This is a genomic window from Halomonas sp. ABH4_019 (assembly GCF_056159885.1).
Genome location: NZ_JBSWWC010000003.1, coordinates 669,707 through 714,621, shown reverse-complemented (window position 1 = coordinate 714,621; position 44,915 = coordinate 669,707). Strand labels below are relative to the sequence as shown.

General features: G+C 69.1%; 39 protein-coding genes (1 of these 39 cut by a window edge). 26 read left to right on the top strand and 13 right to left on the bottom strand.

The features are described 5' to 3' along the window. The 5 genes from ACXAFN_RS15725 to ACXAFN_RS15705 all read right to left on the bottom strand — a co-directional run. On the bottom strand, window positions 1-855 hold an 855-nt coding region (locus ACXAFN_RS15725), incomplete at its 3' end, for a retention module-containing protein (protein WP_474990136.1). Window positions 856-1,177: 322 nt separating this feature from the next. Then, complete coding sequence (locus ACXAFN_RS15720) at window positions 1,178-1,774, bottom strand: response regulator transcription factor (protein ID WP_474990134.1); 597 nt, start codon at window positions 1,772-1,774, stop codon at window positions 1,178-1,180. Continuing rightward, entirely contained in the window at window positions 1,774-3,201 is a 1,428-nt protein-coding gene (locus ACXAFN_RS15715; RefSeq protein ID WP_474990132.1) for an HlyD family type I secretion periplasmic adaptor subunit, read from the bottom strand. Before ACXAFN_RS15715 ends, ACXAFN_RS15720 begins: the two co-directional genes overlap by 1 nt. Next, the gene (locus tag ACXAFN_RS15710; protein ID WP_474990130.1) at window positions 3,198-5,369 is read right to left on the bottom strand and encodes a type I secretion system permease/ATPase; all 2,172 of its coding nucleotides are present in this window, start codon (window positions 5,367-5,369) and stop codon (window positions 3,198-3,200) included. The genes ACXAFN_RS15715 and ACXAFN_RS15710 overlap by 4 nt, the downstream gene beginning before the upstream one ends. Window positions 5,370-5,458: 89 nt before the next feature. Next, window positions 5,459-6,985, bottom strand: a complete 1,527-nt coding sequence (locus ACXAFN_RS15705) for a TolC family outer membrane protein (RefSeq protein WP_474990128.1) — start codon at window positions 6,983-6,985, stop codon at window positions 5,459-5,461. 334 nt (window positions 6,986-7,319) lie between these two features. Here ACXAFN_RS15705 and ACXAFN_RS15700 point away from each other — a divergent pair, with 334 nt between their 5' ends. The 3 genes from ACXAFN_RS15700 to ACXAFN_RS15690 all read left to right on the top strand — a co-directional run bounded on the left by ACXAFN_RS15700 (window position 7,320) and on the right by ACXAFN_RS15690 (window position 11,941). Beyond that, window positions 7,320-7,601 carry a hypothetical protein gene (locus ACXAFN_RS15700; RefSeq protein ID WP_474990126.1) on the top strand — a complete coding sequence of 94 codons (282 nt, stop codon included), beginning with the start codon at window positions 7,320-7,322 and terminating at the stop codon, window positions 7,599-7,601. Between the two features lie 134 nt (window positions 7,602-7,735). Beyond that, window positions 7,736-9,217 (top strand): tRNA uracil 4-sulfurtransferase ThiI, encoded by a 1,482-nt coding sequence (gene thiI, locus ACXAFN_RS15695; protein WP_474990124.1) that lies wholly within the window; start codon window positions 7,736-7,738, stop codon window positions 9,215-9,217. Window positions 9,218-9,388: 171 nt separating this feature from the next. Next, window positions 9,389-11,941: a putative bifunctional diguanylate cyclase/phosphodiesterase gene (locus tag ACXAFN_RS15690; RefSeq protein ID WP_474990122.1), complete on the top strand. Its 2,553-nt coding sequence runs from the start codon at window positions 9,389-9,391 to the stop codon at window positions 11,939-11,941. Window positions 11,942-11,947: 6 nt separating this feature from the next. On the opposite strand, the gene ACXAFN_RS15685 is transcribed toward ACXAFN_RS15690, so the two are convergent. Next, on the bottom strand, window positions 11,948-12,217 hold the full coding sequence (locus tag ACXAFN_RS15685) for a hypothetical protein (RefSeq protein ID WP_474990121.1): 270 nt from the start codon (window positions 12,215-12,217) through the stop codon (window positions 11,948-11,950). Between the two features lie 279 nt (window positions 12,218-12,496). Between ACXAFN_RS15685 and metG the strand changes: the two genes are divergently transcribed. The 4 genes from metG to ACXAFN_RS15665 all read left to right on the top strand — a co-directional run bounded on the left by metG (window position 12,497) and on the right by ACXAFN_RS15665 (window position 17,027). Then, window positions 12,497-14,533, top strand: coding sequence for a methionine--tRNA ligase (gene metG / locus ACXAFN_RS15680; RefSeq protein WP_474990119.1), 2,037 nt, complete (start codon window positions 12,497-12,499; stop codon window positions 14,531-14,533). 7 nt (window positions 14,534-14,540) lie between these two features. Further along, window positions 14,541-15,524, top strand: coding sequence for an RnfABCDGE type electron transport complex subunit B (locus ACXAFN_RS15675; RefSeq protein ID WP_474990117.1), 984 nt, complete (start codon window positions 14,541-14,543; stop codon window positions 15,522-15,524). A 19-nt stretch (window positions 15,525-15,543) separates the two neighbouring features. After that, a complete protein-coding gene (nth, locus tag ACXAFN_RS15670) occupies window positions 15,544-16,179 on the top strand; it encodes an endonuclease III (RefSeq protein ID WP_474990115.1) in 636 nt (211 codons plus the stop codon). Between the two features lie 83 nt (window positions 16,180-16,262). Further along, complete coding sequence (locus tag ACXAFN_RS15665; protein WP_474990113.1) at window positions 16,263-17,027, top strand: YdcF family protein; 765 nt, start codon at window positions 16,263-16,265, stop codon at window positions 17,025-17,027. On the opposite strand, the gene ACXAFN_RS15660 is transcribed toward ACXAFN_RS15665, so the two are convergent. After that, the gene (locus tag ACXAFN_RS15660; protein WP_474990111.1) at window positions 17,024-17,710 is read right to left on the bottom strand and encodes a glutathione S-transferase family protein; all 687 of its coding nucleotides are present in this window, start codon (window positions 17,708-17,710) and stop codon (window positions 17,024-17,026) included. The genes ACXAFN_RS15665 and ACXAFN_RS15660 overlap by 4 nt on opposite strands. Window positions 17,711-17,836: 126 nt before the next feature. Here ACXAFN_RS15660 and ACXAFN_RS15655 point away from each other — a divergent pair, with 126 nt between their 5' ends. The 5 genes from ACXAFN_RS15655 to ACXAFN_RS15635 all read left to right on the top strand — a co-directional run bounded on the left by ACXAFN_RS15655 (window position 17,837) and on the right by ACXAFN_RS15635 (window position 25,374). Further along, entirely contained in the window at window positions 17,837-18,211 is a 375-nt protein-coding gene (locus tag ACXAFN_RS15655; RefSeq protein ID WP_474990109.1) for a response regulator transcription factor, read from the top strand. Next, a complete protein-coding gene (locus ACXAFN_RS15650; protein ID WP_474990107.1) occupies window positions 18,208-20,274 on the top strand; it encodes a 3'-5' exonuclease in 2,067 nt (688 codons plus the stop codon). The genes ACXAFN_RS15655 and ACXAFN_RS15650 overlap by 4 nt, the downstream gene beginning before the upstream one ends. Next, window positions 20,271-20,459 (top strand): hypothetical protein, encoded by a 189-nt coding sequence (locus ACXAFN_RS15645; protein ID WP_474990105.1) that lies wholly within the window; start codon window positions 20,271-20,273, stop codon window positions 20,457-20,459. The genes ACXAFN_RS15650 and ACXAFN_RS15645 overlap by 4 nt, the downstream gene beginning before the upstream one ends. 6 nt (window positions 20,460-20,465) lie before the next feature. Continuing rightward, entirely contained in the window at window positions 20,466-23,201 is a 2,736-nt protein-coding gene (locus ACXAFN_RS15640; RefSeq protein ID WP_474990103.1) for an ATP-binding protein, read from the top strand. 199 nt (window positions 23,202-23,400) lie between these two features. Then, window positions 23,401-25,374: a methyl-accepting chemotaxis protein gene (locus ACXAFN_RS15635; RefSeq protein ID WP_474990101.1), complete on the top strand. Its 1,974-nt coding sequence runs from the start codon at window positions 23,401-23,403 to the stop codon at window positions 25,372-25,374. A gap of 163 nt (window positions 25,375-25,537) precedes the next feature. Here the strand turns inward: ACXAFN_RS15635 and ACXAFN_RS15630 are convergent, their stop codons facing one another. Continuing rightward, on the bottom strand, window positions 25,538-25,840 hold the full coding sequence (locus ACXAFN_RS15630; protein WP_474990099.1) for an HlyU family transcriptional regulator: 303 nt from the start codon (window positions 25,838-25,840) through the stop codon (window positions 25,538-25,540). Window positions 25,841-26,088: 248 nt separating this feature from the next. Further along, window positions 26,089-27,309, bottom strand: coding sequence for an argininosuccinate synthase (locus ACXAFN_RS15625; RefSeq protein WP_474990097.1), 1,221 nt, complete (start codon window positions 27,307-27,309; stop codon window positions 26,089-26,091). A 147-nt stretch (window positions 27,310-27,456) separates the two neighbouring features. Here ACXAFN_RS15625 and rnt point away from each other — a divergent pair, with 147 nt between their 5' ends. Continuing rightward, on the top strand, window positions 27,457-28,125 hold the full coding sequence (gene rnt, locus ACXAFN_RS15620; protein WP_474990095.1) for a ribonuclease T: 669 nt from the start codon (window positions 27,457-27,459) through the stop codon (window positions 28,123-28,125). Between the two features lie 121 nt (window positions 28,126-28,246). Here the strand turns inward: rnt and ACXAFN_RS15615 are convergent, their stop codons facing one another. Then, window positions 28,247-28,591, bottom strand: a complete 345-nt coding sequence (locus tag ACXAFN_RS15615; protein WP_474990093.1) for a Grx4 family monothiol glutaredoxin — start codon at window positions 28,589-28,591, stop codon at window positions 28,247-28,249. 155 nt (window positions 28,592-28,746) lie between these two features. On the opposite strand from ACXAFN_RS15615, the gene argF reads away from it, so the two are divergent. The 6 genes from argF (at window position 28,747) to ACXAFN_RS15585 (ending at window position 34,547) form a co-directional block, all read left to right on the top strand. Beyond that, on the top strand, window positions 28,747-29,667 hold the full coding sequence (argF, locus tag ACXAFN_RS15610) for an ornithine carbamoyltransferase (RefSeq protein ID WP_474990091.1): 921 nt from the start codon (window positions 28,747-28,749) through the stop codon (window positions 29,665-29,667). Window positions 29,668-30,043: 376 nt separating this feature from the next. Continuing rightward, on the top strand, window positions 30,044-30,340 hold the full coding sequence (locus tag ACXAFN_RS15605; protein WP_474990089.1) for a hypothetical protein: 297 nt from the start codon (window positions 30,044-30,046) through the stop codon (window positions 30,338-30,340). A 99-nt stretch (window positions 30,341-30,439) separates the two neighbouring features. Beyond that, the gene (locus ACXAFN_RS15600; protein ID WP_474990087.1) at window positions 30,440-31,354 is read left to right on the top strand and encodes a beta-keto acid cleavage family enzyme; all 915 of its coding nucleotides are present in this window, start codon (window positions 30,440-30,442) and stop codon (window positions 31,352-31,354) included. Next, window positions 31,351-32,307 (top strand): L-carnitine dehydrogenase, encoded by a 957-nt coding sequence (locus ACXAFN_RS15595; protein WP_474990085.1) that lies wholly within the window; start codon window positions 31,351-31,353, stop codon window positions 32,305-32,307. The genes ACXAFN_RS15600 and ACXAFN_RS15595 overlap by 4 nt, the downstream gene beginning before the upstream one ends. Further along, window positions 32,307-32,768 (top strand): thioesterase family protein, encoded by a 462-nt coding sequence (locus tag ACXAFN_RS15590; protein WP_474990083.1) that lies wholly within the window; start codon window positions 32,307-32,309, stop codon window positions 32,766-32,768. Before ACXAFN_RS15595 ends, ACXAFN_RS15590 begins: the two co-directional genes overlap by 1 nt. A gap of 168 nt (window positions 32,769-32,936) precedes the next feature. Further along, window positions 32,937-34,547, top strand: coding sequence for a BCCT family transporter (locus ACXAFN_RS15585; protein ID WP_474990081.1), 1,611 nt, complete (start codon window positions 32,937-32,939; stop codon window positions 34,545-34,547). 136 nt (window positions 34,548-34,683) lie between these two features. On the opposite strand, the gene ACXAFN_RS15580 is transcribed toward ACXAFN_RS15585, so the two are convergent. Next, a complete protein-coding gene (locus ACXAFN_RS15580) occupies window positions 34,684-35,277 on the bottom strand; it encodes a hypothetical protein (protein WP_474990079.1) in 594 nt (197 codons plus the stop codon). On the opposite strand from ACXAFN_RS15580, the gene ACXAFN_RS15575 reads away from it, so the two are divergent. Continuing rightward, entirely contained in the window at window positions 35,263-36,867 is a 1,605-nt protein-coding gene (locus tag ACXAFN_RS15575; RefSeq protein ID WP_474990077.1) for a Fe2+-dependent dioxygenase, read from the top strand. The two genes, ACXAFN_RS15580 and ACXAFN_RS15575, sit on opposite strands and share 15 nt — an antisense overlap. 10 nt (window positions 36,868-36,877) lie before the next feature. Here ACXAFN_RS15575 and ACXAFN_RS15570 read toward each other — a convergent pair whose 3' ends face one another. Beyond that, window positions 36,878-37,840, bottom strand: a complete 963-nt coding sequence (locus ACXAFN_RS15570; RefSeq protein WP_474990075.1) for a GlxA family transcriptional regulator — start codon at window positions 37,838-37,840, stop codon at window positions 36,878-36,880. Between the two features lie 215 nt (window positions 37,841-38,055). On the opposite strand from ACXAFN_RS15570, the gene ACXAFN_RS15565 reads away from it, so the two are divergent. The 4 genes from ACXAFN_RS15565 to ACXAFN_RS15550 all read left to right on the top strand — a co-directional run bounded on the left by ACXAFN_RS15565 (window position 38,056) and on the right by ACXAFN_RS15550 (window position 42,164). Then, window positions 38,056-39,009 carry a GlxA family transcriptional regulator gene (locus tag ACXAFN_RS15565; protein ID WP_474990073.1) on the top strand — a complete coding sequence of 318 codons (954 nt, stop codon included), beginning with the start codon at window positions 38,056-38,058 and terminating at the stop codon, window positions 39,007-39,009. Between the two features lie 89 nt (window positions 39,010-39,098). Continuing rightward, window positions 39,099-39,473 carry a Rieske (2Fe-2S) protein gene (locus tag ACXAFN_RS15560; protein ID WP_474990071.1) on the top strand — a complete coding sequence of 125 codons (375 nt, stop codon included), beginning with the start codon at window positions 39,099-39,101 and terminating at the stop codon, window positions 39,471-39,473. Window positions 39,474-39,585: 112 nt separating this feature from the next. Continuing rightward, window positions 39,586-40,812 (top strand): TauD/TfdA family dioxygenase, encoded by a 1,227-nt coding sequence (locus tag ACXAFN_RS15555; RefSeq protein ID WP_474990070.1) that lies wholly within the window; start codon window positions 39,586-39,588, stop codon window positions 40,810-40,812. Window positions 40,813-40,835: 23 nt separating this feature from the next. Beyond that, window positions 40,836-42,164: an MFS transporter gene (locus ACXAFN_RS15550; RefSeq protein WP_474990068.1), complete on the top strand. Its 1,329-nt coding sequence runs from the start codon at window positions 40,836-40,838 to the stop codon at window positions 42,162-42,164. A gap of 4 nt (window positions 42,165-42,168) precedes the next feature. On the opposite strand, the gene ACXAFN_RS15545 is transcribed toward ACXAFN_RS15550, so the two are convergent. Beyond that, window positions 42,169-43,173 carry a GlxA family transcriptional regulator gene (locus tag ACXAFN_RS15545; protein WP_474990066.1) on the bottom strand — a complete coding sequence of 335 codons (1,005 nt, stop codon included), beginning with the start codon at window positions 43,171-43,173 and terminating at the stop codon, window positions 42,169-42,171. A 139-nt stretch (window positions 43,174-43,312) separates the two neighbouring features. Between ACXAFN_RS15545 and tmpA the strand changes: the two genes are divergently transcribed. After that, a complete protein-coding gene (gene tmpA, locus ACXAFN_RS15540; RefSeq protein ID WP_474990064.1) occupies window positions 43,313-44,461 on the top strand; it encodes a 2-trimethylaminoethylphosphonate dioxygenase in 1,149 nt (382 codons plus the stop codon). After that, window positions 44,458-44,915: the 5' portion of an HD domain-containing protein gene (locus tag ACXAFN_RS15535; protein WP_474990062.1), read on the top strand. The gene runs 130 nt beyond the window's last position; the window shows 458 of its 588 coding nt (coding positions 1-458); the start codon lies at window positions 44,458-44,460; its stop codon lies off the right edge, out of view. The genes tmpA and ACXAFN_RS15535 overlap by 4 nt, the downstream gene beginning before the upstream one ends.

The following is a 44,915-nucleotide window of genomic DNA, read 5'->3' as shown; positions in this document are numbered from 1 at the left end:
CGCGATGTCGACGGTCGGCGGCGCGTCGGTTTCACCCGCGACGGTCACGGTCACCTGGGCAGTGTCGTTGTTCCCATTACCGTCGGTCACTTCATAGGACAGGGTGCCGATCGCTGTCTCTCCCTCATCGAGGGACTGAAACACATCGCCCGGCTCGAAGCTGACGGAGCCATCGCTGCTCACCGCGATAGTCACGGTCACAGACGAGCCGTCCGGCATGGTGAAGACGACATCGCGGGGACCGGGATCCCCGACGCTCAGGGCATCGCCCTGCGGGCCGGTATCATTGAGCAGCACATTGGCGTTGCTCAGCGAAGCACTCTCGCCGGTGACGAAGGCATCGTCGGCGGCCTCCACCCCGGCATCGGCCGACACGGCATCGCCCGTTACGCCGCCTTCGCGCGTTTCCACATTCGATGCCTGCAGCCCGGGAAAGTCGAAGGCAAGCGGATCGACCTGCTCGCTGATACGCGCCAGACGAACGAAGTCATGACCGCCACCACCCTGGGCACCACCATTACCGGCGGCAGGATCTTCCAGATCTTCCAGCAGGTCCCCGCTACCCTGGTCGATGGCGGTCAACAGGGCTTCGAGATCACCGTCCAGGGCGCTGGACTCCTCGCCGGGAACCGGCAGATCGGCATCCAGCTCGGGCGTCATCGCCACGGCCTCGCCACCGCCGATGGTGGTGGGGCCGAAGGCATCACCGAAGTCGAGTTCCACGGTGGCGTTGTCGCCGGTCACGAGCGTCTCGCCTTCCCTCAGGGTGTCACCCTCATGAAGGTCACGCAGGTTGCCCTGGCTGTCTCTTGCCCAAGCTTGACCTGTGACGGAAACGACGGTGGCGATGGCCATGGCATGACTCCTTGTGCACGAATGCGTAGACCCGCACGTTCAACGAAGACGGTCTCGCGAGAGACTTAATACTAAAACAGTGCATCCCTCATCGGCATTGTACCGATGGACAGGAAGGCACTAGGACGAAAAGCCGAGATAGAATGAGGCATTCTTGCCGCGGGAAGCCCCGCGGCGAGGCACCTTGGAACATCCGAACAACACCGACCGCGCCCAGACGGCGGTCCACCCGCGGTCGGGGTGGTACAGCGACGCGCCGACAGCCAGACGAGGCCCTCGAAGGTCGCCACCCTGGCGGCTCCGGACGCGACGCCACCTGTTCCTACTGTTGAGACAGCTTGAGAATCAGCTGCATGCGATCTCGAATGCCCAGCTTGCGAAAGCTGGCACCGAGGTGCGCCTTGACGGTGCGCTCGGTGATGCCGAGCAGACGCGCGACGGCCTTGTTGCTGTTGCCCTTCGCCACGGCCAGGGCCACCGCACGCTCCCGCTCGGTCAAGGAGGTCAGCGTCGCAGTGGAGAGACGAGCCTCGCCGCCGAGCGCTCGAAAGGCACCGCCCACCACCTGAGCCATGAAATCGGGGCCTACCCAGATCCCCTGGTTGGCGGTGACCAGCGCCACCTGGCGCAACAGCTCAGGTGTCGAGAGCACATGTGCATAGCCCCGCGCCCCCGCCTCCAGCGCACGCCTCGCCTCATGGGCATCCGGTGCCGAGCTGAGCACGCTGACGATGGCGCCACGGCCCGACAAGGTCCTTACCAGCTCGGGCCATGCCTCGACGTGGGTGACGACCCACGCCTGCATCTCCCCCGAGGCAGCCGCGACGGCACCGGACTCGTTCAGGCAACGAGCATCGGGAAAGGCCTCCCGCCACCGCGGCATCGGTGCCGACTCCCGGCATACGAAACGCTGATCCATCATCGTTCTCCCAGAGCCTCTTGCCACGCCCGGAGGACCGGCTTGAGCAGGTACTGCATCACCGTGCGCTTCCCGGTCAGGATGTCCACCTGGGCCGTCATGCCCGGAATCACGTCCAGGGCCTCGTGTCCGCTGTCGTCCTCCACGCTCCTGACCTTGACCAGATAAAAAGTGTTGCCGTCGTCATCGGTGATGGTGTCGGGACTGATATGCACCAGTTCGGCCTCCAGCCCACCATAGATGGCAAAATCGTAGGCCGTGAGCTTGATGGTGGCGGGCTGCCCAGGGCGCAGGAAGGCGATGTCCTGCGGCGCGATGCGTGCCTCCACCAGCAGGGTGTCATCGGTCGGCACGACCTCCACGACCTCCTGCCCGGGTTGTGCCACGCCGCCGATGGTGTTGATGCCCAGCCGCTGCACGATACCATCCACCGGCGAGCGAATTTCCGCCAGGCGCACCCGGTCCTCGAGCCCGGTGCTCGACTCGTCGAGGGCCCCGAGATCGGCCAGGGTGCTCGACAGCTCGTTGCGCCATTCCTTGCGCGCATCGAGGCCGACTTCACGAAGCTTCGACTGGGCCTCCTCGATGGCGGCCTGAAGGCGCTCTACCTGGGCGGCCGCCTGGTCGCGTTGGCCACGCGCCTGGGTCACGTCGCGCTGCAGGCGAAGGACCTCGACCTCGGAGACCGCACCGGAAGCCAGCAAGGGCCTGGTCAGATTCAACTCCCGACCGGCCATGCCCAACTCCCGCTCGGCGGTATCCCGGCGAGACTGGGCCTCGTCGAGCTCGGCACGGCGCTGGGCCAATTGCTCCTGGAGGATATTCTTCTGTTCCTCCAGAGCCTCGAGATTGCTGCGATAGAGTTCACGCTCCTGGGCCACGATGTCAGGGGCCTTCTCGACCAATGACGGCGAAGGGGCGAACTCCGCTTCCGACACCAGGGCGCGCAGCCGCTCGGCACGGGCCTCCAGCGCCTCCGCCTTGGCACGGTTCTCGCGGAAATTGGCCAGGAAGCGCGTCGGGTCGACCCGCATCAACAGCTGGCCCTCTTCCACGCGTTCGCCCTCGGCCACCAGGATGTCCTGGACCACCCCGCCATCGAAGGACTGGATCTTCTGCAGCTGGCTGGAGGGAATCACCCGCCCTTCCCCACGCGTCACTTCGTCCAGGGGGGCGAAGGCGGACCAGACGATCAGGACCACCACCGCCAGCGCGACGGTATAAAGCAGCAGCCTGGCGCGCAGCGGATCCTGCTGAAGGCGCGCCCAGTCGGCATCGCTGGCCCAGTCACGATCCATGTGCGACGAGGTGACGCGTCGCGCGAAAAGACGGTCGATGAAGGGACGAAACGCCTTCCCTCCCGTCTCGGAGAAGCGCCCGATCGCCTCGAAGCCTCGCTGTTCTGTGGTGCGGGAGTGCTGCGTCATGCCCCGGCCCTCCCGATCTGGCCCTTGCGCAAGGCCTCGATGACCTGGTCTCTCGGCCCATCGGCCATCACCGTGCCCGCGTCGATGACCACGATGCGATCGACCAGCGACAGCAGCGACGTGCGGTGGGTCACGATCAGCATCGTCTTGCCCTGCCCGACGTCCTTGAGGCGGGCCTTGAGCGCCTCCTCGGAGGAGTGGTCCATGGCGCTGGTAGGCTCGTCGAGCAGTAGAATCCGCGGCTCGTGCACCAGCGCGCGGGCGATGGCCACCTGCTGGCGCTGCCCGCCGGAGAGACGCTGCCCCCGCTCGCCGACCTGGAGATCGATGCCGTCGGGATGCCCGTCGACCAGTGCATCGAGCCCGCTGAGGCGAATGGCACGCAGCAGCGACTCATCATCGACGGCGTCACTGCCCGAACCGGCCAGGATATTGTCACGCAGCGAGCCGTGGAACAGCATGACGTCCTGGGGTACGTAGCCGAAATGGCGCCGCAGCTGGACGGGGTCGAACTGGCGAACATCCACCCCATCCAGGCTCACCGCGCCGGCGGAGGGCTCGTACAAGCCCAGCAAGAGCTTGTGCAGGGTCGTCTTGCCACAGCCCACGCGCCCCAGCACCGCCACCTTCTCGCCGGCGTCCAGCGTCAGCGAGACATCCCTCAGCGCCTCGCGCTGTTCGTCGGGATAGCGGAAGGTGACGTGGTCGAACCGCAGGTCGCCGCGCACCACGGGGCGATCGATGAAGGGCCTTGCCTCGGCACGTTCCACCGGCAGGTCCATCAGGCCGTCCAGCGACTGCATGGCCGTGGCCGCCTGATGATACTGGGCCAGCAAGGCGGCGGCCTGACTGACCGGCGCCATGGCCCGCGACGACAGCAGGTACGCGGCGATCAGGCCGCCTTGGGTCAGCTCGCCTTCGATGATCAGGTAGACGCCCGCGATCACGACCGCCACGGACACGCTGTGCTGCGCCCAGAGCGCCACGTTGCTCACCGAGGAGCTGACCATGCGCAGCTGGGCGCTGGTGCGCGACAGGAAGGCCGAGGCTCGCTCCCAGATCCCCTGGACGCGGCTCTCGCCCCTCAGGGACTTGAGGGTCTCGAGCTGTGAGATCGACTCGATCAACGTGGCGTTGCGCTGGGCGCTCGCGCGCCAGGTCGTCTCGGACAGCTCGTGCAACTTGCCCTGCGCCGCCAGGGCATAGAGCAGCACGAAGGCGATGCCGACCAGCACCGGTATCACCAGTGGCGGGCCGATCAGCGCGATGATGGAGGCAAACAGCAGCACGAAGGGCAGGTCGACCACGCCGACGACCGTGGCCGAGCCGATGAAGGCCCGCACCGATTCGAAGGACTGCAGCGTGGAAGCGAAGGAGCCGGTGGACGTCGGGCGAGACGACAGCCGCAGCCCCAGCACCTGGGACATCAGCGTCGACGAGAGCTTGACATCGGCCCGGCTCGCCGCCAGGTCGACGAAGGCGCCGCGCATCAGACGCAGCGCCAGATCGAAGCACAGCACGATGAAGACACCCACCGCCAACACCCATAGCGTCTCGGTGGCGTGATTGGGCACCACGCGATCATAGACGTTGAGCACGAACAGCGGCATGCCCAGGGCAAAGAGGTTGATGACCACCGAACCGGCGATCACATCGCGATACAAGCGCCGATTTTCCCGGATGACGCCCCAGAACCAATGGCGGCCGCGCTGTCGAGTGACCTCCGGCCCACGCGCATCGAAGCGAAACCGCGGACGCACGTAGATCGCCTGCCCGCTGTAGCTCGACTGGAGACCGTCCAGATCGACCTCGGTTTCCGCCTCGCCGAGTTCGGGAAAGATCACCCGGGCACGGCGAGCCTTCAAGTCCAGCGCCAGCAGCACGCAGGCCCGCCCCGGCTCGAGCAACAACACCACGGGAAACAGCGCCGGATTGAGCTGGACCAGGCGCGACTTGGCCATTCGCGCCGACAGGCCGGCCCTCGAGGCCGCGCGAGGAAACACGCCTGGCGTCAGGCGTCCCTGTTCCAGCGGCAGGCCGGCCGTCAGTGAATCGGCGCTGACGTCATGCCCATGCACCAGAGCAATGCTCTGAAGGCATTCGAGCAGCTCATCGCGGACGGCGGACCGGGCGCCGTGGCCTTCATCGAGTGCTTCACGTTGAGTCAACACATACCTCTGCTGTCCTTGCGAACTGGAGACCGAGCCGGCTCAGACGCCTTTCCCCGACATGACAGGACGTCGAGGCACTCACCGGCTCACTGAACGGCGGCGTCGGACGAGCGCGTCGCGGGCGCCGTGATGCCACCGGTAAAATCGGACAGAGTGTAACCGCTCGGCCCGGGCGCCGGGCAGACCGTCTCGGGATCCAGGCTCACGCCGTCGCTGCCCAGCTCGGCCAGGGTAGGCATGTCATCGCGACGCACGTCCAGCACGTGCATCAACTGCCCCATGGCGGCCAGGGTACGCACATCGGCCAGCGACACATCGAACTGCGCGTTGACATAGGCCCGGCTGGCCTCGAAGTATTCGTTCTCGGTATCCAGGACATCCAGCAGGCTGCGCTGACCGATATCGAACTGTTGCCGGTAGGCCCCTCGCACACGGTCGGTGGAGAGCCGGTGCTGGTTGAGGTAGGCGAGCTGCTCGCGAAGGCGCTGAGTGTCGTTGTAGGCGATCTGCGTCGTCTGGCGCACATCGACGCAGGCCTTCTCGCGCAAGTTGACGGACTGTTCGACCCGCTCGCTAGCGGCGCGGAAACTGGCCAGGTCGCTGCCGCCACGGTACAGGTTCATGCTCGCCACCAGCTCGATGCTGCTGCGATCCTGGCGGCCCTCGGTGTTCAGCGAGGTGTCGCTGTCACTGTCCTTGTAGGTACCGGTGCGCGCGACCAGATCGAGCTGGGGGTGAAAGGCCGCCCGAGTGGCTTGCCGCTCGGCGCGCGATGCGGCGATGTCCTCGATGGCGGCATGAAAGGCCGGATTGCCCTGGAAGGCCATCGTCAGCGCCTCGGACACGTCGCCGGGCAGCCGGTCGCCGAACGCCGTCACCGGCGCCAGGGAGGCCGAGGGTAGCTCGCCGACAATACGCTGGTAGCGTGCCGTGACGTCATGCAGGTTCGCGGCCTCGGTCATCAGATTGGACTCGGCCAGCGCCAGGCGCCCGCTGATCTGCTCGAGATCCACGCCACGGCCGGCCCCCGACAGGGTCCGCTCTTCGATCTGATCGAACACTTCCCGATGCTTGCGATAGCTCTCCTGGGCCAGGCGTACCAGCTCGCGATAGCGTTGCACGTCGAGATAGGCCCGCGCGGCTTCCAGTGAGGTCTGCTCACTGGCGTCGAGCAGTTCGTAATACCGCACCAGCTCGGCGCGATCGAGACGCTCGACCTCGCTGCTGGTGGCAAAGCCGTCGTAGAGCATCTGGGTCAGGGTCAGTTCGGCATAATCGGTGTCATAGCTCCCGCGACCATCGAGTTCACGGTCCTCTCGCCCCACCCCGGCGCTGGCATCGAGACTCGGCAGATAGTTGCCCCAGGCGGCCCGCCGATCGTGGCCCGCGGCCTGAAACGCCTGCCACGCCGCCTGCACTTCGGGATTGGTGGAGATGGCCTGCTGGGCCACGCCCGGGAGATCCGACGATCCGGGCGACATCAGGCCCTGGGGCAGCGACTGGGCAACCGCAGCGGCGAGAGGCAGCAACGACAGGCTGGCGCCGACCACGAGGCCGCGTACCAGACGACCGCCATCGCGGCGGGATGACACGGAATAGCGAGGGCACTTCATATCAACTCCCTTGATCGGCATGGGCGATGGCATCGACGATGCGTCTTGCCATCTTCTCGCCCCAGGCTCACCGGCGGCACAGGCTTCACGTCTACGATGACGATAGCATGAGCGGAAAGTACCAGGCGCGCATTAGATATAAGAATTTTCTGTTACAGACAGTAACAGAACCGATCCCGTTTGGCAGCCGGAAACATCAGCGGTCCGGTAAACGATTGTGACTGCCCTGAACAGCCTCGCCCTGCCGACTCGCCGCGCGTCGGCCCTCTCACGGCGCGAGGCAAACATGGTATCGTCGCCATGAACGAGTATCGGCCCGCACAAGGAGAACGGCATGTCCTCATCGGAAATTCAAAAGACTCGCGTCATCAATGAGCTACGCAGCTTCATCAAGAAGCTGCTGCAGGACCCCAGGATCCTGGAGCAGTCCTTGACGATCGCCCGGGCCCGCCTCGGCGAGGGCGACCAGTCGGACGTCATGGCCCATATCGCCAACGAGATCTCCGATACCACCAGCGTGCACATCCCGGAAGATCCCAAGGAGCACTCGGAGGCCGACCGCCTCTTCCTCGAGCTGCTCAAGGAAGTGGTCAGGGAAGAACAGGCCCTGTACTGAACACGAGACTCCTTCTCACACCCGACGTCTCGCCCCCGGGGAGGCGCCCCGCGGCGCCGCATCGCGCCTCCCCCGACTGCACTCCCGCACGGCAGGTGGTATAATCCCGCGACACTTTTTCAACGCCGCGCCGCATGCTCTACCTGCTCAAACTCCATCCCGAGATCACCATCAAGTCCCGTTCGGTGCGTCAGCAGATGACCCGCTGCCTGACCGCCAACATCCGCAACACCCTGCGCCGCCTCGAGGCAGGCGTACGGGTCAAGGACCAGTGGGACGCCATCCGTGTGCGCCTGCCGCAAGGCCTCTCCGACGAGACCACAGCCGCCCTTGAGGACAGCCTGACCCGCATCCCCGGCATCCAGCAGATCCTGGCCACCGAGGAAGTCCGCTTCGACTCGCTGGAACAGGCCGCCGAGCACATCGTGCCGCTGTGGAGCCCGGCGATCGCCGGCCACAGCTTCCGCGTGCAGGCCAAGCGCCGCGGCCAGCACGACTTCACCTCGGCGGACATCGAACGTTACCTGGGCGGTCGGCTGCTCGAGGCGGCGCCGACGGCCCGGGTCGACCTGAAGCATGCCGAGGTCGTGGTGCCGGTGGAGCTCAATGATCGCCGCCTGCAGGTGATCCGGGCCCGCTGGAAGGGCCTGGGCGGCTACCCGCTCGGGGTGCAGGGACAGGCCCTGTCACTGATCTCCGGCGGCTTCGACTCGCCGGTGGCGACCTGGAAGATGATCCGTCGCGGCGTCAAGACGCACTTCCTGTTCTTCAACCTGGGGGGTCCGGCCCACGAGGCCGGGGTCCGCGAGGTCAGCCATCACCTCTGGGAACGCTACGGCGTGTCCCACAAGGTGAAGTTCGTCTCGGTGCCCTTCGAAGGCGTGGTGGCGGAGATCCTGCGCGCCATCCCCGACGGACTGATGGGCGTGGTCCTCAAGCGGATGATGATGCGCGTCGCCGGACGCGTCGCCGATCGCCTGAGAATACCGGCCCTGGTCACGGGGGATGCCATCGCCCAGGTCTCCAGCCAGACCCTCACCAACCTGGCGGTGATCGACGACGCCAGCGCCCTGCCGATCCTGCGCCCGGTGCTGACCGACGACAAGCAGGACATCATCGACCGGGCCAGGACCCTCGATACCGCCCGCTTCGCCGAGGCCATGCCCGAGTACTGCGGGGTCATCTCGCGACGCCCCCACAACAAGGCGCCGCTCGAGGACGTCCGGGCGGCCGAGGCCGACTTCGACGACCGCGTGCTGGAGGAGGCCATCGAGGCCACCGTGGTCACGCGCATCGACCAGGTGCTGGAGCGAGAGGCCCCGCTTCCCGAGGTGCTGACCGTCGACTCCCCCGAAGCGCTGGCAGACCTCGACGCGCCCTGCGTGATCGACATTCGCCGTGCCGACGAGCAGGAAGCCGCCCCCCTGACCCTGCCCCGGATCCCGCTGATCCGTATTCCCTTCTACGAGCTTCAGGAGCAGGCCGCCGACCTCCCCGGCGACAGGCAATACCTGCTGTACTGCGACCAGGGCGTGATGAGCCGCATGCAGGCCCTGCACCTGGCCGATCGCGGCCTGCACCACTTCGGCGTCTATCGCCACGCCATCCGACCCTGAACGCCGGGGCTGCTAGCACACCCTGCCGGCCTCCGCCATCCTGCCGCCCCGTCACGCCGCGTAAGACGATCGCGCCTCGGGGCGGCGGCAATCTCCTCACACACCGACGCTTGCGGCGACGCACGCCTTCGCCACTATACTGGAGACGAATTCCTCCGCGAGCCTCTGGACATGGACACGAGCACCGATGCCACGGCTGGCAGCGCTCTGCTGGAGCGAATCGCCGACCTCCTGGAGCGACTGGACGACGGCCGCGACTGGCGACACAGCCTGATGGAGCTGGCCGAGGCGACCTTCGCCGCCGGAGAGGCCCTGCTGGTCGAGCTGGATCTCCCCACGGGACAGGCATGGCTACATGTCAGGCATGCCCGCCCCACGCCTCTGGCGGACGGGACGGGATGTCTCGCGACCTGGCAGGAACAGGCCTTCTACACGCCGCTGCCGCCGCGCGCCCTGCCGGAGCTGTTGCCCTATAGCGCCGCCGACACCACCTGCTACCTGGCCATCCCGGTGACCCGGGCCGGCGGGCGCGACACCGGCACCCTGCTGATCCTCGCCTACGACCACCTCCCCCTCATCCCCGCGGCCGATGTGCGGCATGGCCATCGCATCCTCTCGGCCCACGCACGGGCCCGGCACCTCGGCGCGCCCGGCGCTCCGGACGAGGTCGCAGGGGACGACGAGCCGGCGGCGTCGCTCTGGCCGGCCCTGGCGCTGGTGGAACCCCTGTTCGACTCGGCCCCCATCCTGATCGACGGCTTCGACAAGCGGGGGCGCTGCATTCTCTGGAACCGGCAGTGCGAGCGGGTGTTCGGCTGGTCCGCCGAGGAGGTCAAGGCCAAGGCCGACCCGCTCGCGCTCTTCTACCCCGACGAGGCGGAATACCGCCGGGTCATGGCGGGCCTGGCGTCACAGGACGGCTCGGTCTTCCAGGAATGGACCCCACGGGCACGGGACGGGCGCCAGCTGACCACCCTGTGGGCCAACGTCGCCCTGCCGAACGGCGCCATGATCTGCATCGGCCACGACATCACCGAACAGCGCCTGGCCGAGAACCGGCAGCGACTCGCCGCCAGCGTCTTCGAGTCCAGCTACGATGCCATCATGATCACCGACGCCGACAACCGCGTCTGCGACGTCAACCCCGCCTTCACCCGCATCACGGGCTACGCCAAGGAGGAGATCGTCGGCCTGAGCCCCGATCGATTCGACAACCAGCGCCTCGACAGCGACACCTATGCCAGCATTCGTCGACACCTCGACGAGCATGATAGCTGGGAGGGAGAGCTGCTCAGCCGCCGCCGGAGTGGCGAGCTCTACACCCAGCTGCTCTCGGTCTCGGCGGTCAGGGACGACCAGGGCCGGCTGCAACACCATGTCGCCACCTTCTCCGACATCACCCTCCGCAAGCGTCACGAGGCCGAGCTCCGTTACCTGGCACGCCACGACGCCCTGACCGAGCTCCCCAACCGGCGCCACTTCGCCGAGCATCTCGAGGATGCCCTGACCCACGCCAGGCGCGACGGCGGGCTGCTGGCGGTCTGCTATCTCGACCTGGACGACTTCAAGCCCATCAACGACCGCTTCGGCCATGCCGCCGGCGATGCACTGCTGGTGGTCGTCAGCAAGCGGCTGCGTCACGCCCTGCGCACCGGGGACCTGCTGGCCCGGCTGGGCGGCGACGAATTCGCCATGCTGCTCTCCGGCCTGCACGACCGCGAGGAATGCCTGCACGTCATCGAGCGCATCCGCCACGTCATCACTCGCCCCATCACCCTCGGCGACTCCCTGGTACGGGTCTCCAGCAGTATCGGCATCACCCTGTTCCCCCAGGACGACGTCGAGGCGGAGATCCTGCTGCGCCACGCCGACCAGGCCATGTATCGTGCCAAGCGCAGTGGCAAGAACCACTATTGCGTGTTCGACGCCGGCCAGCGCCTGGAGGAACAGCACAGCCTGCAACGGATCGCCCGACTCGAGCGGGCCCTGCAAGGGGGCGAGTTCGAGCTTCATTACCAGCCCAAGGTCGATCTGCGCACCGGCGAGGCCTGCGGGCTCGAGGCGTTGCTGCGCTGGCGGCATCCCGATCACGGCCTGCTGGAACCCGCCGATTTCCTGCCCATGGTGATGGGCACCCGTGTCGAATCGACCCTGGGCGACTGGGTGATCGACGAGGTACTGCATCAGGCCGACCGGTGGCGACGCCATGAGCCGCGGCTCCCCATCAGCTTCAACGCCAGCGCCAACCATCTGGCGCTGCCCGAGTTCGCCGAGCGGATCGTCAGCGCCCTGCAGCGCCACCCCGGCCTGTCGGGCGACCGATTCGAGGTCGAGTTCCAGGAAGGGGCCGCGGCCGAAGACCTCGACGCCATCACCCATACCCTGCGCCGCTGCCGGGAAGCGGGCCTGAGCGTGGCGCTGGACGACTTCGGCACCGGCTACTCCTCGCTGTCGCATCTCCGCGAGCTACCGATCGATACCCTCAAGATCGACAAGGCATTCATCGCCGGACTGTTGCACGACGAGCGCGACGCGGCCCTGGTCCAGGGCATCATCCAGCTCGCCCACCGGCTCGGGCTCGGCGTCATCGCCGAGGGCGCCGAGTCAGATGACCACTGCCGCCGGCTGCTGGAACTCGGCTGTCCGATCGTGCAGGGCTACGCCCTGGCCGCCCCCATGCCCGCCGAGCGCGTGTTCGCCTGGCTGACGTCTCGCCGGGCATGAAGCCGCCTACTGGCAGGGCACCACCTTGCGCTGAGTGTTCAGGGCCCACAGCATCTGGCCATCCGGGGTCGATCCCTGCTCGCTCCAGGTCTCGGTGATCTCGAGACAGTAGGAGCCCAGGCTCTCGACGGTGACCTGGGGGTCGGCGGGCCGCTGGTTGCCGATGCGCATGATGTCGGGATCCTCGCTGGTATAGCTCGGCGCGATGGCGCCGCTGGCGCAACCGCCCAGCAGCACGACGAGAGCGGCCCAAAGGGGAATGCGATGACGGGACATGGCGTCTTGCCTCCGTGAAGCGCCGGGGTGCCAGGAGCATCGCCGTCGCCGCGAGGCGACGCCCGGGCCCGGATCGTGACGGGATAGGCGGCAGCGGATGCCGCTCTAGCAGCTTAGCCCGCGGGCGACGAGCGGGCGAGGCCGGGACGGGTGCAGGCCACGCGGAAGATGCTACAATCTGATGCCTGATTTCACGGACATTTCGCATGGCGGCCTCGACTTCGCCCAGGCGTCGAGTCGGCCGCCGTGTTCCACGCTTACGGGAACCCCAGAGCCACCATGTCGAACACCGCCCCGCGCAAGATCCTGGTCACCAGCGCCCTGCCCTATGCCAACGGCGCCATCCACCTGGGCCACCTGCTGGAATACATCCAGACCGACATCTGGGTGCGCTTCCAGAAGAGCCGCGGCCACGACTGCCACTACGTCTGCGCCGACGATGCCCACGGCACCGCCATCATGCTGCGGGCCGAACAGGAAGGCATCACCTCCCAGGCGCTGATCGACCGCGTCAGCCGGGAACACCAGGAGGACTTCGCACGCTTCGGGGTGGCCTTCGACAATTACCATTCGACCCACTCCGAGGAAAACCGCCACTTCAGCGAGCTGATCTACACCCGGCTGCGCGACCGCGGCCACATCGCCACCCGCGACATCGAGCAGATGTACGATCCGGTCAAGGGCCTGTTCCTGGCCGACCGCTTCATCAAGGGCACCTGCCCCAAGTGCAAGACCGAGGATCAGTACGGCGACAACTGCGAGGCCTGCGGCGCCACCTACACGCCGGCCGAACTGATCGACCCGGTCTCGGCGATCTCCGGCGCCACCCCCGAGGTGCGGACCTCCACCCACTACTTCTTCAAGCTGCCCGACTTCGCGCGCTTCCTGCAGGGCTGGATCGACGACGACCATGTCCAGCCCCAGATCCGCAACAAGCTGATGGAATGGTTCGAGTCCGGTTTCAACGAGTGGGACATCTCCCGCGACGCGCCCTACTTCGGCTTCGAGATCCCCGACGCCCCGGGCAAGTACTTCTACGTCTGGCTCGATGCGCCGATCGGTTACCTGGCCAGCTTCAAGAACCTCTGCGACCGCGCGGGCATCGACTTCGACGCCTACTGGCGCGAAGGCTCCGACGCCGAGGTCTACCACTTCATCGGCAAGGACATCGTCTATTTCCACGCCCTGTTCTGGCCGGCCATGCTGCACGGGGCCGGGATGCGCACGCCCACCGCGGTGAACTGCCACGGCTTCGTCACCGTCAACGGCGCCAAGATGTCCAAGTCCCGCGGCACCTTCATCAAGGCCGCCACCTACGCCGAGCACCTGAACCCCGAGTACCTGCGCTACTACTTCGCCGCCAAGCTCAGCGCCGGCGTCGACGACCTGGACCTCAACCTCGAGGACTTCGCCCAGCGGGTGAACTCGGACCTGGTCGGCAAGGTAGTCAACATCGCCAGTCGCTGCGCCGGCTTCGTCAAGAAGCTCGGCGGCGGCCGGCTCTCGGCCCACTGCACCGAGCCCGCGCTGGTCGCCCGCTTCGTGGCCGCCGGCGACGAGATCGCCGAGCACTTCGAGGCCCGCGAGTTCGGCCGCGCCATGCGCCGGGTCATGGAACTGGCCGACGAGGCCAACACCTATATCGCCGAGGCCGAACCCTGGGTGCTGGCCAAGCAGGAGGGGCGCGAACAGGAAGTCCTCGACATCTGCTCGGTGGGCATCAACCTGTTCCGCCAGCTGATGGTCTACCTCGCCCCGGTGGTGCCCGCCATGGCCGAGGGCGCCCGCACCTTCATGAGGCTCGATTCGCTGGACTGGAGCAGCCGCCAGGAACTGCTGCTCGATCACGAGATCGCCAAGTTCAAGCCGCTGATGACCCGAGTCGAGCGTGACCGCATCGACGCCATGATCGAGGCGTCGAAGGAGGACCTGGTGGAAGAACAGAAACTCAAGGAGACCCCCAAGGGCCCGCTGGCCGACACCCCCATCGCCGACGAGATCGCCTTCGACGACTTCGCCAAGGTCGACCTGCGCATCGCCCGCATCGCCAAGGCGGAATACGTCGAGGGCGCCGACAAGCTGCTCCAGCTGACGCTGGACCTCGGCGGCGAGACCCGCAACGTCTTCGCCGGCATCCGCAAGGCCTATGCGCCGGAGGCCCTGGAAGGCCACCTGACGGTGATGGTCGCCAACCTGGCGCCGCGCAAGATGCGCTTCGGCGTCTCCGAAGGCATGGTGCTGGCCGCCGGCGACGACGACGGCATCTACCTGCTGGAGCCCCACTCCGGCGCCCAGCCCGGCCAGCGCGTGAGCTGATCCGGGCATGACGCAGCCCGCCCTGATCGAGGCCGTAGACGCCGCCTTGCCGCAGACCCAGTGCGGCAAGTGCGGCCACGACGGCTGTCGTCCCTACGCCGAGGCCATCGCGGAAGGCGAGGCGATCAATCGCTGCCCCCCCGGCGGCGAGGCCACCGTGGTGCGGCTGGCCGAGCTGACCGGTCGCGCCGCGGTGCCGCTGGAGCAGCCGGCGCAGTCGCCGCTGGTGGCCAGGATTCGCGAGGACGAGTGCATCGGCTGCACCAAGTGCATCCAGGCCTGCCCGGTGGACGCCATCCTCGGCGCCGCCAGGCACATGCACACGGTGATCGAGGCCGAGTGCACCGGCTGCGAGCTCTGCGTGTCGCCCTGCCCGGTCGACTGCATCGACCTGTTGCCCCATCCGGCCTGGCAGGCCGCCGACGGCGACGCCGAGCGTGACGCCTATCTGGACCAGCGCGCCGAGCGAGGCCGCCGCCGCTTCGAGGCCCGCAACGCGCGTCTGGCTCGCGAGGAAGAGGCCAAGCGCCAGCGCCGCCGCGCGCGCAGCGCCCGGCAGGCACCGGCCGCCGCTCCCGCCAAGAGGCAGGCCCCCGCGGCATCGTCGAGCGCCCTGCGCGCTAGCCGCATCGGCCTGGTCGGAAGCCTCAAGCGGCTGTACCGCCGGCGCCAGGCGCCGGATCTCGCCCCCGATGAGCGCGACGAGCTCGAACGGCGCGAGGAGGAACTTCGTGCGCGCCTGGCCGAGATCGATCGTCAACTCGACGATGCCGGCGGCGCCCAGACATCAGATCAGTCCGTCGACAAGGCAGCCCGGCAAGCCGAACGTCAGCGGCGCTTCGCCGTCAACGCCGCCGAGCAGGCCAAGCGCCGTGCCCGCCAGCAGCTGGCCCACGCCGAACGCCAGCGCGACGACGAGGCCATCGCCGCCGCCCGCGAGCAGATCGAGCGCGCCGAGCGCATGCTCGCCGACGCCCGCGCCGCCCACTGACTCCTCCAGCCATGACGCCATGAACGCCCAGAAACGCCACGAAATCTTCCGCCGCCTGCGCGAGCACAATCCCGAGCCCACCACCGAGCTCGACTGGTCGACGCCCTTCGAGCTGCTGGCCGCGGTGCTGCTGTCGGCCCAGGCCACCGACGTCGGCGTCAACAAGGCCACCGCGCGGCTGTTCCCGGTGGCCAACACCCCGGCGGCCATCCTCGAGCTGGGACTCGACGGCCTCAAGGAGCACATCAAGACCATCGGCCTGTACAACACCAAGGCCGAGAACCTGATCAAGACCTGCCGCATCCTGCAGGAACACCATGGCGGCGAGGTGCCACGCACCCGCCAGGCCCTCGAGGCGCTGCCCGGGGTCGGCCGCAAGACCGCCAACGTCATCCTCAACACCGCCTTCGGCGAGCCGACCATCGCCGTGGACACCCATATCTTCCGGGTCTCCAATCGCACCGGCATCGCCAAGGGCAAGGACGTGGTGGAAGTCGAGAAGAAGCTGCTGCGCCACGTGCCCAAGGAATTCCGCCAGGACGCCCACCACTGGCTGATCCTGCACGGTCGCTACACCTGCGTGGCCCGCAAGCCGCGCTGCGGCAGCTGCGTGATCGAGGATCTGTGCGAGTTTTCGGACAAGGTGGAACTCTAGGCGATAACCGGAAAGCGCCCGCACTCGGCGACGTTTCACACACGGCCTGACACCCTGGTTTCTGCCGGAGAGGGAGACGCTGGATGGCATTGCTCGAATCGCTGCTGCTGCCCCCGCTGCTCAACGCCTGGCTGATCCTGCTCGGTGGCCTGCTGTGGATGCGCCGACAGCTGATCGGCGGGGTGCTGGTCGCGCTGGGACTCGGCGGCCTGGTGATGCTGGCCACGCCATGGGCCAGCCATGCCCTGCGCGTGGGGCTGGAGCCGCCGCCGCTGGCCGCCAGCGCCCCCCTCGAGGACGCCCGACGCGACGGCGCCCGAGCGATCGTGATCCTCGGCGGCGGCCGCGACTATGGCGCGCCGGAATTCGGCTGGGGCGACGCCCCCGCCAACGCCAGCTGGCGCCGCCTGGCCTACGGCGCCTACCTGCACCGGCGCAGCAGCCTGCCCCTCCTGGTCAGCGGCGGGCGGGGGCATGACGAACACAGCCCCGAGGCGAGCCTGATGGCCGCCGCCCTGGACGAGGCGTTCGGGGTCCCGGTGCGCTGGCGCGAGGGCCGTAGCGCCGACACGGCAGGCAACGCCCGCTACAGCGCCGAGCTGCTCGCCGCGGAAGGCATCGAGCATGTCGCCCTGGTCTCCCAGGCCTGGCACCTGCCCCGGGCAAGGGCCGAATTCGAGCGCGCCGGCCTCACCGTGACCCCGGCCGCCACCGAGTTCGCCAGCCCGCCGCCCAAGGGGCTCGCGGCCTGGCGGCCCAGCGCCTATCACCTGCACCAGAGCAGCCGCGCCTTGCACGAGTGGCTGGGGCGCGCCGCGTTATGGCTCAAGGCCCGACTACCCCGCTAGTCGCTTCCGGCAAGGGAAAATTCCCCGCCCCGCTCCAGGGCTCTCTGATAGGCCGGCCGCTCTCGGCAGCGGGCCAGGAAGTCGCACAGGCGCGGCGCCGCCTCGAGCCCGCCGCGGCTCTCCAGGGCCAGCAGCGGAAAGCTCATCTGGATGTCCGCCGCCGTGAAGGCCTCGCCGGCGAACCACGCCGAGCACTCGAGCTCCGCCTCCCAGAAATCCCTGAGCTCGGTGATGCGCGGCCCCAGGAAGTTCTGCTCCACCCCCTTGGCGAACTGGCGCCCCAGGGGACGCACCAGGGCCGGCACCGGCGGCTTGCCGAGCCGCGAGAACACCAGGCGCATGACCAGCGGCGGCATCGCCGAGCCCTCGGCATGGTGCAGCCAGAAGCGGAAGCGTTCACGCGCGTCGCTGCCTACCGGCGGCACCAGGCGCCCCTCGGGGTCGTGGTGCTCGAGCAGGTACTCGATGATCGCCCCGGACTCGGCGATGGCCCGCCCGTCACGCGTCTCGTCGCTGATCACCGGCGACTTGCCCAGCGGATGCACGGCCTTCAGCGACGCCGGTGCCAGCCAGGTCTCGGGATCGCGCCGATAGACGACGACCTCGTAGGCCACGCCCAGCTCTTCGAGCAGCCACAGCACGCGCTGGGAACGGGAGTGTTCGAGATGGTGCACGCGAATCATGGTTCGGCCTCCGTGTCGATGGACGGCCAGTGTAACGGCTTGGGCCAAGGTCGTCTTTGCCGCGCCGGATGGCCTCACTAGACTCGAGGAAACAACGCTGTACTGGACCGCCAGGAGGGAAGCGACATGACCAAGGTGCTGGTGGTGGACGACGAGCCCAACATCGTCCTGTCGCTGGAATTTCTGATGCAGCAGGCCGGCTTCGAGGTACTGACCGCCGAGGACGGCGAGACCGCGCTGGCCCGCGTCGCCGAGGGGCGGCCGGACCTGGTGCTGCTCGACATCAGCTTGCCGGGCATCGGCGGCTTCGACGTGCTGGAGCGACTGCGTGCCGACCCCGACCTCGCCGGGCTGCCGATCATCATGCTCACCGCCCATGGCCGCGAGGTGGAGCGCGAGAAGGGCCTGGCCCTCGGCGCCGACGACTACGTCACCAAGCCCTTCTCGACACGCGACCTGGTCGACAAGGTCAAGGCCCTGCTCGGCGAGGCCCCGCCATGAGCCGATGCCGCCCCGGCCCGCCCCGTCGCCAGACCCTGATCGGCCTGTGGCTGCTGCTCAGCGGCATCAGCCTGCTGGGCGGCGCGCTGTTCGCCCTGTGGCTGGACGGCCAGCTCCAGCCCAGCGGCGCGGCCCGCTGGGCGCTCTGGCTGGGCAGCGTCGCCGGCGGCAGCACCATCCTGCTGGTCGGCTGGCTCCTGGAACAGCGCCTGTTCAAGCCCCTGCGTCATCTGCAGGTGCAGCTGGCGCGCCTGGTGGCCAACCCCGATGCCCGGGACGACGCCCTCCCCGAGGGCTGGCTGAGCGGCCTGGGGCCGGACCTGGTGCGCATCCGCGAGGCCTGGCGGGACGATCGCGCCGGGCTGGCCACCGCCCGCGCCGAAGGCGCCCGCAGCGCGGCCCGGATTCGCCAGGAGCTCGAAGCCCTGCTGCAGGTGCTCGACACCCCACTGCTGCTGTGTGACCGCCATCGCCGCCTGCTGCTCTTCAACCCCGCCGCCGAGACCCTGTTCGACGACACCCCCGGCCTGGGGCTGGGCAAGCGCCTGGAAGCGCTGCTGCCCGCGGCCAGCCTGCACGACGCCCTGCGCCAGCTGCCCCCGGACGGCAGCCCCAGGGAGGTGCTGGTGCCCTGCGGCAAGCACTGGCTGCGCGCCACCCTGCGCCAGATCCCCGACAGCCAGGGCGAAACCCTGCTGACGCTGGTCGACGCCACCGCCGCCTGGGCCAACGAGCTGGGCGCCGGCGCGACCCTGACCGGCCTGCTGCCGGCCCTGCGCCGACACGGCGCCGGCCTGACCAGCGCCGCCGACGCGCTCAGCCATCTCTCCGGCCCAGGCGACGAGGCCCTGCGCCAACGGCTGGCCCGGGTGGTCGAGGAAGAGGGACACGGGCTCGCCGAACGCCTCGAGCGGCTGGGCGAGACGCTGGACGCCCTGCAACGACAGGCCGAGCGCCTCACGCCGCTATGGTCCAACGACCTCTGGGAAGGGCTCGCCGCGCGCCTGCCCGCCGAGGGCCCAACCCTGACGCCGGTGGGCATGCCGGCCTGGCTCAAGGGCGACGCCCCCGCCCTGCTCGAGGTGCTGGTCCGGCTGCTGGAACGTCTCGCCGGCCATACCGGGGTCCGGCAGTTCGACGCCGAGGTATGCCTCGGCAACAAGCGGGTCTACCTGGACCTGTGCTGGCGGGGGTCGCCGCTGCCCGAGGGCGAGCTGGCGGCCTGGCGCGGCGAGCGCCTCGAGGCCCTGCCGCTTGCCCCGACCCTCGGCGAGGTACTGCGCCAGCACGCCAGCGACGCCTGGAGCCTGGCCGATCCGGACCGCGACCATGCCCGCCTGCGCCTGCCGCTGCCGGCCCTCGACCGGGTCGGCGCGCCCCGGCCACGCACGCCGCCGCGCCCCGAGTTCCACGACTTCGGGATCGCCGAGCTGCCGCCGCCGGACGCCGAGCTCGCCGCCCGACCGCTGCGGGCGCTGGAGATCGTGGCCTGCGACACCGAGACCACCGGCCTGGAGCTTCGCCGCGGCGACCGGCTGATCAGCATCGGCGCCTGCCGCATCGTCAATGGCCGGCTGCTGGCCCGCGAGACCTTCGACCTGCGCGTCGATCCCGGTCGGCCGATCCCGGCGGCCAGCACCGCCATCCACGGCCTCGGCGACGCCGACGTGGCCGGAGCGCCCACCGCCGCCGTGGCCCTGCCGCGCTTCCGCGACTACCTGGGCGAGGCCATGCTGCTGGCCCACAACGCCGCCTTCGACCTGTTGGCCCTGCAGCCCCCGGACGGCGGCGTGCGCTTCGACATGCCGGTGCTCGACACCCTGCTGATCTCCCGCGGTCTGGACCCGAGCCTGGACGGCCACGACCTGGATTCGCTGGCCGAGCGCTACGGGCTCGAGTTCCCGCCGGGCAGCCGCCACACCGCCCTAGGGGATGCCCGGGTCACCGCCGAGCTGTGGCTGGCCCTGCTGCCGCGCCTGGAGGCGCGGGGCGTCGCCAGCCTGGGCGACCTGCTGGCCCTCCAGGCCAGCGCCTTCGACCGGGAGGACGCCAGCGCCTCATGATGTCGCCACGCCGCAAGGAACGCCTGATCGTCCTGGTCGCACTGGCCACGGCGCTGTTCACCCCGCCGCTGCTGCTGGTGGCCGAGCGGGCGGCGCCCGCCGCCCTGGCGCTGTATGTCTTCCTCGCCTGGGGCGGGGTGATCGCGCTGGCCGCCTGGCTGCTGGAAGGCGGCCGCGGGGAGTGAGCGACCATGCGTAACGAGCTGGCGGTACTGGCCATCGCGTTCGGCTACCTGGCGCTGCTGTTCGTGATCGCCGCCTGGGGCGATCGCCGCGCCGAGCAGGGGCGTTCGATCATCGGCTCGCCCACCATCTATGCCCTGTCGATCGCCGTCTACTGCACCGCCTGGACCTTCTATGGCAGCGTCGGGCGGGCGTCCGAGACCGGGCCCAGCTTCCTGCTGATCTACCTGGGGCCGACGCTCGCCATGCTGCTGGCCCCCTTCGTGACCCGCAAGATGGTGCGCATCGCCGCGGCCCAACGCATCACCTCGATCGCCGACTTCATCAGCGCCCGCTACGGCAAGAGCGCCGGACTCGGCGCCCTGGTGGCCCTGATCGCGCTGATCGGCATCACGCCTTACATCGCCCTGCAGCTCAAGGCGATCACCCTGAGCTACGCGGTGCTGATCGACTACCCCCTGGCGGCCGGCGAGCGCCTCGACGCCGCGCCCTTCTGGGCCGACAAGTCGCTCTGGGTGGCCCTGGTGCTGGCGGTGTTCATCATCCTGTTCGGCACCCGTCACCTGGACGCCAGCGAACGCCACGAGGGCATGGTGGCCGCCATCGCCTTCGAGTCGCTGGTCAAGCTGGCCGCCTTCCTGGCGGTGGGGGCCTTCACCGTCTTCGTGCTCTACCGCGGACCCGGCGAGCTGTTCGCCCGGGTCGCCGAGACGCCGGCGCTGACCGATGCCCTGGGGCTGTCGGCGGTGCCCGGCGGCGCGCTCGGCTGGGTCGGCACCCTGGTGCTGGCCTTCCTGGCCTTCCTCGGCCTGCCCCGCCAATTCCAGGTGATGGTGGTCGAAAACGTCGACGAGCGACACATCACCCGGGCGGCCTGGCTGTTCCCGCTCTATCTGCTGGCGATCAACCTATTCGTGATTCCCATCGCCCTGGCCGGCCTGCTGGGCGACGCCGGCGGCGACCCGGACAGCTTCGTGCTGACCCTGCCGCTGTCCGCCGGCGCTGAGGCCCTGCCGCTGCTGGTGTTCATTGGCGGCCTCTCGGCGGCCACCGGCATGATGATCGTCGAGACCATCGCGCTATCCACCATGGTCAGCAACCAGCTGGTGATGCCGCTGCTGCTGCGCTCGCCCCGGCTGTCGGCCGGGGCCCGGGGGGCGCTCGCCGGCTGGGTGCTCGGCGTGCGCCGCCTGGCGATCCTGGCCATCCTGCTGCTGGGCTACGGCTATCACGCCCTGGTGGGCGATGCCTACAGCCTGGTCACCATCGGCCTGGTGTCCTTCGCCGCCGCCGCCCAGTTCACCCCGGCGCTGCTGATCGGCCTCTACTGGCGCGGCGCCAACCGCCTGGGGGCCGGCCTGGGGCTCGCCGGCGGCTTCGCGGTCTGGGCCTGGACGCTGCTGATCCCGGGCTTCGCCCAGTCCGGCTGGCTCGACGCCGGCTTCCTGGCCCAGGGGCCCTTCGGCCTGGCGTGGCTCAGGCCCTATGCGCTGTTCGGCCTGGAAGGCTGGGACATCTACACCCATTCGCTGCTCTGGAGCCTGATCGCCAACGTCGGCCTGCTGGTCGGCGTCTCGCTGTTCACTCGCCAGTCGCCCCTGGAGCAGACCCAGGCCGCGCTGTTCGCCGAGGCGCTGCACCCCCGGCTCGACCAGGCCTCGCTGCGCCATGGCCAGGCCGGCCAGACGTCGCGCGGCGAGCTCAGCGCCCTGCTCGACCGCTACCTGGGGGCGACCACCACCGCCCGGGTCTTCGCGGATGAGCCCGAGCGGAACGCCGACCAGCCGGCCTCGGCGACCCTGGTGACCCGTGCCGAGCGCGCCCTGGCCGGCGCCCTGGGCAGCGCCTCGGCCCGGGTGCTGATCGACTCGGTGGTGCGCGGCGAGGCCCTCGACCTGCCGGCGCTGCTGAGCATCCTCGACACCACCTCCGAGACCCTGGAGATGAACCGCCGCCTCGCGCAGAAGTCCCGCGAGCTCGAGCGCATCGGTGCCGAGCTTCGCCAGGCTAATGCCCGGCTGCGTGAGCTCGACCGCCTCAAGGACGAGTTCGTGGCCATGGTCAGCCACGAGCTGCGAACGCCGCTGACCTCGATCCGCGCCTTCGCCGAGATCCTGCGCGACCATCGCGACCTGCCCGACGACAGGCGCGAGCACTTCCTCGAGGTGGTGGTGCGCGAGAGCCAGCGGCTGTCGCGACTGATCGAGGAGATCCTCGACCTGGCCCGCCTGGAGAGTGGCCGGATGACGCTGCAACCCGAGCGCCTCGACCTGGCGGCCCTGGCCCGCCACGGCGTGGAGGCGATCCAGCGCCTGCAGGAAGAACGCGGGGTCGCCCTGGAGGTGGCCCTGGAGGTGACCGAGGCGCCGGTGGTCGGCGACCCCGACCGGCTGGAGCAGGTGATCATCAACCTGCTCGACAACGCCGGCAAGTTCGCCGACGGGGCCGCGCCGCGGGTGCGCCTGACGCTGGCGCGCCACAAGCGCAACTACCGGCTGGCCGTGGAGGACAACGGCCCGGGCATCGCCGAGTGCGAGCGCGAGCGGGTATTCGAGAAGTTCCACCAGATCCAGCATCGGGACGACGAGGGCCCCCGGCCACGCCCCCGGGGCAGCGGGCTGGGCCTGCCGATCTCGCGGGGCATCGTCGCCCACCTGGGCGGCCGGCTGTGGGTGGAGGATGCCCCGACGCTGGGTGGCGCCTGCCTGGTGATGGAGCTGCCCGAGGCCCCAGGCGACAGCTGACGGCGCCATCGGGAACGTTCAAGTTACCCTCACCCTGGCCGATAGGCTATCGAGGCCGCGGGGCGCCCCACGGAGACGGCACCCCGCGGCCTCGCATCGGGGTGCGGTCCCCCTTCCCTCCAGGCCTGAAGAAGCTGCCCCGAGCAGAAGCGGCGGAAGCGGGTCGACGGCCCCATCGTCAGCTTATCAAGGGCACACTATGAACTGGCTATCCCGACTCTCCCTGACACAGAAACTGCTCGTCGCGCTGATCATCCCCCTGCTCGTGGCCTGCGCGGCGCTGGGCCTGATCATCAGCACCCAGCTCAACGCCGCCGTGCCGGCCCTGATGAAGGAAGCCGGCGACCGCCAACTCGCCGCACGTGCCGGCGAGATTGGCCAATGGATCGAGGGCTACCACAAATGGCTGAACGGCCTGGCCCGGGACGAGCGGCTCGCCACCATGGACTCGCAGGCGGCACGCCAACGCTGGCTGACGGCGCGCCATACCGGGGAGGCAGCCCTGGAGAGCGTCTTCCTGGCCGATGCCGACGGTGATGTCATCACCAATGGCGGCGATAACGTCAATATTCGCCAACGCGGCTACTTCCAGACCCTGGTGACCGAGGGCAACGCCGATCAGGTGCTGATCGATCCGGCGATCTCCAAGGTCAGTGGCCAGCCAATCGCCATGTTCGCCCAGGCCCTGTTCGACGAGAACGGCCGGCGGGTAGGCGTGCTGGGCGCCCCCTTGAGCATGGACGCGGTCACCGAGATAACCTCCCGCATCTCCATCGGGGAAGGCAGCTACGGGTACCTGCTGGACAGCGACGGTACCATCGTCGCCCACCCCAACACCGAGCTGATCCTGAATGTCGAGGTGACCGACATGGGGCGCTACGGATTCGAGGGCGGCGAGGTCGCCGGTCAGCGCATGCTCGACGAGGCTAGCGGCCATAGCGGCATCATCGCCCCGGACGGTCAAGCCAACACCGTGTTCTGGACCGACGTGCCCGGCACCCAATGGACACTGGCCATGATGGTGCCAGATCGTATATTCACCTCGGTGAGCCGCGAACTGCTGGGCTCGTTGCTGCTCGCCGGCGTGGTGATCCTGGCCGTGTTGCTGGCGATTCTCGGCATCACCGCCCGCCGCGCCTTGGCGCCGATCCGACAGACGGCCATGGCCATGGCCGATATCGCCGAGGGAGAGGGGGACCTGACTCGCCGTCTGGAGATCCGCAGCCGCGACGAGGTCGGCGAACTGGCGATGCAGTTCAACGCCTTCGTGGAACGCATGCAGCGGACCCTGCAGCAGGTCCGCGGCAGCGCCCGTCAGGTACTGGGCGGCGCCAGTGAGATGGCCGACGGCACCCAGGAACTGTCGTCGCGCACCGAGCAGGCGGCCGCCAACCTGCAGGAGACCTCCGCCTCCATGGAGGAGATCCACTCCACCGTGGCGCACACCTCCCAGGCGGCCGAGCAGGCCAATGGCCTGACGCGCAACGCCGACCAGACCGCCGAACACGGCAGCCGGGCCATGCACGAAGTAGAGACCAAGATGGCCGCCATCACCGATTCCGCGGCCAGGATCGGGGAGATCATCGGACTGATCGACTCCATCGCCTTCCAGACCAACATCCTGGCCCTCAATGCCTCGGTGGAGGCCGCCCGGGCCGGCGAACAGGGACGCGGCTTCGCGGTCGTGGCAGACGAGGTCCGCAACCTGGCCAGTCGCTCCGCTGAGGCGGCCCGCGATATCCGCGAGCTGATCGATACCTCGGCGCGCCATACCGAGGAAGGCGATCGGCTGGTCAAGGGAGCCGCCGAACAGATGCAGGCGATCCGCCACAGCATCACCCAGGTCGCCGACGTGATCGCCGAGATCACCGCCGGGGCACGGGAACAGACCACCGGCATCGAACAGGTCAACACCGCCGTGGCGGAGATGGACACCGTCACCCAGCAGAATGCCGGCATGGTCAACCAGAGCGCCGATCTGGCCGAGACCATGCGCGACAACGCTCGGCGGCTGGACGCGTTGATGGGCGAATTCGTCCTCGGCGAGGACGATGTCGTGGCATCGCCGGAAGCGGCCGGCATGCGCCGGGAAGAACTCCCCGCCTCTCGCCAGGCCACCCCGTCCGCGAGGCCCCGGCGGGAAGCCCCTGAGCCCGAGTGGGAGGCGTTCTGAAGCCGACCCGCATGAAACCGCTAGCGCCGCCCAGCGGCGCTAGCCACTCGACGGCACCGTCACTCCGGGCCCGCTCCGCTCTCGATCGCGAACCGGCGACAATGAAAAAACGGCGCCCGCTGGGCGCCGTCGATCGGAGGCGTCGAACCTGACCCGGCGAGGATCAGCGCTCGTCGAAGATGGCGTCGCCCATCTCGTCGATGAAGCGCTCGGCCTTGCTGACCATCAGCGCATCGCAGGCCTCGCGGCCGGGCACCACGTCGGAGCGCTCGAAGCGGTGCTCGAGCATGGCCTCGCCATCACCGCGGGGCTTGCGGATCCAGCCGCTGACGCGACACTGGCCGCCCATGTCCTCGGCCTGGGGCACGATCAGGTAGCCTCGGTATTCCACCGGCTCGCCCTCGGGGGCACCGCCGGGCCTGGCCTCGCCCTGGCCGAACAGGCCGGATAGCAGCTTCTTCAGCATCAGAACTCTCCTGACAGATGACGGAGCCAACCACAACGCCAGGAAACAACGGATTTACGTTGCGAGCGAAGAGACGTTGGCCGCCGCCGGAGCACAGGCACCGCAGTGTAGCCCGCTACATGAGGATTCCGATCGGACCGGCGCCCCGGCACCGCCAGCGGCCAAGATGGCTAGGTTCGTTCCCTACGAACCTACGCATTTCCCACGTCCCTGTGGGTCATCGAGCGCAGCAGTAAATCCGTGTTTCCTTAGTCCTGCTGGCGACCCTTGCCGGCCGCGATGCGCAGACGCAGGGCGTTGAGCTTGATAAAGCCCTCGGCATCCTTCTGGTCGTAGGCGCCAGCGTCGTCCTCGAAGGTGGCGATGGACTCGTCGAACAGCGAGGCGTCGGACTTGCGGCCGGCCACGGTGGCGTTGCCCTTGTAGAGCTTCATGCGCACCACGCCGGAGACGTTCTTCTGGGTCTCGTCGATGGCGGCCTGCAGGGCGCGACGCTCCGGGCTCCACCAGTAGCCGTTGTAGATCACCTCGGCGTACTTGGGCATCAGCTGGTCCTTGAGGTGGGCCTCCTCGCGGTCCAGGGTCAGCGACTCGATGGCACGGTGGGCGCGCAGCATGATGGTGCCCCCCGGGGTCTCGTAGCAGCCGCGGGACTTCATGCCCACGTAGCGGTTCTCGACGATGTCGAGACGACCGATGCCGTTGTCGCCGCCCAGCTGGTTGAGCCTGGAGATCACCTCGTGGGGACGCATCGGCTCGCCGTCGATGGCCACGATGTCGCCGTTGTCGAAGGTCAGCTCGACGTAGGTCGGCTGGTCCGGCGCGGCCTCCGGGGAGACGCTCCAGCGCCACATGTCTTCCTCGGCCTCGGTCCAGGGGTCCTCGAGGTTGCCGCCCTCGTAGGAGATGTGCAGCAGGTTGGCGTCCATGGAGTACGGCGACTTCTTCTTCTGGCTGGTGAAGTCGACCGGGATGTCGTGCTGCTGGCAGTAGGCCATCAGCTTCTCGCGGGAGTTGAGGTCCCACTCGCGCCACGGGGCGATCACCTTGACGCCCGGCTTCAGCGCGTAGGCGCCGAGCTCGAAGCGCACCTGGTCGTTGCCCTTGCCGGTGGCACCGTGGGAGATGGCATCGGCGCCGGTCTGGTTGGCGATCTCGATCAGCCGCTTGGCGATCAGCGGGCGGGCGATGGAGGTGCCGAGCAGGTACTCGCCCTCGTAGATGGTGTTGGCACGGAACATCGGGTAGACGTAGTCACGGGCGAACTCCTCGCGCAGGTCCTCGATGTAGATCTCCTTGACGCCCAGCGCTTCCGCCTTGGCGCGAGCCGGCTCGACTTCTTCGCCCTGGCCGATGTCGGCGGTGAAGGTCACCACTTCGCAGTCGTAGGTCTCCTGCAACCACTTGACGATGACGGATGTGTCCAGGCCGCCGGAATAGGCGAGCACGACCTTCTTGACATCGGACATGCTGGGGCTCCTTTCGATGATCGACGTAAAAGGCCGATTATAGCGCGCCGAGCCCGGCGCGAATACCGGCCCGACGGGACGCGTCGAGCCCGAACTGCTAGACTCTCGCGTTTCGAGACAACCCGTTTCCCGATCAAGGAGAGGTGCATGAGCGAGGTGGCCGCCCGCGAACTCATGGCACAACGCTTCCGCAGTTTCCTGCCCGTGGTGGTGGACCTGGAAACCGGCGGTTTCAATGCCCGGAGCGACGCGATCCTCGAGATCGCCGCCGTGACCCTGACCATGGACCCCGAGGGCAACCTGATGCCCGATGCCACCTACGCCTGCCACGTGACCCCCTTCGAGGGGGCCAACGTCGAGCAGTCCGCCCTGGACTTCACCGGCATCCGCCTCGACGACCCGCTGCGCCAGCAGGTGGCGGTGAACGAGACCGAGGCACTGGGCGAGGTGTTTCGGCCGGTGCGCAAGGCGATCAAGGCCAACGGCTGCACCCGCGCGGTGCTGGTGGGCCACAACGCCGCCTTCGACCACGGCTTCCTGAATGCCGCCGTGGAACGCTGCGGCATCAAGCGCAACCCCTTCCACCCCTTCTCAAGTTTCGACACCGCCTCGCTGGCCGGCCTGGTCTATGGTCAGACCGTGCTGGCCCGCGCCTGTCGCGCCGCCGGCATCGAGTTCGACAACAGCTCGGCCCACTCGGCCCGCTACGATACCGAACGCACCGCCGAGCTGTTCTGCGCCATGGTCAATCGCTACAAGGACCTCGGCGGCTGGCAGCTGGCGCTGCGCGAGCAGGGCATGGACGAGGAGCCCTAAGCTGGAAAGCTGCGCAATCTTGCCAGGCCAAATAGCAAACACCCCCGCAGCATGGCTGCGGGGGTGTTAGTCTTCCAGCTTCAAGCGCCCAGGCGCGAAGCGCCACTCTTCGAGCTTCCGCTCAGCCTTCGGCTTCGTCGTCCTGGTGCTTGGCGGCGGTGTCCTTGATCAGGGTCTCCAGCTCGCCGTTCTGGTACATCTCGACGACGATGTCGCAGCCACCGACCAGCTCGCCCTCGACCCACAACTGCGGGAAGGTCGGCCAGTTGGCGACCTTGGGCAGCTCGGCGCGAATGTCCGGGTTGTCCAGCACGTTGACGAAGGCGAAGCGCTCGCCGCAGGCCATCAGGGCCTGAACGGTCTGGGCGGAGAAGCCGCACTGCGGCAGCTGGGGCGTGCCCTTCATGTAGATCAGGATCGGGTTCTCGCTGATCTGGCGCTGGATGTTCTCGACGGTGGTACTCATCTGCTTCCCCTCTGGATCGGTGGTGGCCGCCGCCCCGCGGGCAATACCCGAGCACGCCGGTCGGCCTTCGATGGGCTCATTGTACGGATGCCGAGCGCGTTGCGCATCCCCCGCCGGCTGGCTAGGATGGTCGTTTTTTCCCGTGGAGCGACGCCATGGCCACCCGCCATTTCCTGACCCTGCTCGACCTCAGTCCGGAAGAACTGCGCTATCTCATCCAACGCGGCATCTCGATCAAGAACGGCCTCAAGACCCATGGCCCGACCTACACGCCGTTCGCCAACCGGACCCTGGCGATGATCTTCGAGAAGTCATCGACCCGCACCCGGGTGTCCTTCGAGACCGCCATGGCGCAGTTCGGCGGCCACGCCCTGTTCCTCTCCCCCCGCGACACCCAACTGGGCCGCGGCGAACCGATCGGCGACACCGCCCGGGTGCTCTCGGAGATGGTCGATGCGGTGATGATCCGCACCTTCTCCCATGAGGGCCTCGAGGCGTTCGCCGCCGCCAGCGAGGTGCCGGTGATCAACGCGCTCACCGACGACTATCACCCCTGCCAGCTGCTGGCCGACGTCATGACCTGGACCGAGCTGCGCGGCAGCGTGCGCGGCCGCACCGCGGTGTGGATCGGCGACGGCAACAACATGTGCCACTCCTGGATCAACGCCGCCCGCCAGTTCGACTTCCAGCTGCGCGTGGTCTGCCCCGAGGGCTACGAGCCCCGCCGGGACATCCTCGACGCCGCCGGCGACCGGGTGACCATCCACCGCGACCCCATGGCCGCCGTGGAAGGCGCCGACCTGGTGACCACCGACGTCTGGGCCTCCATGGGCCAGGAAGAGGAGCAGGCCAAGCGCGAGGCCGACTTCGCCGGCTTCCAGGTCAGCGAGGCGATGCTCGACCGCGCCGCCCACGACGTGCTGTTCCTGCACTGCCTGCCGGCCCACCGCGGCGAGGAGATCAGCGAGACCCTGCTCGAAGACCCCCGCGCCGTGGTCTGGCAGGAGGCCGGCAACCGTCTGCACGCCCAGAAGGCGCTGATCGAGTTCCTGCTGCTGGGCCGCGTCGAGAACTGATCGACCCTCGGCGTGTCCACCCCCGCGACGCCCCGCTCCTCGACGAGCGGGGCGTCGTCGTTTATGCCGTTCTGTCACTTTCTTGACCCTCGGCAACACCCGCCGCACGCCAGGGCAACGGCGGCAAGCCGCCGGGCAGACGCATGAATCCTTCCCTGTAGCGCCCGATGCCTCGGTGCTCTCGCATCCTGCTCCGCTTGCGGGGCCAGTGCTGGCCAGCCCGTTCGGCGCGGAGCTCCTCACCCATGGCATAGGAGCGGCTCTTCGGCTTGCCGCCGGATCAGCCCGGGCCTCACGACTGTCTTCGACCTTGGTCTAACACCTCGCCGCCGGTATAATGCGCCGCAACATCCGACCCCGCGAGGCTCCCTCACCGATGACCACGCCTAATGCCATCGCCCAGCGCAGCCTGCGCCAGTGCCTGTGCAACATGGCCGCCCTGCTCTATCGCCAGGGCCACGTCCTGGAGACCGTCTCCAGCCCCCACCGTGGCCTGGACGCCGGCGCCCTGCGCCGACTGGCCGACGTCGAGCATGAGTGGACGAGCCACCAGCGCACCCTGGAGCGAAGCGAGGCCGCCACCTACAACACCCAGCGACGCTTCGTGCTGACCGACCTGGGCCGCGAGCTGCTGTTCGAGATGTTCGGGGAGGGCGCCGCCGATATCGCCTGAGAGCAACTTGGCGTTTCACGTCAACTCGACGTCGCCTTTGGCACATTTCCCTGCGCCGCCATGGCGGACACTCCCTGCAGGTTTTGCAAGGAGGTCCCCATGAACCGCAACGTCATTCTCACCTGCGCCATCACCGGCGCCGGCGATACCGCCGGCAAGAACCCCAACGTGCCGGTCACGCCCCAGCAGATCGCCGACGACTGCATCGCCGCGGCCAAGGCCGGCGCCAGCGTCGCCCACATCCACGTGCGCGACCCGGAGACCGGCGGCATCAGCCACTCCACCGAGCACTTCCGCGAGGTGATGGACCGGGTCCGCGAGGCGGACACCGACATCGTCATGAACATCACCGCCGGCGGCGGCGGCGACTGGATCCCCGACGCCGAGGACCCGACCCGCGGCGGACCGGGCACCGACATCCAGACCCCGGCCGAGCGCCACGCCCCGGTGGGCGAGCTGCTGCCCGAGCTGTGCACCCTGGACTGCGGCAGCCTGAACTTCGGCGACATGGTCTACGTCAACACCGCCGACTGGCTGCGCGAGCACGCCCGCCTGGTGCAGGCCGCCGGCGTCAAGCCCGAGCTCGAATGCTTCGACCTGGGCCACGTCTGGTTCGCCCGCCAGCTCCAGCAGGAAGGACTGCTCGACGGCGACCCGCTGTTCCAGCTGTGCCTGGGCATCCCCTGGGGCGCCGAGGCCGACCCCGAGACCATGCTGGCGATGCGCAACAAGCTGCCGGACACCGCCAACTGGGCGGCCTTCGGCATCGGCCGCCACCAGATGCCCATGGTCGCCCAGGCCATGCTGCTCGGCGGCCACGCCCGGGTCGGCCTGGAGGACAACCTCTACCTCAGCAAGGGCGTTCCGGCCACCAATGCCAGCCTGGTCGAGAAGGCCTCCGGCATCATCGAAAACCTCGGCGGCCGCGTCATGACGCCGGCCGAGACCCGCGCCCACCTGTCGCTGCGCGATCCCCGCACCGGCCAGACCGTGACCGCCGGAGGTGATTCATGAGCCGCCAACTCTCTGTGATCGGTACCGGCGTCATCGGCAACGGCTGGATCGCCCGCGCCCTCGCCAACGGCTGGGACGTGGTCGCCTTCGATCCGGCCGAAGGCGCCGAGGCACGCACCCGCGCCTTCGTCGCCAATGCCTGGCACTCCCTCGAGAAGGACGGCCTGGCCGAAGGCGCCTCCCCGGAGCGCCTGCGCTTCGCACCGAGCCTCGAGGAGGCCATCGACGGCGCCGACCTGATCCAGGAAAACGTGCCGGAGCGCCTGCCGCTCAAGCAGGAGATCCTGGCCGCCATCGACGCCGCCGCCGACGCTCACGTGGTGATCGGTTCCTCTACCTCGGGCTTCAAGCCGACCGACCTGCAGCGGGACTGCCACAAGGCCCCGGGCCGGGTGATCGTCGCCCACCCCTTCAACCCGGTCTACCTGCTGCCGCTGGTGGAGCTGGTGGGCGGCGAGGCCACCGAGGCCGGCCACACCGAAAAGGCCCAGGCCCTCTACCAGGATCTGGCCATGCGCCCGCTGGTGGTACGCCGCGAGATCGAGGGCCATATCGCCGATCGCCTGATGGAGGCGCTGTGGCGCGAGGCCCTGCACCTGGTCAACGATGGCGTGGCCACCACCGAGGAGATCGACGCCGCGGTGGTCTATGGCTGTGGCCTGCGCTGGTCGCTGATGGGCACCTTCCTGACCTTCCACCTGGCCGGTGGCGAACAGGGCATGCGCCACATGCTCGAGCAGTTCGGCCCGGCGCTGAAGCTGCCGTGGACCAAGCTGGAGGCACCGGAGCTGACCAGTGATCTGATCGACAAGGTCGTCGAGGGCTGCGAATTCCAGGCCGCCGGCCGCCCGGTGGCCGAGCTGGACCGTCGCCGCGATGACTTCCTGGTCGAGCTGCTGGCCCTGACCCGCAAGTACTGGCCCGAGGCCGAGGGCCTCGAAGGACGCATCTGATGGCCCTGCTCGAGCTCCGCGTCGACAGTCGCTGGGTCGACTACAACGGCCACATGAATGACGCCGAATACGCCCGGGTGTTCTCCCTCGGCGTGGAGTCGCTGATGGACGCCATCGGCCTCGACGAGGCCGGTCGGCGCCGCCACGGCTACACGGTCTACACCCTGGAGACCCACCTCTGCTACCGCCGCGAGGCCCATGAGGGGCAGCCGCTGCGGGTAGAGGTCACGCTGCTAGACCGCGACGCCAAGCGCCTGCACGTGTTCTTCGCGATGCATGACGCCGAGGGCACCCTGCTGGCCACCAGCGAGCAGATGCTGATGGGCATCGACAGCGAGGCCGGCCGGCCGGCGCCGTTCCCCGAGGCCATCGAAGCGGCCATCGGCGAGCTGCCGAGAGTCGCCGACGACGCCTGGCCGGAACTGGCCGGACGCCGCATCGGCCTGCCCGCCAAGCGCTGACGCGCTCAGCGCCCTGCCACGCCATCCCGCCCGGCCGTTGCCGGGCGGGCACGGGATCGCCGGCCCGAGGACCGGCCCAAGAGGATAAGGCTTATCGCTTCCCCCACGCCCCCCGACACTCCACCCGGCGACACCGCAGCTCGCGACACCCAAAGCACCGACTACACGGTGACCGAGCTGTCCCAGGCCGGGTTCTTCCGCGGCATGCACAAGGGCATGACCCTCACCTCCGCCGGCCTGGTGCTGGCCTTCGTGCTGTTCACCGGCCTCGGCCCCGGGTTGGCCGGCGAGCTGTTCGGCGCGGTGCGCGCCTGGATCGAGAGCACCTTCAGCGGCTACTACCTGGTGACCGTGATGCTGCTGATCGCGGTGTGCGCCTTCATCGTGGTCAGCCGCCACGGCAGCATCCGCCTCGGCGCCGACGACAGCCGACCCGAGTTCAGCAACTTCGCCTGGTTCTCGATGCTGTTCTCCGCCGGCATCGGCATCGGCATCCTGTTCTTCGGCGTCGCCGAACCGGTGTTCTACCTCGACAACAGCGGCGCCTTCGGCTACCCCAACAACCCGCATGCGGACATGGCCGGCGCTACCGCCCTCGGCCACGAGCGCGCCATCGATGCCCTGCGGGTCTCGGTCTTCCACTGGGGCCTGCACGGCTGGGCCATCTACGTGATCGTCGGCATGTCGCTGGCCTACTTCGCCTACCGCAGGGGGCTGCCGCTGGCCCTGCGCTCCGCCCTCTATCCGTTCATCGGCGAGCGCATCTACGGGCCCATCGGCCACCTGGTCGACATCCTCGGCGTGCTCGGCTGCGTGTTCGGGGTCGCCACCTCGCTCGGGCTCGGCGTCAGCCAGATGGCCGTGGGCCTGGAGCGCCTGGCGGGCATCAGCGCCGGCCTCGACACCCAACTGGTGCTGATCGCCGTGATCTCGCTGGTCTCGATCCTCTCGGTGGTGTCCGGCGTCCAGCGCGGCATCAAGCTCATCTCCGAGCTCAACATCTGGGTCTCGGTATTGGTGGTCGGCGCCTTCCTGCTGGGCGGGCCTACCCTGTGGCTGATCAGCGCCTTCGGCGAGACCCTGGTCGACTACGCCGCCAACTTCATCCCCATGGGCCTGTGGTACGCCGATGAACCGGGGCCGGCCGCCTGGCAGCAGGCCTGGACCATCTTCTACTGGGGCTGGTGGCTGGCCTGGGCGCCGTTCGTCGGGCTGTTCATCGCCCGCATCTCCCGCGGCCGTACCCTGCGCGAGTTCGTGCTCGGCGTGCTGCTGGTGCCGACGCTGATCATCTTCGTGTGGCTGGTGATCTTCGGCGGCAGCGCCCTCTACCAGGAACTGCATGCCGCGGGCGGCCCCGGCAGCGCCGGCATCATCGAACTGGTCAACGCCTGGAACCTGCCGGCCGCGCTGTTCGCCAGCGCCGACGGCATCGCCGGCACCGGGGCGCTGGGCTGGCTGCTCTCGGCCATGATGGTGTTCCTGCTGATGAGCTGGTTCGTGACCTCCTCGGACTCCGGCACCCTGGTGCTGACCACCATCCTGTCGCTGGGCAACGACGAGCCGCCGCAGCGCTTCCGCGTCTTCTGGGGCGTAGTGATCGGCCTGGTGGCCGCGGTGCTGCTGGTCGCCGGTGGCCTCAAGGCCCTGCAGACCGCGCTGATCGCCGCCGCCCTGCCGCTCAGCGGGGTGATCCTGATCATGACCGCCGGCGTGCTGGTCTCGCTGCTGCGGGAATCGCGTCACTCGCCGTCGACGGCTCCTCGCGGAGGACGATAGCGGCGACGCGCCACCGCTCGGCGTGGGGCGGGCCGGGCTGACAGCCCGCCGTCCCGGCGCCACGCACGACGAGGCCCGATCCGGCCATGCCGGATCGGGCCTCTTCATGGGCGGAACGTCGCCCGGTGGGCGTCGCTCAGTACTGGCCGAGCCCGGCCTCGAGCTTGAACAACCCGGCGGAGAGCTCGCCCGGCGTGGCCACCGGGGTCTCGGGCGCCACCGGCGAGGGCCAGGCCTCGAGCAGCGACTCGTAGGCCGCCAGCAGCTCGCCGTAGCTCTCGTCGTCGTACAGCTCGGCATGGCGTTCGAGGGTGGCCTTGGCGGTCATCACGAAGCCCAGGCTGTCCTGATACTCGACCACGTTGACGAACTGGCCGTCGTCGATCGATTCGTCGTACTCGTGCATCGCCTGACGCAGCAGCGCCAGCTGGACGCGGCTCTGGAAGGCCACATCGTCGCGCAGCTCGGCGTCGACATCCTGCATGGCGGTGTCGATGGCGGCCATGGCGGCGCCATAGGCCTCGGCATGGCCGCCCCAGTCGCCGCCCTCGCGGGTCTCGTCGATCAGCGCTTCCAGGATGCCCTCGAAGTCCTCGACACCGCGTGCCTCGAAGGCCGGTTCCAGGGCCTCGTAGTGCTCGTGAATGGGGTGACCGAAGTGCGGCTGGGCGGCGGTCTGTTCGCCGGCCTGATAGAGCGCACGGGCGACGACCAGATGACCCTGCATCATGGCCAGATTCGTGGTGTAGACGCCGGGGTTGCTGGCATCGACGCCATGGCCGCCTTCGCCGCCTTCACCGCCTTCGCCGCCTTCACCGCCTTCGCCGCCTTCGCCACCTTCACCGCCTTCGCCACCTTCACCGCCTTCGCCGCCTTCACCGCCGGCCGACGCATTCAGGTAAGCGAACACGGCGTAAGGATCGGCCGCGGAGCCGGCTTCACCGCCCTCGCCACCTTCACCGCCTTCACCGCCTTCACCGCCTTCACCGCCTTCACCGCCTTCACCGCCTTCACCGCCTTCACCGCCTTCACCGCCTTCACCGCCGTCGTCGTGATGGTGGCCGGCTTCACCGCCGTCATGGTGGCCGGCTTCGCCGCCCTCGCCACCTTCACCACCTTCACCGCCGTCATGGTGGCCGGCTTCGCCGCCCTCGCCACCTTCACCACCTTCGCCGCCGTCGTGGTGGCCGGCTTCACCGCCCTCGCCACCTTCACCGCCTTCGCCGCCGTCGTGGTGGCCGGCTTCACCGCCCTCGCCACCTTCGCCACCTTCGCCACCTTCGCCACCTTCACCGCCTTCACCGCCGTCGTCGTGGTAGTGGGCGCCTTCGCCGCCCTCACCGCCGTGATCGGCATGCGCCAGCATCGGGCTGGCGGTCCCCTGGGTGAATTCGGCGGATGCCTCGCCGTCGGCGAACGCGGCCGAGCCGGTGCCCAGCAACACGCTGGTACCGACACCGACCCAGAGCTTGGTACGAGTGGAATGGGACATGCTGACTTCCTTCTTGTGATGGCCATGACCAGGACACGTGGCCGCCTAGCCGTTGTGTTTGCCCGGTTAGATTGCCGGCGTCGGCGGATCAATGCAAACGATTCACAATCCTCTATAATCGACGCTTCATTCTCGCTCGCCAGGAGTGCGCTCGTGATCCTCTGCATCGACCAGGCCATCCCCCCCGAACTCTTGACCCGCGTCCGCGCCACCCTGGCCGAGAGCGACTTTCGCGACGGTCGCGAGACCGCCGGCTGGCACGCTCGCACGGTCAAGCAGAACGAGCAGGCCGACGGCCGACGGCCCGAGATCGCCGAGCGACGCCAGGCCCTCGCCAAGGCCCTGCAGGCCAACCCGCTGTTCCAGATGGCCGCGCGCCCGAAGCGCATGAAACCCTTGATGTTCAGCCGCTACCGGAAGGGCATGAGCTACGGCAACCACGTCGACGATGCGGTAATGGCCACACCCCAGGGCGCCATGCGGACCGACCTCTCGTTCACGCTGTTTCTCAACGCCCCGGAGGAGTACGACGGCGGCGAGCTGCTGGTGGACTCCACCGCCGGCGAGCAGACCTACAAGCTGCCCGCCGGGGCGCTGATCCTCTATCCCTCCTCGACCCTGCACCGGGTCGAGCCGGTCACCCGCGGCGAGCGCCTGGCGGCGGTGGGCTGGGTACAGAGCCAGGTCCGCGACCCGCAGCAGCGCGAGGTCCTCTTCGATCTGGATACCACCCGGCGCCAGGAATTCGACGCCAACGGCAAGACCCGCACCTTCGACATGCTGTCGAAGAGCCTGGCGAATCTGCTGCGGATGTGGGCCGACATCTGAGATCGGGCGATCAGCCCCGGCGCACCTGGCGCGGGGAAGCGCCGTGATGCTGGCGGAAGGCCCGCGAGAAGCTGGAGCTCGAGGCGAAGCCGCAGGCCAGGCCCACCGCCAGCACGTCGAGATCGGTCTCCTCGAGCAGGTGACGCGCCCGCTCCAGGCGCAGCGCCAGGTACCAGTCCCGGGGCGAGCGGCCCAGCTCGCGCTCGAACAGGCGCTGCAGCTGGCGCAGCGAGACGCCGCTGCGCCGGGCCACCTCGGCCAGCGCCAACGGGGCTTCCAGGTGGCGCTCCATCAGGTCGACGGCCTCCACCAGCCGGGCATTGTGGGTATCGAGCCGACGCGCCAGGCTCATGCGCTGCTGATCGTGGCGGGTTCGCATGCGCTCGTGGACGAGCTGCTCGGAGACGTCGATGGCCAGGCGCTGTCCGTGGCGGCGGGCGATCACGTCCAGCGCCATGTCCATGGCCGCCGCTCCTCCGGCACAGGAGAAGCGCCGTGCCCCGAGCTCGAACAGCTCATCGGAGGTGGCGATGGCCGGAAACCGTTCCTGGAAGGCCGGCAGGCTCTCCCAGTGCAGGGTGACCCGCTCGCCCTTCAGCAGCCCCGCCGCGGCCAGCAGGAAACAGCCGGTGTCGAGCCCGCCCAGCACGCAGCCGGCGGCGTCCAGCCGGTGCAGCCAGCGCTTCAGCGCGCGGCTCAGGTGACGTTCGGGATCGAAGCCGCTGCACACCGCCAGCGACGGCAGATGGTGCACCGCCTCGATGGCCTGGTCGGCGAGCAGGGTCATGCCATTGGAGGCCGTCACCGGGCCACCGTCCTCGCTGATCAGGGTCCACTCGAAGAGCGGGCGACCGCTGATGCGGTTGGCGATGCGCAGCGGTTCCACCGCCGAGAAGAACGCCATCATCGAGAAGCGCGGCAGCAGCAGGAAGCCGATCGGCTCGGGAGTGGGTCCGGTGTAATCGAGACGCATGGAACGAGGTGGTGAAAAGCCCGCGGGCCGCCATGATGACCGGCCCGTGCGACTGGGGCAAGCCACCCGCGCCAAGGCGCCCCCAGCAAGCCGCTGCCTGGCCGCCTCTCTGGATGAGAAGGCCACGACGGCGACGTTGCAACGGTCCCCACAGCCTCTACAATCGAGACCTCGACACGCGCCGTCGCGCTTCCCCCGCTGCCGTCCCGAGGCCCATGAGACTAACGCCCCCCGTGCCCGCCCCGGAGCGCATCGGCTTCCTGTTGCTGCCCCGCTTCGCCATGGTCGCCTTCTTCTCGGCCATCGAGCCGCTGCGCATCGCCAACCGCATCAGCGGCGAGTCGTTATTCGCCTGGCACCTGATCAGCCGAGACGGCGAGCCGGTGGTCGCCTCCAACGGCATGACGCTGGCCGTCGACCATGCCCTGGCCGAGGCGCCGCCCTCGCCCAGCCTGGCGATCTGCGCCAGCTTCGAGCCCGAGGCCGCCGTCGATGCCACGCTGATCGAGTGGCTGCGCGCCCGGGCCGCGTCGGGCTGCCTGCTCGGCGGCATGGACACCGGCTGCTTCGCGCTGGCCGCGGCCGGCCTGCTCGACGACCAGACCGTGACCCTGCACTGGGAGTCGCTGCCCGAGTTCCGCACCCGCTTCCCGCGGGTCGACGCCGTGGAGTCGCTCTATGAAGTGACGCCCGAGGGCTTCTCCTGCGCCGGCGGCAGCTCGGCCATCGACATGAGCCTCGACCTGATTCGCCGCCGGCACGGCGACGGCCTGGCCGGCCGGGTCCGCGACCAGCTCCTCCATGACCAGGGGCGCCGACCGGCCAGCCGCCAGCGCGACCCGGCCGCCCCCGACGACCCGACGCTGAATCGCGCCATCGCCCTGATGGAGGCCAACCTGGAGGCACCGCTGGGCATCCGCGAACTGGCCGACGAGCTGGGCCTCACCTGGCGACGCCTGGATCGCCTGTTCGCCCGCCATCTGGGCACCTCGCCGCAGCGCGCCTACCTGGCGCGACGCCTGGACCACGCCTATCGACTGCTCCGCGAGACCCGCCACAGCATCATGGACATCGCCCTGGCCTGCGGCTTCGCCTCGGCCTCGAGCTTCACCCGCGCCTTCCGCCGCCGCCATGGCGTGACCCCGAGCGAGCTGCGGCAACGCCCCTGAGCCCGGCCTCGTGCGACACAGCCCGCGTTGACAGCCCCTCGGCCGACTGGTTTCATTTGAAACCAACTAACCGCCGACAGGAGGCTTCCATGACCGCGGCCTGGCAGCAGTACCGCAGCGCCCCCGCCCCCGGCACCCGCGTGGTGGCGGCCGACGCCCTTCCCGAGCGCGGCCACCTGAGCCTGACCCTGGAGAGCGAGCGCGGCCGCTTCCCGCTATTGGTGGTATGCCTCGCGGAGGGCGAACCGAGGGCCTACGTCAACGCCTGCCCTCATCAGTTCCTGCCCCTCGACCAGCGCGGTGACCGCCTGCTCAGCGAGGACGGCGAGCGCCTGCGCTGCACCAACCACGACGCCGCCTTCGCCACCCGCACCGGCGAGGGCGTGGGCGGCCTGGGACTGGGCTGCGCCCTGGACGCCGTGCCCGTTCGATGGGAGGGCGGCTGGCTGGTCATCGGCGAATGAAGCCCTGACTGTCGAATCGTGCACAGCCGGCGTCGAATCCTGCCGCGAGCCCGCCGCCATGCGCTGGCATCCTGAGCCGCATCATCACGCTGCTCATCTCAGGAGATGCCCCATGACCGACACCGAACTGCCGCGCACCCCGGATTACGACGCCTGGCCGATCGAGGCCGATCTCGACGCCGTCTCCTTCACCGCGCGGCTGGTGACGGTGCGCTGGAGCGACGGCCGGGTCAGCCGCTACCACGGCATCTGGCTGCGCGAGAACGCCGCCGACGACACCACCATCAACCCGGCAACCCGCGAGCGCATCCTGGACCTCTCCACCCTGCCCGCCTGGCCGGAGATCGAGGGCGCCGAGATCGACGCCAGCGGCGCGCTGTGCGTGGACTTCGCCCCCGAGGATCGCCGGCTGCGCTTCCACCCCGGCTGGCTGCGCGCCCACGACTACGACAATGCCGGTGACCCCGAGGCGCCGCTGGTGCCGGTGACGACCTGGCAGGGCGGCCCCGAAGCCGGCCCCGAGACCCTCGACGCCGCGGGCCTGCTCGACACCGCGCCCGGCGATGACGCCGAGGAGGCGATCCTTGCCCCGGCGCTGGAGGCGGTGCTCGGCCAGGGGCTGGTGCGGCTGCGCAACCTGCCCACCGAGCCCGACTCGCTGCAGGCCATCGCCCAGCGCATCGGCCCGATCCGCGACACCAACTTCGGCGGCCTGTTCAACGTCCGCGCCAAGCCGGACCCGGACTCCAACGCCTACACCTCCATCGCCCTGCCGCCCCACGTCGACCTGCCGACCCGCGAGTACCATCCCGGCCTGCAGATGCTGCACTGCCTGGAGAACAGCGTGGAAGGCGGCCAGGCGGTGATGCTCGACGGCTTCGCCGTGGCCGAGGCGCTGCGCGACCGCCATCCCGAGGCCTGGGCGACCCTGACCCGGGTGCGCTGGTGCTACGCCAACACCGCCAAGACCAGCGACTATGTGTGGTTTGAACCGATGATCCGCCTCGACGCCCGGGGCGAGCTGCTCGAGGTGCGCATCGCCGATTTCCTGCGCGGCCCGCTGCAGACCGCCTTCGAGGACGTCGAGCCGGCCTATGAGGCGCTGATGACGCTGCAGCGACTGCTGCGCGCCCCGGCCTTCGCCATCCGCTTCACCTACGAGCCCGGCGACCTGGTGATCTTCGACAACCGTCGCCTGCTGCACGCCCGTGACGCCTTCGAGGGCCAAAGCGGCCACCGCTGGCTGCAGGGCTGCTACATGGAACGCGACGAGATCCGCTCGCGCTACCGCATGGTCCAGCGCGCACGCCGTCAGCGCAGACTGACCGCCGAGGCCTGACCCCTTCTCCCCAGGAGACCGACATGAGCACCCGCGAGCCGACGCCCACCACCACCATCTCGGCGGCCTGGAGCCTCTGGGCGCTGCTGCTCGGGGTCGGCCTGCTGATGCTGGGCAATGGCCTGCAGGGCAGCCTGCTGGGCGTGCGCGCCGCCGAGGAAGCCTTCGGCAACACCGTGACCGGCCTGGTGATGTCGGCCTACTTCGTCGGCTTCCTGGCCGGCTCGACCCTGACGCCGCGCAAGCTGCGCCAGGTCGGCCACATCCGGGTGTTCGCGGCCCTGGCCTCGATCACCTCGGTGGCCATCCTGGTGCATGTGCTGTTCATCGACCCCTGGGTGTGGGCGGCCATGCGCCTGGTCACCGGCTTCGCCTATGCCGGGCTGTATGTGGTCACCGAGAGCTGGCTCAACGGCCACGCCGGTAACCACCTGCGCGGGCGACTGCTGGCCTTCTACATGGTGATCAGCTACTTGGGGATGGGCGGTGGCCAGCTGCTGCTCAACGTCGCCGACCCCGGCGGCGTGGTGCTGTTCCTGATCGTCTCGATCCTGATGTCGCTGGCGCTGGTGCCGATCCTGCTCAGCTACACCCCGCAGCCGGACACCGGCACACCGGAGGCGATGAGCCTGCGTCGCCTGTACCGCCTGGCACCGCTGGGCACCCTGGGCTGCCTGCTGACCGGCATCGCCAACGGCAGCGTCTTCGGCATGGGTGCGGTCTTCGCCACCGGCAGCGGCCTGACGGTGGAACAGGTCGCCGCCTTCATGGGCGCCTTCATCCTCGGCGGCGCCCTGCTGCAGTGGCCGCTGGGCAAGCTCTCGGACAAGACCGACCGTCGGCGGGTGATCGTGGCGGTGGCCGCCCTGGCCACGGCCCTGTCGCTGGCCGGCCTGTGGCTGGACCGTGGCGACGCCCTGCCACTGACGCTGCTCGGGGTGCTGCTCGGGGGCACCACCCTGACCCTCTACTCGCTGCTGCTGGCCTGCGCCAACGACGCCCTCACCCCGTCGCAGACCCTGGCGGCGAGCAGCAGCCTGGTGCTGGCACTGGGCATCGGGGCGATCCTCGGCCCGCTGACCACCGGGCTGTTGATGGATGTCATCGGGCCCGACGGCTTCCTGTGGGACCTGGCGCTGATCCATGCCGCCATCGTCGCCTTCGGCGGCTATTGCCTGATTCGCCAACCCGCCACCGAGGGCGAGGAGCATGGCCACTACGTGGCGGTGCCCGCCGGCACCGCCCCGCTGGGCGCCACCTGGGTCGAGGAGGCGGCCAGCGAGCCGGCCCAGCTCGAACTGGAGCTGAGCGACGCTCCCGCCGACGCCGCCCCGGAGCCACCGAGCGGCTGAGCGTTTACCCCGACCCCCTGGCCGCGGTCTCGCGAGGCGACTCCGCGAAGCGGGCCCGATAGGCCCGGGAGAAGTGCGCCAGGTGCGCGAAGCCGGTGGCCAGCGCCGCCTCGGTGACCCGGCAGTGGCTGCCGGCGAGCAGCCGCTGGGCCCGGTCCAGGCGCATGCCCAGATAGCACCGCTTGGGGGTCTCGCCGAAGTGGGCCAGGAACAGCCGGGTCAACTGGCGCTGGGACTGGCCCACCATCCGGCAGATCTCGGGAATCGGCACCGCCTGGGCCAGGTTGGCCTCCATCATTGCCAGGCTCCTGAGCACGCTGCGCGGCAGCCCCGCATAGCGGGCCTGGCGCTCCCTGTCGCCCGCCTCATGATGACGGTCGTGCACCAGCTGGCGGCTCACGGCATCGGCCAGCGCCGGGCCATAGTCCCGCTCGATGCGGTCCAGCATCATGTCGATGCCGGTGGTGCCCCCGGCGCCGGTCTGGCGGGCGATATCGGATTCGAAGCGTTCCGAGCTGATGCGCAAGTGAGGGAACTCGCGGCGAAAGGCCGGCACGCTCTCCCAGTGCAGCGCCACCCGGTGGCCCTCCAGCACCCCGGCCCGCGCCAGGATGAAGGGCGCGGTATCCAGCCCCCCGAGCCAGCCGCCGTGGGCGGCCACGCGGCGCAGCACGGCGCGCTCCTGGGCGGTCACCGTGGCCTCCGCCTCGTAGGACGACACCACCATCAGGCTGGCGTCGTCGGGCACCGAGCCGAGTTGGCCATCCACCTCGATGCTCACCCCGTTGCTGGCCACCACGCCCTCGCCACCCGCCGAGCGCAGCCGCCAGGCGAACAGGTCGCGACCGAAACGATTGGCCACGCGCAGCGGCTCGAGCATGCAGAACAGGGTCAGCATCGAGAACTTGGGCACCAGCCACACGTCCAGGGTGTGCTCCGCCTGGTCGGGGGACAGCAGCGGCGGCGAATCCGGGCGCGGATAGGGCCAGGCCTCGGGGTAGGCATCCATAATGGCTAAATTGATCAATACTATGACGAATTTGTTCAAATAATAGCCTCGGGGGAACGCTAGGGTAAAGGCGGTCGGGTCATCGGCGCCGCTGACCACGACCGCACCATGTCCCTGCTTTACCCGGAGATTCATCGCCATGACCGCAAGCGCCAAGGCAAGGCTGTCCGCCGACGGGCAGCGCCTGACCCTCGACCTCGACGCCCGGCCCCGCGAATTCGCGGCCCTGTGGCTGCGGGAGCGGGCTCCCGACGCCGAGACCCTGGACCCGGGTACCGGCCAGCGCCTGATCGAGGCCGCCGAGCTGCCCCTGGACCTCGCCGTGACCGAGGCCGAGGTCGACGGCGAGGTCCTGGCGCTGCGCTTCAGCGACGGTCACGCCGCACGCTTCCCGCTGGCCGAGCTGCGCGATGAGCGCGGTCCGCAAGGGTCGGTCGTCCCGGGCCGCACCCTGTGGGATGCCGACCTCGCCGCGCCGCCCCGCGCCGACTTCGCCGCGGCCCTCGAGGACGACGCGGCCCTGCTGGCGATGCTCGACGGCCTGCATCGCTATGGCTTCGTGCTGGTCTCCGGCGTGCCCACCGACGAGGACGGCATGCAGTCGCTGATCGAGCGCGTCGGGCCGCTGCGTCGCACCAACTGGGGGGGCATCGCCGACGTCAAGTCGGTGGCCAACGCCTACGACCTGACCATGACCCAGCGCGGCCTGGAGCCCCACACCGACAACCCCTATCGCGACCCGATTCCCGGCTACATCTGGCTGCACTGCCTGACCAACGCCGCGGACGGCGGCGCCAACACCCTGGTCGACGGCTATCGCGCCGCCGAGACGCTGCGCGAACGCGACCCGGCGGCCTTCGCCTGCCTGACCCGGGTGACGCCCGGCTTCCGTTACCAGGACGAGACCACCTGGCTCGAGAGCGAGGGGCCGCTGATCGAACTCGACAGCCGAGGCCGGGTGAGCCGCGTGCGCTACAACAACCGCACCGAGTTCGCCGACGCCCTGCCGCCCGAGGAGCTGGCCCGCTATTACGCCGCACGCCGCGCCTTCTATGAGCTGATCACCTCCGACGAGCTCACCGTGCACCTCAAGCTCGACCCGGGCCAGATGCTGATCATGGACAACTACCGGCTGCTGCACGGCCGCAGCGCCTTCGAGCTGGCCGGTGGCGTACGCCACCTGCGCCAGGGCTATGTGGACCGCGACAGTACCAGCAGCCGCCGCCTGGTACTGCGCCGAGAACTGCACCGGAAACCGGGGGAATCGCGCCTGGAGGAGACGGCATGAACCAGGCTCGCTTCCGACACTTCGGCGAGGCCCGCCGCGACGAATGGGCGCTGATCGACGAGCGCTTCCGAGACTATGTCGCCGACGCTCCGCGCCGGGTCCTCGAACACCTGGATCGCCTGGCCGGCGATACCCACGGCTATCCGGTGGACCGCTACGAGCACTGCCTGCAGACCGCCACCCGGGCGCTGCGCGACGGCGCCGACGAGGAGATGGTGGTCTGCGCCCTGCTCCACGACATCGGCGATGATCTGTCCCCGGCCAACCATGCCGAGATCGCCGCGGGGATTCTCGAGCCGTTCATCGATCCGCTGAACGTGTGGATGATCCGCCATCACGAGCTGTTCCAGGGCTACCACTACCGCCACTATTTCGGCCTGGACCCCCACGCCCGGGAGCAGTTCCGCGACCATCCGGCCTATGAGCGCACGGTGCGCTTCTGCGACGACTGGGA

What these genes read in the sequence shown, in the direction of transcription:
- ACXAFN_RS15720 (WP_474990134.1), bottom strand. Translation starts at nt 1,774, where the DNA reads ATGGATCAGCGTTTCGTATGCCGGGAGTCGGCACCGATGCCGCGGTGG.
- ACXAFN_RS15715 (WP_474990132.1), bottom strand. Translation starts at nt 3,201, where the DNA reads ATGACGCAGCACTCCCGCACCACAGAACAGCGAGGCTTCGAGGCGATC.
- ACXAFN_RS15705 (WP_474990128.1), bottom strand. Translation starts at nt 6,985, where the DNA reads ATGAAGTGCCCTCGCTATTCCGTGTCATCCCGCCGCGATGGCGGTCGT.
- ACXAFN_RS15700 (WP_474990126.1), top strand. Translation starts at nt 7,320, where the DNA reads ATGTCCTCATCGGAAATTCAAAAGACTCGCGTCATCAATGAGCTACGC.
- thiI (WP_474990124.1), top strand. Translation starts at nt 7,736, where the DNA reads ATGCTCTACCTGCTCAAACTCCATCCCGAGATCACCATCAAGTCCCGT.
- ACXAFN_RS15690 (WP_474990122.1), top strand. Translation starts at nt 9,389, where the DNA reads ATGGACACGAGCACCGATGCCACGGCTGGCAGCGCTCTGCTGGAGCGA.
- ACXAFN_RS15685 (WP_474990121.1), bottom strand. Translation starts at nt 12,217, where the DNA reads ATGTCCCGTCATCGCATTCCCCTTTGGGCCGCTCTCGTCGTGCTGCTG.
- metG (WP_474990119.1), top strand. Translation starts at nt 12,497, where the DNA reads ATGTCGAACACCGCCCCGCGCAAGATCCTGGTCACCAGCGCCCTGCCC.
- ACXAFN_RS15675 (WP_474990117.1), top strand. Translation starts at nt 14,541, where the DNA reads ATGACGCAGCCCGCCCTGATCGAGGCCGTAGACGCCGCCTTGCCGCAG.
- nth (WP_474990115.1), top strand. Translation starts at nt 15,544, where the DNA reads ATGAACGCCCAGAAACGCCACGAAATCTTCCGCCGCCTGCGCGAGCAC.
- ACXAFN_RS15665 (WP_474990113.1), top strand. Translation starts at nt 16,263, where the DNA reads ATGGCATTGCTCGAATCGCTGCTGCTGCCCCCGCTGCTCAACGCCTGG.
- ACXAFN_RS15660 (WP_474990111.1), bottom strand. Translation starts at nt 17,710, where the DNA reads ATGATTCGCGTGCACCATCTCGAACACTCCCGTTCCCAGCGCGTGCTG.
- ACXAFN_RS15655 (WP_474990109.1), top strand. Translation starts at nt 17,837, where the DNA reads ATGACCAAGGTGCTGGTGGTGGACGACGAGCCCAACATCGTCCTGTCG.
- ACXAFN_RS15650 (WP_474990107.1), top strand. Translation starts at nt 18,208, where the DNA reads ATGAGCCGATGCCGCCCCGGCCCGCCCCGTCGCCAGACCCTGATCGGC.
- ACXAFN_RS15645 (WP_474990105.1), top strand. Translation starts at nt 20,271, where the DNA reads ATGATGTCGCCACGCCGCAAGGAACGCCTGATCGTCCTGGTCGCACTG.
- ACXAFN_RS15640 (WP_474990103.1), top strand. Translation starts at nt 20,466, where the DNA reads ATGCGTAACGAGCTGGCGGTACTGGCCATCGCGTTCGGCTACCTGGCG.
- ACXAFN_RS15635 (WP_474990101.1), top strand. Translation starts at nt 23,401, where the DNA reads ATGAACTGGCTATCCCGACTCTCCCTGACACAGAAACTGCTCGTCGCG.
- ACXAFN_RS15630 (WP_474990099.1), bottom strand. Translation starts at nt 25,840, where the DNA reads ATGCTGAAGAAGCTGCTATCCGGCCTGTTCGGCCAGGGCGAGGCCAGG.
- ACXAFN_RS15625 (WP_474990097.1), bottom strand. Translation starts at nt 27,309, where the DNA reads ATGTCCGATGTCAAGAAGGTCGTGCTCGCCTATTCCGGCGGCCTGGAC.
- rnt (WP_474990095.1), top strand. Translation starts at nt 27,457, where the DNA reads ATGAGCGAGGTGGCCGCCCGCGAACTCATGGCACAACGCTTCCGCAGT.
- ACXAFN_RS15615 (WP_474990093.1), bottom strand. Translation starts at nt 28,591, where the DNA reads ATGAGTACCACCGTCGAGAACATCCAGCGCCAGATCAGCGAGAACCCG.
- argF (WP_474990091.1), top strand. Translation starts at nt 28,747, where the DNA reads ATGGCCACCCGCCATTTCCTGACCCTGCTCGACCTCAGTCCGGAAGAA.
- ACXAFN_RS15605 (WP_474990089.1), top strand. Translation starts at nt 30,044, where the DNA reads ATGACCACGCCTAATGCCATCGCCCAGCGCAGCCTGCGCCAGTGCCTG.
- ACXAFN_RS15600 (WP_474990087.1), top strand. Translation starts at nt 30,440, where the DNA reads ATGAACCGCAACGTCATTCTCACCTGCGCCATCACCGGCGCCGGCGAT.
- ACXAFN_RS15595 (WP_474990085.1), top strand. Translation starts at nt 31,351, where the DNA reads ATGAGCCGCCAACTCTCTGTGATCGGTACCGGCGTCATCGGCAACGGC.
- ACXAFN_RS15590 (WP_474990083.1), top strand. Translation starts at nt 32,307, where the DNA reads ATGGCCCTGCTCGAGCTCCGCGTCGACAGTCGCTGGGTCGACTACAAC.
- ACXAFN_RS15575 (WP_474990077.1), top strand. Translation starts at nt 35,263, where the DNA reads ATGACCCTGCATCATGGCCAGATTCGTGGTGTAGACGCCGGGGTTGCT.
- ACXAFN_RS15580 (WP_474990079.1), bottom strand. Translation starts at nt 35,277, where the DNA reads ATGATGCAGGGTCATCTGGTCGTCGCCCGTGCGCTCTATCAGGCCGGC.
- ACXAFN_RS15570 (WP_474990075.1), bottom strand. Translation starts at nt 37,840, where the DNA reads ATGCGTCTCGATTACACCGGACCCACTCCCGAGCCGATCGGCTTCCTG.
- ACXAFN_RS15565 (WP_474990073.1), top strand. Translation starts at nt 38,056, where the DNA reads ATGAGACTAACGCCCCCCGTGCCCGCCCCGGAGCGCATCGGCTTCCTG.
- ACXAFN_RS15560 (WP_474990071.1), top strand. Translation starts at nt 39,099, where the DNA reads ATGACCGCGGCCTGGCAGCAGTACCGCAGCGCCCCCGCCCCCGGCACC.
- ACXAFN_RS15555 (WP_474990070.1), top strand. Translation starts at nt 39,586, where the DNA reads ATGACCGACACCGAACTGCCGCGCACCCCGGATTACGACGCCTGGCCG.
- ACXAFN_RS15550 (WP_474990068.1), top strand. Translation starts at nt 40,836, where the DNA reads ATGAGCACCCGCGAGCCGACGCCCACCACCACCATCTCGGCGGCCTGG.
- ACXAFN_RS15545 (WP_474990066.1), bottom strand. Translation starts at nt 43,173, where the DNA reads ATGGATGCCTACCCCGAGGCCTGGCCCTATCCGCGCCCGGATTCGCCG.
- tmpA (WP_474990064.1), top strand. Translation starts at nt 43,313, where the DNA reads ATGACCGCAAGCGCCAAGGCAAGGCTGTCCGCCGACGGGCAGCGCCTG.